This is a genomic window from Bradyrhizobium neotropicale (assembly GCF_001641695.1).
Lineage (GTDB): Bacteria > Pseudomonadota > Alphaproteobacteria > Rhizobiales > Xanthobacteraceae > Bradyrhizobium > Bradyrhizobium neotropicale.
The window spans coordinates 17,665-72,903 of sequence record NZ_LSEF01000028.1 but is presented as its reverse complement, the minus strand read 5'-3'; the positions used below and the strand labels follow the sequence as shown (position 1 = coordinate 72,903).

Annotated in this window: 55 protein-coding genes and 1 pseudogene; 28 read left to right on the top strand and 28 right to left on the bottom strand. The window is 65.2% G+C overall.

Features of this window, described 5'->3' with window-relative positions; translation table 11 throughout:
- The first annotated feature begins 243 nt into the window (after window positions 1–243).
- Entirely contained in the window at window positions 244–966 is a 723-nt protein-coding gene (gene aqpZ / locus AXW67_RS06200; protein WP_063677150.1) for an aquaporin Z, read from the top strand.
- A gap of 36 nt (window positions 967–1,002) precedes the next feature.
- On the opposite strand, the gene AXW67_RS06195 is transcribed toward aqpZ, so the two are convergent.
- Window positions 1,003–2,109: a 5-(carboxyamino)imidazole ribonucleotide synthase gene (locus tag AXW67_RS06195; RefSeq protein ID WP_063677149.1), complete on the bottom strand. Its 1,107-nt coding sequence runs from the start codon at window positions 2,107–2,109 to the stop codon at window positions 1,003–1,005.
- Window positions 2,106–2,594 (bottom strand): 5-(carboxyamino)imidazole ribonucleotide mutase, encoded by a 489-nt coding sequence (gene purE / locus AXW67_RS06190; protein ID WP_027553248.1) that lies wholly within the window; start codon window positions 2,592–2,594, stop codon window positions 2,106–2,108. Before purE ends, AXW67_RS06195 begins: the two co-directional genes overlap by 4 nt.
- A 142-nt stretch (window positions 2,595–2,736) precedes the next feature.
- Between purE and AXW67_RS06185 the strand changes: the two genes are divergently transcribed.
- Window positions 2,737–3,435 carry a GGDEF domain-containing protein gene (locus tag AXW67_RS06185; RefSeq protein ID WP_082907799.1) on the top strand — a complete coding sequence of 233 codons (699 nt, stop codon included), beginning with the start codon at window positions 2,737–2,739 and terminating at the stop codon, window positions 3,433–3,435.
- 111 nt (window positions 3,436–3,546) lie between these two features.
- Here the strand turns inward: AXW67_RS06185 and AXW67_RS06180 are convergent, their stop codons facing one another.
- The 3 genes from AXW67_RS06180 to AXW67_RS06170 form a co-directional block, all read right to left on the bottom strand.
- Window positions 3,547–3,798 (bottom strand): hypothetical protein, encoded by a 252-nt coding sequence (locus AXW67_RS06180; protein WP_027553250.1) that lies wholly within the window; start codon window positions 3,796–3,798, stop codon window positions 3,547–3,549.
- 132 nt (window positions 3,799–3,930) lie between these two features.
- Window positions 3,931–4,146, bottom strand: coding sequence for a hypothetical protein (locus tag AXW67_RS06175; protein ID WP_027553251.1), 216 nt, complete (start codon window positions 4,144–4,146; stop codon window positions 3,931–3,933).
- 173 nt (window positions 4,147–4,319) lie between these two features.
- Window positions 4,320–4,526, bottom strand: coding sequence for a YdcH family protein (locus tag AXW67_RS06170; protein ID WP_027553252.1), 207 nt, complete (start codon window positions 4,524–4,526; stop codon window positions 4,320–4,322).
- 331 nt (window positions 4,527–4,857) lie between these two features.
- Here AXW67_RS06170 and AXW67_RS06165 point away from each other — a divergent pair, with 331 nt between their 5' ends.
- Window positions 4,858–5,043 (top strand): YdcH family protein, encoded by a 186-nt coding sequence (locus AXW67_RS06165; RefSeq protein ID WP_027553253.1) that lies wholly within the window; start codon window positions 4,858–4,860, stop codon window positions 5,041–5,043.
- Window positions 5,044–5,150: 107 nt separating this feature from the next.
- On the opposite strand, the gene AXW67_RS06160 is transcribed toward AXW67_RS06165, so the two are convergent.
- Window positions 5,151–6,254 (bottom strand): NAD(P)/FAD-dependent oxidoreductase, encoded by a 1,104-nt coding sequence (locus AXW67_RS06160; RefSeq protein ID WP_063677147.1) that lies wholly within the window; start codon window positions 6,252–6,254, stop codon window positions 5,151–5,153.
- Between the two features lie 214 nt (window positions 6,255–6,468).
- Here AXW67_RS06160 and AXW67_RS06155 point away from each other — a divergent pair, with 214 nt between their 5' ends.
- Genes AXW67_RS06155 through AXW67_RS06135 form a run of 5 tightly spaced genes read left to right on the top strand, consistent with a single transcriptional unit; the run spans window position 6,469 to window position 13,608 of the window.
- Window positions 6,469–9,153, top strand: coding sequence for a sensor domain-containing protein (locus AXW67_RS06155; protein WP_063677146.1), 2,685 nt, complete (start codon window positions 6,469–6,471; stop codon window positions 9,151–9,153).
- A gap of 39 nt (window positions 9,154–9,192) precedes the next feature.
- Window positions 9,193–10,692, top strand: coding sequence for a glycerol-3-phosphate dehydrogenase (locus tag AXW67_RS06150; RefSeq protein WP_063677145.1), 1,500 nt, complete (start codon window positions 9,193–9,195; stop codon window positions 10,690–10,692).
- A gap of 30 nt (window positions 10,693–10,722) precedes the next feature.
- Window positions 10,723–11,886 (top strand): ABC transporter ATP-binding protein, encoded by a 1,164-nt coding sequence (locus AXW67_RS06145; protein WP_063677144.1) that lies wholly within the window; start codon window positions 10,723–10,725, stop codon window positions 11,884–11,886.
- Complete coding sequence (locus AXW67_RS06140; RefSeq protein ID WP_063677143.1) at window positions 11,883–12,794, top strand: ABC transporter permease; 912 nt, start codon at window positions 11,883–11,885, stop codon at window positions 12,792–12,794. The genes AXW67_RS06145 and AXW67_RS06140 overlap by 4 nt, the downstream gene beginning before the upstream one ends.
- Before the next feature lies 1 nt (window position 12,795).
- Window positions 12,796–13,608 (top strand): ABC transporter permease, encoded by an 813-nt coding sequence (locus AXW67_RS06135; RefSeq protein ID WP_063677142.1) that lies wholly within the window; start codon window positions 12,796–12,798, stop codon window positions 13,606–13,608.
- 111 nt (window positions 13,609–13,719) lie between these two features.
- On the opposite strand, the gene AXW67_RS06130 is transcribed toward AXW67_RS06135, so the two are convergent.
- From AXW67_RS06130 to AXW67_RS06115, 4 genes are all read right to left on the bottom strand, one after another.
- Window positions 13,720–14,571, bottom strand: coding sequence for a carbohydrate ABC transporter permease (locus AXW67_RS06130; RefSeq protein ID WP_027553259.1), 852 nt, complete (start codon window positions 14,569–14,571; stop codon window positions 13,720–13,722).
- Window positions 14,568–15,440, bottom strand: a complete 873-nt coding sequence (locus tag AXW67_RS06125) for a carbohydrate ABC transporter permease (RefSeq protein ID WP_027553260.1) — start codon at window positions 15,438–15,440, stop codon at window positions 14,568–14,570. The genes AXW67_RS06130 and AXW67_RS06125 overlap by 4 nt, the downstream gene beginning before the upstream one ends.
- Window positions 15,441–15,534: 94 nt before the next feature.
- Window positions 15,535–16,920, bottom strand: coding sequence for an ABC transporter substrate-binding protein (locus tag AXW67_RS06120; RefSeq protein WP_063677141.1), 1,386 nt, complete (start codon window positions 16,918–16,920; stop codon window positions 15,535–15,537).
- A 384-nt stretch (window positions 16,921–17,304) separates the two neighbouring features.
- A complete protein-coding gene (locus tag AXW67_RS06115; RefSeq protein ID WP_063677140.1) occupies window positions 17,305–19,233 on the bottom strand; it encodes an AsmA family protein in 1,929 nt (642 codons plus the stop codon).
- 265 nt (window positions 19,234–19,498) lie between these two features.
- On the opposite strand from AXW67_RS06115, the gene AXW67_RS06110 reads away from it, so the two are divergent.
- From AXW67_RS06110 to AXW67_RS06100, 3 genes are read left to right on the top strand one after another with little or no spacing between them, the layout of a single operon-like run.
- A complete protein-coding gene (locus AXW67_RS06110; protein WP_063677139.1) occupies window positions 19,499–20,206 on the top strand; it encodes a CoA transferase subunit A in 708 nt (235 codons plus the stop codon).
- 17 nt (window positions 20,207–20,223) lie between these two features.
- Window positions 20,224–20,874, top strand: a complete 651-nt coding sequence (locus AXW67_RS06105; RefSeq protein ID WP_063677138.1) for a 3-oxoacid CoA-transferase subunit B — start codon at window positions 20,224–20,226, stop codon at window positions 20,872–20,874.
- A gap of 22 nt (window positions 20,875–20,896) precedes the next feature.
- Window positions 20,897–21,532, top strand: a complete 636-nt coding sequence (locus tag AXW67_RS06100) for a GNAT family N-acetyltransferase (RefSeq protein WP_063677295.1) — start codon at window positions 20,897–20,899, stop codon at window positions 21,530–21,532.
- A 267-nt stretch (window positions 21,533–21,799) separates the two neighbouring features.
- Here the strand turns inward: AXW67_RS06100 and AXW67_RS06095 are convergent, their stop codons facing one another.
- The 3 genes from AXW67_RS06095 to AXW67_RS06085 all read right to left on the bottom strand — a co-directional run bounded on the left by AXW67_RS06095 (window position 21,800) and on the right by AXW67_RS06085 (window position 24,280).
- Entirely contained in the window at window positions 21,800–22,678 is an 879-nt protein-coding gene (locus AXW67_RS06095; RefSeq protein WP_063677294.1) for an SUMF1/EgtB/PvdO family nonheme iron enzyme, read from the bottom strand.
- 52 nt (window positions 22,679–22,730) lie between these two features.
- Entirely contained in the window at window positions 22,731–23,828 is a 1,098-nt protein-coding gene (gene nirK / locus AXW67_RS06090; RefSeq protein ID WP_063677293.1) for a copper-containing nitrite reductase, read from the bottom strand.
- Between the two features lie 245 nt (window positions 23,829–24,073).
- On the bottom strand, window positions 24,074–24,280 hold the full coding sequence (locus AXW67_RS06085) for a hypothetical protein (RefSeq protein WP_063677137.1): 207 nt from the start codon (window positions 24,278–24,280) through the stop codon (window positions 24,074–24,076).
- Between the two features lie 162 nt (window positions 24,281–24,442).
- Here AXW67_RS06085 and hemN point away from each other — a divergent pair, with 162 nt between their 5' ends.
- Window positions 24,443–25,795, top strand: coding sequence for an oxygen-independent coproporphyrinogen III oxidase (gene hemN, locus AXW67_RS06080; protein ID WP_063677136.1), 1,353 nt, complete (start codon window positions 24,443–24,445; stop codon window positions 25,793–25,795).
- 198 nt (window positions 25,796–25,993) lie between these two features.
- Window positions 25,994–26,191: a DUF1858 domain-containing protein gene (locus tag AXW67_RS06075; RefSeq protein WP_027553270.1), complete on the top strand. Its 198-nt coding sequence runs from the start codon at window positions 25,994–25,996 to the stop codon at window positions 26,189–26,191.
- 119 nt (window positions 26,192–26,310) lie between these two features.
- Here the strand turns inward: AXW67_RS06075 and AXW67_RS06070 are convergent, their stop codons facing one another.
- Complete coding sequence (locus tag AXW67_RS06070; RefSeq protein ID WP_027553271.1) at window positions 26,311–27,021, bottom strand: Crp/Fnr family transcriptional regulator; 711 nt, start codon at window positions 27,019–27,021, stop codon at window positions 26,311–26,313.
- A gap of 133 nt (window positions 27,022–27,154) precedes the next feature.
- Between AXW67_RS06070 and AXW67_RS06065 the strand changes: the two genes are divergently transcribed.
- On the top strand, window positions 27,155–28,366 hold the full coding sequence (locus tag AXW67_RS06065; protein WP_063677135.1) for an NnrS family protein: 1,212 nt from the start codon (window positions 27,155–27,157) through the stop codon (window positions 28,364–28,366).
- 1 nt (window position 28,367) lies between these two features.
- Here AXW67_RS06065 and AXW67_RS06060 read toward each other — a convergent pair whose 3' ends face one another.
- A complete protein-coding gene (locus AXW67_RS06060; protein ID WP_063677134.1) occupies window positions 28,368–29,390 on the bottom strand; it encodes an AraC family transcriptional regulator in 1,023 nt (340 codons plus the stop codon).
- Window positions 29,391–29,586: 196 nt separating this feature from the next.
- Here AXW67_RS06060 and AXW67_RS06055 point away from each other — a divergent pair, with 196 nt between their 5' ends.
- The gene (locus AXW67_RS06055; protein ID WP_063677133.1) at window positions 29,587–30,207 is read left to right on the top strand and encodes a response regulator transcription factor; all 621 of its coding nucleotides are present in this window, start codon (window positions 29,587–29,589) and stop codon (window positions 30,205–30,207) included.
- Between the two features lie 168 nt (window positions 30,208–30,375).
- Complete coding sequence (locus tag AXW67_RS06050) at window positions 30,376–32,055, top strand: mucoidy inhibitor MuiA family protein (protein ID WP_063677292.1); 1,680 nt, start codon at window positions 30,376–30,378, stop codon at window positions 32,053–32,055.
- A 175-nt stretch (window positions 32,056–32,230) separates the two neighbouring features.
- Here AXW67_RS06050 and AXW67_RS06045 read toward each other — a convergent pair whose 3' ends face one another.
- Genes AXW67_RS06045 through AXW67_RS43795 form a run of 4 tightly spaced genes read right to left on the bottom strand, consistent with a single transcriptional unit; the run spans window position 32,231 to window position 35,285 of the window.
- Entirely contained in the window at window positions 32,231–33,031 is an 801-nt protein-coding gene (locus tag AXW67_RS06045; RefSeq protein WP_063677132.1) for a heme ABC transporter ATP-binding protein, read from the bottom strand.
- A complete protein-coding gene (locus tag AXW67_RS06040; RefSeq protein ID WP_063677131.1) occupies window positions 33,028–34,122 on the bottom strand; it encodes a FecCD family ABC transporter permease in 1,095 nt (364 codons plus the stop codon). The genes AXW67_RS06045 and AXW67_RS06040 overlap by 4 nt, the downstream gene beginning before the upstream one ends.
- Window positions 34,119–35,072: a heme/hemin ABC transporter substrate-binding protein gene (locus tag AXW67_RS06035; RefSeq protein ID WP_063677130.1), complete on the bottom strand. Its 954-nt coding sequence runs from the start codon at window positions 35,070–35,072 to the stop codon at window positions 34,119–34,121. The genes AXW67_RS06040 and AXW67_RS06035 overlap by 4 nt, the downstream gene beginning before the upstream one ends.
- 6 nt (window positions 35,073–35,078) lie before the next feature.
- A complete protein-coding gene (locus AXW67_RS43795) occupies window positions 35,079–35,285 on the bottom strand; it encodes a hemin uptake protein HemP (protein ID WP_145927439.1) in 207 nt (68 codons plus the stop codon).
- Between AXW67_RS43795 and AXW67_RS43065 the strand changes: the two genes are divergently transcribed.
- From AXW67_RS43065 to AXW67_RS06000, 7 genes are all read left to right on the top strand, one after another.
- Window positions 35,203–35,379 carry a hypothetical protein gene (locus AXW67_RS43065; protein ID WP_201723641.1) on the top strand — a complete coding sequence of 59 codons (177 nt, stop codon included), beginning with the start codon at window positions 35,203–35,205 and terminating at the stop codon, window positions 35,377–35,379. The genes AXW67_RS43795 and AXW67_RS43065 overlap by 83 nt on opposite strands.
- Window positions 35,380–35,519: 140 nt before the next feature.
- Window positions 35,520–37,889 carry a TonB-dependent hemoglobin/transferrin/lactoferrin family receptor gene (locus AXW67_RS06025; RefSeq protein WP_063677129.1) on the top strand — a complete coding sequence of 790 codons (2,370 nt, stop codon included), beginning with the start codon at window positions 35,520–35,522 and terminating at the stop codon, window positions 37,887–37,889.
- 96 nt (window positions 37,890–37,985) lie between these two features.
- Window positions 37,986–38,318 carry a heme-degrading protein HmuQ gene (gene hmuQ, locus AXW67_RS06020; protein WP_063677128.1) on the top strand — a complete coding sequence of 111 codons (333 nt, stop codon included), beginning with the start codon at window positions 37,986–37,988 and terminating at the stop codon, window positions 38,316–38,318.
- 24 nt (window positions 38,319–38,342) lie between these two features.
- Complete coding sequence (gene hutX, locus AXW67_RS06015; RefSeq protein WP_063677127.1) at window positions 38,343–38,858, top strand: heme utilization cystosolic carrier protein HutX; 516 nt, start codon at window positions 38,343–38,345, stop codon at window positions 38,856–38,858.
- 27 nt (window positions 38,859–38,885) lie between these two features.
- Entirely contained in the window at window positions 38,886–39,668 is a 783-nt protein-coding gene (gene exbB / locus AXW67_RS06010; protein WP_063677126.1) for a tonB-system energizer ExbB, read from the top strand.
- Window positions 39,669–39,671: 3 nt separating this feature from the next.
- A complete protein-coding gene (exbD, locus tag AXW67_RS06005) occupies window positions 39,672–40,121 on the top strand; it encodes a TonB system transport protein ExbD (RefSeq protein WP_063677125.1) in 450 nt (149 codons plus the stop codon).
- Complete coding sequence (locus AXW67_RS06000) at window positions 40,121–40,951, top strand: energy transducer TonB family protein (RefSeq protein WP_063677124.1); 831 nt, start codon at window positions 40,121–40,123, stop codon at window positions 40,949–40,951. The genes exbD and AXW67_RS06000 overlap by 1 nt, the downstream gene beginning before the upstream one ends.
- 132 nt (window positions 40,952–41,083) lie before the next feature.
- On the opposite strand, the gene AXW67_RS05995 is transcribed toward AXW67_RS06000, so the two are convergent.
- The 5 genes from AXW67_RS05995 to AXW67_RS05975 form a co-directional block, all read right to left on the bottom strand.
- On the bottom strand, window positions 41,084–42,439 hold the full coding sequence (locus AXW67_RS05995; RefSeq protein WP_063677123.1) for an esterase-like activity of phytase family protein: 1,356 nt from the start codon (window positions 42,437–42,439) through the stop codon (window positions 41,084–41,086).
- A gap of 84 nt (window positions 42,440–42,523) precedes the next feature.
- Window positions 42,524–43,420, bottom strand: a complete 897-nt coding sequence (locus AXW67_RS05990; protein ID WP_063677122.1) for a carbohydrate ABC transporter permease — start codon at window positions 43,418–43,420, stop codon at window positions 42,524–42,526.
- Window positions 43,413–44,369: a carbohydrate ABC transporter permease gene (locus AXW67_RS05985; protein WP_063677121.1), complete on the bottom strand. Its 957-nt coding sequence runs from the start codon at window positions 44,367–44,369 to the stop codon at window positions 43,413–43,415. Before AXW67_RS05985 ends, AXW67_RS05990 begins: the two co-directional genes overlap by 8 nt.
- Window positions 44,370–44,494: 125 nt before the next feature.
- Entirely contained in the window at window positions 44,495–45,832 is a 1,338-nt protein-coding gene (locus AXW67_RS05980) for an ABC transporter substrate-binding protein (protein WP_063677120.1), read from the bottom strand.
- 84 nt (window positions 45,833–45,916) lie between these two features.
- Window positions 45,917–46,960 (bottom strand): C-terminal binding protein, encoded by a 1,044-nt coding sequence (locus AXW67_RS05975; RefSeq protein WP_063677119.1) that lies wholly within the window; start codon window positions 46,958–46,960, stop codon window positions 45,917–45,919.
- A 259-nt stretch (window positions 46,961–47,219) separates the two neighbouring features.
- On the opposite strand from AXW67_RS05975, the gene AXW67_RS05970 reads away from it, so the two are divergent.
- A complete protein-coding gene (locus AXW67_RS05970) occupies window positions 47,220–48,905 on the top strand; it encodes a methyl-accepting chemotaxis protein (protein WP_063677118.1) in 1,686 nt (561 codons plus the stop codon).
- A 246-nt stretch (window positions 48,906–49,151) separates the two neighbouring features.
- Here the strand turns inward: AXW67_RS05970 and AXW67_RS05965 are convergent, their stop codons facing one another.
- Entirely contained in the window at window positions 49,152–50,129 is a 978-nt protein-coding gene (locus tag AXW67_RS05965; protein WP_027553292.1) for a Bug family tripartite tricarboxylate transporter substrate binding protein, read from the bottom strand.
- Between the two features lie 116 nt (window positions 50,130–50,245).
- On the bottom strand, window positions 50,246–51,181 hold the full coding sequence (locus AXW67_RS05960; protein WP_063677117.1) for a DMT family transporter: 936 nt from the start codon (window positions 51,179–51,181) through the stop codon (window positions 50,246–50,248).
- Window positions 51,182–51,286: 105 nt separating this feature from the next.
- On the opposite strand from AXW67_RS05960, the gene AXW67_RS05955 reads away from it, so the two are divergent.
- On the top strand, window positions 51,287–51,676 hold the full coding sequence (locus AXW67_RS05955) for a DUF1330 domain-containing protein (protein WP_145927437.1): 390 nt from the start codon (window positions 51,287–51,289) through the stop codon (window positions 51,674–51,676).
- 39 nt (window positions 51,677–51,715) lie between these two features.
- Here the strand turns inward: AXW67_RS05955 and AXW67_RS43790 are convergent, their stop codons facing one another.
- Window positions 51,716–51,904 (bottom strand): hypothetical protein, encoded by a 189-nt coding sequence (locus AXW67_RS43790; protein WP_063677116.1) that lies wholly within the window; start codon window positions 51,902–51,904, stop codon window positions 51,716–51,718.
- Here AXW67_RS43790 and AXW67_RS40270 point away from each other — a divergent pair.
- Window positions 51,827–52,021, top strand: a complete 195-nt coding sequence (locus AXW67_RS40270; protein WP_245315448.1) for a DUF3551 domain-containing protein — start codon at window positions 51,827–51,829, stop codon at window positions 52,019–52,021. The genes AXW67_RS43790 and AXW67_RS40270 overlap by 78 nt on opposite strands.
- Before the next feature lie 50 nt (window positions 52,022–52,071).
- On the opposite strand, the gene AXW67_RS05945 is transcribed toward AXW67_RS40270, so the two are convergent.
- Window positions 52,072–53,004 (bottom strand): DMT family transporter, encoded by a 933-nt coding sequence (locus AXW67_RS05945; RefSeq protein ID WP_063677115.1) that lies wholly within the window; start codon window positions 53,002–53,004, stop codon window positions 52,072–52,074.
- 424 nt (window positions 53,005–53,428) lie between these two features.
- On the opposite strand from AXW67_RS05945, the gene AXW67_RS05940 reads away from it, so the two are divergent.
- Together AXW67_RS05940 and AXW67_RS43785 are read left to right on the top strand one after the other, a co-directional pair.
- Window positions 53,429–54,721, top strand: coding sequence for an adenylosuccinate synthase (locus tag AXW67_RS05940; RefSeq protein ID WP_063677114.1), 1,293 nt, complete (start codon window positions 53,429–53,431; stop codon window positions 54,719–54,721).
- Between the two features lie 37 nt (window positions 54,722–54,758).
- Window positions 54,759–55,239 (top strand): annotated as a pseudogene (locus AXW67_RS43785) (hypothetical protein); the annotation flags it as partial.

Here is a 55,239-nt window from a genome sequence, read left to right as displayed (position 1 = left end):
ATCGGATTTGAATTCTGGTAAGTCAAAGGGGGAGGCAAAACGCTCGGCCCTTAACCTTGAGCGCGCGATGTATCAGACAAAAGCTGAGATGTCCACCTGCCAAGCGGCATTTCGGGCCAAGTTCAGCCATTAAATGAGGCGAAAGTGCCCCTGTGCGGCCGCGATTTGGGTGATTTGGCGCCAAAGACGGGGCCGCAGCCGGAGCTTTGCTCCGGAAATCTTGGAAATCAGGGGAGACCCCACATGGATACGAAGAAATACGCCGCCGAAGCTATCGGCACCTTCTGGCTCACATTCGCTGGTTGCGGGAGTGCAGTGATCGCAGCCGGCTTTCCGCAGGTCGGAATCGGCCTAGTCGGCGTCTCCCTGGCATTCGGGCTGAGCGTGGTCACGATGGCCTACGCTATCGGCCATATCTCCGGCTGCCACCTCAACCCGGCCGTCACGGTCGGCCTTGCTGCCGGCGGGCGCTTTCCGGCCGGCCAGATCCTTCCTTACGTGATTGCGCAGGTCGTGGGCGCGATCGTGGCTGCCGCTCTTCTCTATGTGATCGCAAACGGCGCGCCCGGCTTCGACGTCAGCAAGGGCTTCGCCTCCAACGGCTACGGTGCGCATTCGCCCGGCCAATACGGCATGGTGGTGGGCTTCATCACCGAGGTGGTGATGACCATGATGTTCCTGTTCATCATCATGGGGTCCACCCATGGCCGCGCTCCCGCGGGCTTCGCGCCGCTGGCGATCGGGCTTGCGCTGGTGATGATCCATCTCGTCAGTATTCCCGTCACCAACACGTCGGTGAACCCTGCGCGCAGCACGGGCCCCGCGCTGTTCGTCGGCGGCTGGGCGCTGGCGCAGCTCTGGCTGTTCTGGGTCGCGCCCTTGATCGGCGGCGCGCTGGGCGGTGTGATCTATCGCTGGCTCAGCGAGGAGCCCTCTGGCGTCGTCGCAGGCGTGAAGACGGCGTGACCGACGCGCGGGATCGCGGCAATCGCCGCGGTCCCGTCACTTGCCTCGTGCCGGCCGGACCTCGGTGACGTGGCCCATCTTCCGTCCGGGACGCGGCGTGCCCTTGCCGTAGATGTGCACGGTGGCGCCGGGAACGGTCAGCCAGTTGTCGTAGCTGTTGATCTCGTCGCCGATAAGGTTGGTCATGGTGACGACTTCGCCATGGCGCACTGGCTTGCCGAGCGGCCAGCCGGCGATGGCGCGGATGTGCTGCTCGAACTGGGACACCGACGCGCCGTCGAGCGTCCAGTGACCGGAATTGTGCACGCGCGGGGCGATCTCGTTGACCAGCACCTTCGGTCCGGTGCCGTTGGCGAGCACGAACATCTCGACTGCGAGAACGCCGACATAGTCGAGTGCGGTGGCGATCCTGCTCGCGACGCTGCGCGCCTCGTCCGCGAGCGAATCCGGAATCCGCGCCGGCGCGCGGGATATCTTCAAGATGTGATCGCGGTGCTCGTTCTCGGTGACGTCGAAGCATTCGACCTGGCCCGCGGCCGAGCGCGCGGCGATCACGGAGATCTCGCGCTCGAACGGCACGAAGGCTTCCAGGATCGCCTGCTTGGTGCCGAGGCTGGTCCACACCTTGGCGATGTCGTCGCCGTTGCGGATGATGGCTTGGCCCTTGCCGTCATAGCCGAAGCGGCGGGTCTTCAGCACCGCCGGCAGCCCGATCCTGACGATGGCCTCGCGCAATGACGCGACCGAGGTGACGTCGGCATAGGCGGCGGTGCCGATCCCGAGCCGCGTCACGAAATCCTTCTCGGCGAGCCGGTCCTGCGTGGTCTCGAGGATCTTGCGGTTCGGCAGCACCGGGCGGCGCGCGTTCAGCACCATCGCGGCCGCGGCCGGCACGTTCTCGAACTCGTAGGTGATGACGTCGACATCGTTAGCGAACAGCTCGAGTGCCTCGACATCGGCATATTCGGCGCAGGTCGCGTTCAGCACGACGTCGAAGGCCGGCGAATCCGGATCGGGCGAGAAGATCTGGCAGCGCAGGCCGAGCCGCGCCGCCGACATGGCCAGCATCCGGCCGAGCTGTCCGCCGCCGAGGATGCCGATGGTGTCGCCGGGCTTCAGCTTCACCCGATTGGTGTCAGTCACGCCTTGTCCTCCGGGCGCTCGGCAACCGCGTCGGTCTGCGCCTTGCGCCAGGCGGCAAGGCGGGTCGACAGCGCCGGATCGGACAAGGCCAGTACGGCGGCTGCGAGCAGCGCAGCGTTGATCGCGCCTGCCTTGCCGATGGCCAGGGTGCCGACCGGGATGCCCGCCGGCATCTGGACGATCGAGTAGAGCGAATCGACGCCCTTGAGCGTCTTGGATTCGACGGGGACGCCGAACACCGGCAGTTCGGTCAGTGCCGCCGCCATGCCGGGCAGATGGGCCGCGCCGCCGGCGCCGGCGATGATGACCTTGAAGCCCGCCGCCTTGGCGCCCTTGGCGAAGGCAAACAGCCGATCCGGCGTGCGATGCGCCGAGACGATGCGGCTTTCGCAGGCCACGCCGAGCGCTTCCAGCGTATCGGCGGCATGGCGCATGGTGTCCCAGTCCGACTGGCTTCCCATGATGATGGCGATCGGCGCGGTCATGACGTTAATTGTGCTCGGGAAAACAGAAACATAGGCCAGATTAACGGTTCCGGCCGGCGGCTCGCAAGGCGGTGGCAAGGAGAAGGGAATGCACTATCCTGTCTTGGTGAATCCCCGCAAGCCTTCATTGAGCAGGATGCCCATGAAGAAACCAAAAAGGGCGACCGCTGCGAAGGCCGGGAAGGGCCGAAAGACCAGCGTCAGCCCGACCAGAACCGCGCCCAAGCGGCCGGCCGCGCCGTCGCGGCGCCGCGCGCCGGCCGCCGATGGCGGCAAAGCGACCATCCGCAGCCTGCGGGCCAAGCTCAAGGAGGCCTTGCAGCGGGTGGCGGAACTCGAGGCGGCGGCCGACACCGATTTCCTGCTCGACATTCCCAACCGGCGCGGGTTCGAGCGCGAGCTGCAGCGCGCCATTGCCTACATGAAGCGCTACCGCGCCAGCGGTGCGGTGATCGTGCTCGATGTCGACCGGCTGAAGCCGATCAACGACTCCTTCGGGCATGCCGCCGGTGACGAGGTCCTCAAGGCGATCGCCGGCACGCTGACGCGGCAGGTGCGCGCGTCCGACGTGGTGGGCCGGCTCGGCGGCGACGAGTTTGCGCTACTGCTGTGGAATCTCAGCGAGACCGACGCCAAAGCGAAGGCTGCGGCCTTCGAGCAGGCGATCGACGAGCTCTCTTTCGTCTTCCATGGCCAGCGCGTGAACGCGGGTGCCTCCGCCGGCGTCGCGCTGCTTGGGTCGCATTCCGACGCAGGCCGCGCGCTGGAGGAGGCCGATGCGGCAATGTACGTGCGCAAGGCGCAGCGGCGGCACGAGCCGGCGATCAGGCTACGCGAGTAGCTAGAGCATGATCCGGACCCGACGGGCCGCGTTAGCGCAAAGTGTGGAGCGGTTTTCCCGCGCGACAAACGCGGAACGCGTTTGCGCGGAGATCATGGTCGAGCAATAGAGTCAGAGCGCGCCGAGGTCTTCCGGCACGTTGCCGAATTTGCGCAGCAGCTTGGCGTCGTCGAACTCGCCGGTCATGGGATCGCCGCTGCGGCTGAACGCGACCGCGCCGATGTGCCCGGTACCGCGCGCCAGAATCGCGGCGCGCCGCAGGGCGGCCGCCGAAGTCTGGCATTCCTCCGCGGCGCCTGCGACCGGCGATCCGTCGGCATCGATCAGGAAGGGCATTGCAACGTAGTAGGTCACATCCGACATGGCGTTGCTCCGGGTAGAGCATGATCCGGAAAACGTGAAGCGGTTTTCTCTTGCGACAAACGCGGAAACGCATTCGCGCGGAGATCATGCTCAAACAACAACCTAAAGCGCGATGCCATCGCGCTTTGGCGATCAGGCGGCGCTGCTCTTGCTCCGCATCTGGCCGCGCGAGGTCTCCGGAATGCAGCCGGCCGAAATCGCCGCCTGCAATTCCTCGAGCTCCGCCTCCAGATATTCGTTGGCCATGATCAGCGCCTTGATGGTGCTGCGCAGGTTGCCGTCGCACATCGCGATCGCCTGATCGCAGGCTTGTTCATAATGGCTGTTATCGAAGAGGGCTGCTGACATGGGCGTTTTCCTGGGGGCGGTGGGCTTTCGAATGTTCTCTTTTTGTTCCAAGTGAGTCAAGCGGAATCCCGCGAAGCGCACCAAGTGTTCGGAGACGTGTTCGGAGACAAGTGTTCGCGGACATGGCCGACACTCCCGGCGCGGTAAGTCCGGGCTGCCAGAGGCGTTCGCGATCAGGCGATGATGTCGGGCGTGATCTGGTCTTCGATGAACGCGATCCGGTCGCGCAACAACAGCTTGCGTTTCTTCAAACGCTGCAAACGCAATAGATCGGGGGCGGGCGATTGATGCAGTGCATCGATCGCTGCGTCGAGATCTCGGTGTTCCTGCTGCAACCGGGCGAGCTCGGCTTCGAGTTCGCGCTCGTCTTCATTGGTCATGATCTACGGTGGCCGAAAAACCCGATGAGCTCCAGGACAAGGCTGTGGACGTCCTGTGGAAATTATCGTCCTTGCGTGGCGTGATCGCAAGCGATCTCCGGACGCCGCTCACCGTTCTCCCGCAAGATATTTCGGTGGAGCGCTCCAGCGCCGCGCGAGCACATTGATATCATGAGTCTTTCCCGCGCGGTTCCGTACTCACGCTTCATTACATATGAATTTTCAAAAATGACGCTGCGACGACGGATAATCGTCGACAGAACGAATCGCTGATGTACACTTCTCCGTCCGGATCGAATCCTAAGGTTCAACCCTACCGAGGAGGTTTCGAATGACAATTCAGGCACATCTGGTTGAATTGGAGCGGAAGCACAAACTTCTCGAAAACGAATTGCACGAAGCACTCGTGCACCTTTCAACAGACGACCTGCAAATTGTTGAGTTGAAGCGCCGGAAGCTGATGGTCAAGGACCAGATCGAGCGTTTGAAGCACGGCTCGGACGACACGCTCCACTAGTAACCCCGTACACATCGTAAAGTTGATCGTACCCTTTCACGCAGGGGCAGGAGTTGTTGTGCTCGTCCCTGCGGCAAGGGCGCCACGCAATCATCATTGCGCGGGATCTAGAGTCCTGCGAGATCGGCGACGTGATCTGCGATCGCGAGCGATGACGTCAATCCCGGCGATTCGATGCCGAACAGATTGATCAGTCCCTCGACGCCATGATCGCGCGGGCCCTGCATCAGGAAATCCTGCGTGGCAACAGCCGGCGGCACGATCTTCGGGCGGATGCCTGAATAGCTCGGCATCAACGCGCCATCAGGCAGCGTCGGCCAATATTTGCGAATGGCCGGATAGAAGCGCTCGGCGCGCGCCGGGTCGACTGCATAGTCGATCGTCTCGATCCACTCGACGTCCGGACCGAACCGCGCCTGGCCTGCCATGTCCAGCGTCAAATGCACGCCGAGCCCGCCGGGCTCGGGCACCGGATAGATCAGGTGCGAGAACGGCGCCTTGGCGCTGCAGCTGAAGTAATTGCCTTTGGCGAGATAGGCCGGCGGAATCTGCTCCAGCGGCATGCCGTCGATGTGGCGCGCGACCGTGGTGGCCGCGAGCCCGGCGGCGTTGACGAGCAGGGCGCATTGCAGCGTCATCGGCGCCTCGCCGCCGGCATCGATCTCGATCACGCCGCCCGCGGCCTTGGCCCGGATCAGTGGCGTGTGAAACGCAAAGGCCGCGCCGGCCGCCTCGGCCTCGCCGCGCAGTGAAAGCATGTAGGCGTGGCTGTCGATGATGCCCGTGGAAGGCGAGAGCAGCGCGGCGTCGCAGGCGAGTGCCGGCTCCAGCGCGCGGGCGGCCTCGCCGGAGAGCAACTGCATGTCGAGCACGCCATTGGCTTCGGCATGCGCCTTGATCGATTGCAGCTTCTCGGTCTCCCTCGGCGTCGTCGCAACGATCAGCTTGCCGCAATTCTTGTGCGGAATGCCGCGCTCGGCGCAGTAGCGGTAGAGCGCATGCTTGCCGCTGACGCACATGCGCGCCATCCAGCTGCCGGCGCGGTAGTAGATGCCCGCATGGATCACCTCGCTGTTGCGCGCGGACGTGACGGTGCCGATGGCCTCCGCCTCCTCCAGCACGATCACCTCGCGCCCGGCCTGGGCGAGGCGCCGGGCGATCGCAAGCCCGACGACGCCGGCTCCGACGACGACGCAGTCGACCCTATCCATGGTTGTGCGGCATTTCTGGTGGGAGCGCCGAGAGTGGCGGAGGGGCCTGTTTGCCTGGAAAACGTGCCTCGAGGCCGCCTTCCGTTAAGGGAGCATTTATCATGTCAGGGCAATTGCCGTAGTTCACGTCACATTTTTCTGTCGCGCGTACAGGCGTTTACCCGATCCAAACCCGTGAAGCCAGACAATCCGCAGTCGAAATCGCGGGTGGCTGATGGCTGACAGGAACTGGCATGCGGGCAGCACGATTCTGATTTCTGTGCAGGCCGTCGTGTGTCTGGCCTGCACGGCTGCCCCTGCGCGCGCCGTCGCGCTGTCCGACCAATTCGCATCGTCCGGCCATGTCGGCAGGCTCGATCCCGGCGTGATCTGGGAGGCTCTCATCGCGGGCGTTGCCGTCAGCGCCTTCTTGGCCGCGATCGTTCTGTGGATCCATTCCGCGCTGCGCCGGGCCAAGCGGGCGCAGTTGCGGCGCAATGCCTTCGTCTCCTCCGCCATGAACAATCTCAACCAGGGCGTGGTGATGACGGATGCGCAGCGGCGCATCATCTTCTGCAACGACCGCTATACCGAGATCTACGGCCTGTCGCGGTCGGACCTCTGGGCCGACATGACCGGCTACGACCTCCTCAAGCTGCGGCGCGATCGCGGGGTCCTCGGTGTCTCCGACGACGAGTTCTACGAGAAGGCGGCAAGCCACAACGGCCTGATCACCGAGCTGCCGGACGGGCGCGCCATCCTCGTGAAGTATTACGTGCTGCCGAACGGCGGCTCGGTGGCCACGCATCTCGATGTCAGCGAGCAGCGCAGGCTGTCGCGGCAGCTCGCGTCCACCAAGCAGTTCCTGGAGACGGTGCTGGACAACGTGCCGGCCTGCGTCGCCGCGAAGAACATCGAGGACGGCCGCTACATTTTCGCCAATAGCGCCTATGAGCGGTTCTGGGGCTTCTCGCGGGACTACGTCGTGGGCAAGAACGCGCGGGAGCTGTTCGCACCCGCCTCGGCGGCGATCATCGAGGCGACCGACCGGGCCGCGCTGGAGGCAACCGACGGCCAGTTCCGCAATCAGTTCGAGGTCGAGCGCGGCGGGACGCAGCGCATGGTTGCCTCGATTCGCATTGTGGTCCGCAACGAGAGCAACCAGCCGGAATTCCTGCTGCTGGTGTTCGAGGACATCACCGACCGGCGCTCCCTGTCGCAGGAACTGGAGAGCACCAAGAAATTCCTCGAGCTCGTGGTCGACAACATCCCGGTGGCGCTGATCGTGGAGCAGGTCAAGGATGGCCGCTACCTGCTCGCCAATCGCAGTGCCGAGACGATCCTCAACCGCAGGCGCGAGGAGGCCACCGGCCTGACCGCCTCCGACATCTTCAACGCCAAAGAGGCGAAGCTGATCATCGCGCGCGACGAGGCCGCGATCAAGAAGCGGGGGATGATCACCGAGGAGCACCCGATCTCCACCAAGGATGGCCTGCGGCTGTTCCTCACCCGCCGCGCCACCGTGCTCAACGATTCCGGCGAGCCGCAATATCTGATCAAGACCCACGAAGACGTCACCGACCGCCGCCAGACCGAGTCGCGGATGGCGCATATGGCCTATCACGACGGGCTCACGGACCTGCCGAACCGCGCCGCCTTCCTTCAGGCACTGACCCAGATGATCGAGGCCTGCGAGGGCACCGGCGAGGAGTTCGCCGTGCTCTGCGTCGACCTCGACGGGCTGAAAGAGGTCAACGATGTCTTCGGCCATGCCCTCGGCGACAAGCTCCTGATCGAGGTGGCCCAGCGGCTTCAGGACGCCGCCCGCGGCGGCGTGGTGGCGCGCCTGTCCGGCGACGAGTTCGGCCTGATCATTGACGGCAAGCAGCCGGACGCCGGCCTCGCGCTGGCGCAGCAGCTCGGCCATGCCCTTGCCCAGGAATTCCAGATCGACGGTCGAGCAGTCCGCGCCGGTGTCACCACCGGCATGTCGATCTTCCCGCACAATGGTGCGGACGCCGCCTCGCTGCTCGCCAATGCCGGTGCGGCGCTGTTCCGCGCCAAGCAGAAATCGCGCGGCTCGATCAGCCTCTACCAGCCCGAGATGGACCAGCAGATCCGCGACCGCCGCGTGCTGCACCAGGACCTGTCGAAGGCGATCAAGAACGGCGAGCTGTCGCTCGCGTTCCAGCCGCAGGGGATCGCGGGCCACAGCGTCGCCGAGACCGAAATCATCGGCTTCGAGGCACTGGCGCGATGGCAGCATCCGGTGCGGGGCCAGGTCTCGCCGGCCGAATTCATCCCGATCGCGGAGGAAAGCGGCCTGATCGTCGAGATGGGCGAATGGATTCTGCGCGAGGTCTGCCGCGAGGCGGCGTCATGGCCGAAGCCGCTCCAGGTCGCCGTCAACCTGTCGCCGGCGCAGTTCATGCACGGCGACGTGGTCGGGCTCGTCCATTCCATTCTGCTCGAGACGGGCCTCGCGCCCGGCCGGCTGGAGCTCGAAATCACCGAGGGCGTGCTGATCGAGGATTTTGACCGGGGCCTCGCACTGCTGCGCAGGCTGAAGGCGCTCGGCGTGCGCATCTCCATGGACGATTTCGGCAGCGGCTATTCCTCGCTGAGCTATCTCCAGGCGTTCCCGTTCGACAAGATCAAGATCGACCGCACGTTCGTCATGAATCTCGGCCGCAACCCGCAATCGGCGGCGATCGTCCGCGCCGTGATCGAACTCGGCCACGGCCTCGAAATGTCGATCATCGCCGAAGGTGTCGAAACAATCGAGCAGCTCGCTTTCCTCGCTCGGGAGGGATGCGACGGTGTGCAGGGCTATCTGCTCGGCAGGCCCAAGCCGATCGAGCAGTATGCCCGCCTGATCGGCCGCGCCGAGACAATGGAGCTTGCGCTCAAGACCGGCTAGTGGTGAGCGGACGCTTCCTCGCTTCCTCTCGACGGTTTCATGGCGGATTACGATCTCGCGATCATCGGCGGCGGCCTGAACGGTGTCAGCATCGCGCGCGATGCTGCCGGCCGCGGCCTGCGTGTCATCCTGTTCGAGCAGGGCGATTTGGGCGGGGCCGCGTCATCGGCGAGCCCACGGCTGATCCATGGCGACCTGTCGGTGCTGGAACGGCGCGGCTTCCGGCGCGTGCGCCGGGCGCTGGCGGAGCGCCGGACCTGGCTGTCCATCGCGCCGCATCTGGTCCGCCCGATGCGCTTCGTGATTCCCGCGCATTCCGACGGGCGCCCGCCATGGCTGCTGCGCGCCGGCTTGTTCCTCTATGACCGCCTTGCCGATCGCAGCGGCCTGCCGCCATCGACAACCCTCGACATCACCCACCATCCCGTCGGCAACGCGCTCAGGCGTCCGTTCGGCACCGCCTTCGACTATTCGGACTGCGTCGTCGACGATTCCCGGCTGGTGGTACTCACGGCGCTGGATGCGGCCGAGCGCGGCGCTGCGATCCGCACCGGGGTGCGTTGCGTGCGCGCGGATAGAGGGGATTTCTGGCGGCTCGCGGTGATCGATCGTGGCCATCGCCGAGTGATCACCACCCGTGCGCTCGCCAATGCGAGCGGCGGCTGGACTTCGATGGTCGCGGAGACCGTGCTGCGGCAGCCGGCGCCGCCGATGGCGGCGATGCAGATGAGCCAGATCGTCGTGCCGCGGCTGTTCGAGTCCGACAATGTCTATGTCTTCCAGAACAGCGACGGGCGGCTGATCTTCGCAAGTCCCTTCGAACGTGCGTTCACGCTGATCGGCACGGTCACGCATGCCTTCACGGGCGATCCGGCGATCGTGGCGATGCAAGGCGCCGACGTCACCTATCTCTGCGAGGCCGCCAGCCGCTATTTCCGCGAGCGCGTCGTTCCGACCGACGTGGTGCGAACGATCTCCGGCGTCAACCTGACGCTGACATCCGCACGGGGGCGGGACGGGACGATGCTGTTCCACGCCCGCCGCCGCAAGGCGCCGCTGCTCACGATGTTCGGCGGCGACGTCACCACTTCGCGCCTGCGCGCGGAGCGGGCGGTGACGAAGCTGACGCCGTTCTATCCGATGTCGCCGCCCTGGACGGCCGGCGCGGCGCTGCCGGGCGGAGAATTTGCCTGGCATCGCTTCGATACCGAGGTCGACATCGCGCGCGACCGCTGGCGGTTTCTCGAAGAGCCAGAGGCGCAGCGGCTGGTCGCGGCCTATGGCACGCGATTGCCGGCGGTGCTCGGCGAGGCCAAGAGCCGCGACGAGCTTGGTCCGGCCTTCGGTCCCGAGTTGACGGGTGCAGAGGTGCGCTATCTGATGAGCCACGAATGGGCACGCTTCCCCGACGACATCCTGTGGCGCCGCTCCAAGCTCGGCCTGACCATGCCCGCGGCGGATCGCGACGTGCTCGCGGCGTTCATGGCGAGTGTGAACGATCCGCCCGAACCGGTTGAGCAAAGGCCGATCCGCCGCTAGCGTGCGGCGGCATCGGGGCTGGCAGGGAACATGTCTGAAGATTTGCCTGGAACGGAAGTCGTGGCGCATGCCGCCGGCGGAGAGGCGCACCCGGCGGCCGGCCAGCCGCTGCTGCGCATCGAGGGCGTTGCCAAGACGTTCGGAACGTTCCGGGCCGTGGACGGCGTGTCGCTCGACATCAAGGCCGGCGAATTCTTTGCGCTGCTTGGCCCGAGCGGTTGCGGCAAGACCACGCTGCTGCGCATGCTCGCAGGCTTCGAGGCGCCGGACGAGGGACGCATCCTGCTCGGGGACAAGGACATCGCGCAGGCGCTGCCGCATGAGCGCCCGATCAACATGATGTTCCAGAGCTACGCGCTGTTTCCGCATCTCTCCGTGCGCGACAACATCGCCTTCGGCCTGAAGCGCGCCGGCATGGCGCGCGCCGACATCGCCACCCGCGTCGCGGAGATGGTGGCGCTGGTGAAGCTCGAGGGGCTGGAGAAGCGCAAGCCCGACCAGCTCTCCGGCGGCCAGCGTCAGCGCGTGGCGCTGGCACGCGCGCTGGCGCGCCGGCCGCAGCTTCTCCTGCTCGACGAGCCGCTCGCCGCGCTCGACAAGAAGCTGCGCGAGAGCACGCAAGCCGAATTGATGGATCTGCAGCGCAGGCTCGGCATGACCTTCATCATCGTCACCCATGACCAGGAGGAGGCGATGACGATGGCCAGCCGGATCGGCGTGATGAATGCCGGCCGGCTCGATCAGGTCGCGACCCCGCGCGAGCTCTACGAGGCGCCGCGCTCGCGCTGGATCGCGGAGTTCGTCGGCGACATCAACCTGTTCGACGGTGAATTCAAGCTGCGCGACGGTCATCGCCTTGTCATTGCCACCGATGGAGCGGGCACGCTGGTGGCGGCCGAGCCGCGCGAGCCGGTCGGCGCCACAAAGTTGTCGGTCGCGGTCCGCCCCGAAAAGGTCAAGCTGTCGCGCCGCGCCCCGGTGGGTGAGGGATCGGCGATCAACCAGCTCGACGGCGTGATCGCGGATATCTGCTATCTCGGCGGGTCCACCACCTACAAGGTCAAGCTCGGCACCGGCGGCATGGTGCAGTCCTCGGTGACCAACTCCGCGCGCCTCGACGTCGACGCCTACAGCCTGAACCAGCAGGTCGTCGCGTGGTTCTCGCCCGACGACTGCATGGTGCTGGACCGATGAGCGCGCGCCGCATCTTCGCCCGGCCGGCGCGGTTTGCAGCCATCGCGCCCTATCTCTGGATGGCGCTGTTCTTCCTGGTGCCGTTCGGCTTCGTGCTGAAGATCAGCCTGTCGCAGACGGCGATCGCGCAGCCGCCTTACTTGCCCGTGTTCGACCTCGCGGCGGGCTGGACCGCGCTCAAGGCCGCGTTCGCCGCGCTGTCGATCGACAATTTCAAGCTGCTCGTCTCCGACGAGCTCTATGTGTTCGCCTATGTGCGCAGCCTCACCGTTGCCGCCACCGCGACTGCGCTCCTGCTCCTGATCGGCTACCCCATCGCCTACGGCATGGCGCGGCTGCCGAAACGCTGGCAGGCCGTGGCAATGGTGCTGGTCATCGTGCCGTTCTGGACCTCGTTCCTGATCCGCATCTACGCTTGGATCAACATTTTGCAGCATGATGGCCTGCTCAACCAGATCCTGCTGGCGCTGCATCTGGTCAATCAGCCCGTGGTGTGGCTTTCCACCGACAGCGCAATGTATCTGGGCATCGTCTATTCCTATTTGCCGTTCATGATCCTGCCGCTCTATGCCACGCTCGCCAAGATGGAGCCGGCGCTGGAGGAGGCCGCCGCCGATCTCGGCGCGCCGCCGCTACAGGTGTTCTGGCTCGTCACCTTTCCGCTGTCGCTGCCCGGCGTCGGCGCCGGCGTGCTGTTGTGCTTCATCCCGATCGTCGGCGAGTTCGTGATCCCGGATCTCCTGGCCGGCTCCAATTCGCTGATGATCGGCCAGACGCTGTGGCTCGAATTCTTCACCAACAAGGACTGGCCGGTTGCGTCCGCTGCGGCCATCGTGCTCCTGATCGTGCTGCTGGCACCGTTGCTGTTATACGAGCGACTGCAGCGGCGGCAGTTGGAGAAGCGGTGAGATGCGCAAGTCCTCCCGCCTGTCCCGCTTCAACATCGCCTCGCTCGCGCTGGGGCTGGCCTTCCTTTATTTGCCGATCCTGATCCTCGTCATCTATTCCTTCAACGATTCGCGACTGGTGACGGTGTGGGGCGGCTGGTCGCTGCGCTGGTACCGCGAGTTCTTCAATGATCGCGCGATGATCGAGGCGGCCTGGATGAGCCTGCGGGTCGCGGTCTGTTCCGCGACGATTGCCGCGCTGCTCGGAACGCTTGCTGCGGTAGCGCTGTCGCGTGGCGAGCGCTTTCGCGGCCGCACGCTGTTCTCCGGCATGCTCTATGCGCCGCTGGTGATGCCGGAGGTGATCACCGGGCTGTCGCTCTTGCTGCTGTTCGTGGCGCTGAACGCCGAGCGCGGCTTCTGGACGGTGACGATCGCGCACACCACGCTGACGATGTGCTTCGTCGCGGTGGTGGTGCAGTCCCGCCTTGGTTCGCTCGACCGCTCGCTGGAGGAGGCCGCGATGGATCTCGGCTGCGATCCGGTGCGCGCGTTCGTGGCCGTCACCCTGCCGCTGATCGCGCCCGCAATCGTCGCGGGCTGGATGCTCGCCTTCACATTGTCCCTCGACGATCTCGTGATCGCGAGCTTCACCACTGGCCCCGGCTCGGCAACGCTGCCGATCCGGATCTATTCGGAGGTGCGGCTCGGGGTAAAGCCCGAGATCAACGCGATCTGTACGCTGGTGATCGCGCTGATCGCGGTCGTCATCGTCATCGCCTCGCTCGCCTCGAAACTGTCGAGCTCGCGGGGCGAGAGCGCCGCGCCGCTCTAAGCCGTCATTCCGGGGCGCGCGTAGCGCGAACCCGGAATCCATTGTTCAGCGGGGTACGTGGCGGAATGGATTCCGGGCTCGCGCCAAGGGGCGCGCCCGGAATGACGTTGATTACGACTTCACCGCGCCCGCGGTGAGCCCGCCCACCATGTAGCGGCGGAAGGCGTAGTAGATCGCGGCCGGCGGCAGCGCGTAGATGAAGCCGGTGGTCATCAACAGCTCCCAGGGCGAGTCGTCGGCGGCGAGGAAGTTGCCGAGCGCGACGGGGAGCGTGATCTCGCGGTCGTTCGACAGCAGCAGGAACGCGTAGAGATATTCGTTCCAGGCGAGCAGCACCGCATAGGTGCCGATCGCCACCAGCGAGGGCATCATCAGCGGCAGATAGACCAGGCGGAAGATCTGGAGCGTGGTGGCGCCGTCCATCACGGCTGCTTCATCGAGCTCGACCGGCAGCTTGTCGGAGGCCTGCTTCAGCACCCAGATCGCGTAGGGCGAGGCGATCGTCACCATGGCCAGGATTAGTGACCAGTGATTGTTGAGCAGGCCGTAATTGGCCATGGTGCGGTACATCGGCACGGCGAGGAACGCCGCGGGGATGAAGTAGGTGAAGAGCGCCAGATTCATCACGATGCGCCCGCCGGGCACGCGCAGCCGCGAGATCGAGAACGCCGCTGCGGTGGCGATGAACAGTGTCATCACGCCGACGGCTGCGGCGATCAGCGTCGAGTTCCAGAACTGCACATAGAAGTCGCGCAGGAAGTAGTGCTGCTGATTGAACACGATTGAGAAGTTGTGCAGCGTCGGATGATCGGGCCACAGCTTGCCCGAGAACGCGTCCTCCTTCGGAGAGATCGCGAACAGGAACATGTGGTAGATCGGGATCATCGTCCAGAGGAAGACGGGAATACCGATCAGCAGCAACCGCGCTTCGGTCGCGACTTCGCGTAGGGTAGGGAGCTTCATCGCGACAACCGTTTCATCATGAAGTACACGAGCGGCAGAACGAACGGCATCGCGCAGACGATGGAGGCCATCGCGAGCGAGAGCTGGTCGAGCCGGAGATAGCGGATGCCGAGCGTTGCCAGCACATGGGTGAGGTCGGCCGGCCCGCCGCCGGTGAGCAGGTAGACGCTGTTGAAGTCCCCCAGCGTCCAGATCATCGAGAGCAGCGTGCAGGTGACGTAGAGCGTCTGCATCGATGGCCAGGTGATGTAGCGGAATTTCTGCCACCAGCTCGCGCCATCAACCTCGGCGGCCTCGAACAGGTCATGCGAGATCGCAAGACGGCCGGTGATCAGGATCAGCGTCCAGAACGGCAGCGACTTCCAGATGTGCACGGCGATCGCCATGGTCAGCGCCACGGTCGGATCGTTCAGCCAGTTGGGGCCGTCATCGCCGGTTAAGGTGAATATGAGGTGATTGACCATGCCCCATTCGGGATTGAGCATGAAGCGGACCGACAGGATGGTCGGGATCGACGGCACCGCCCAGGGCAGGATGAAGATCACCGAGAGCCATTTGATCCAGGTGCGCTGCTGGGCGAAGAAGCCGGACAGGAACAGCGCGATCAGCATCTTGATGTTGATGCCGATGACCAGGAAGATCAGCGTGTTGACCGCGGCGCGTGCGAAAATCGGATCGTTGTAGAGCGCGACATAGTTTTCGGGAGCGCGCGCCAGCCACAGCCCGTAACCGACGGGATAGACGACGAAGGCAAGGAAAACGAGCAGGTAGGGCGCGAGCAGCACGATGCCCCAGACCTGCGCCGGCGTTAGCCGCGACGACAAGGGCGGGGAGGGCATGGCCTGATCGCCAGAGAGCGTAATCGCCATTCTTCAGGACTCTTTGAACGGACTGCCGACCGCGTGATGCGGCCGGTGATGGTTTATCACCTCTCCCCGCGGCGCGGGGAGAGGTGAGGATGATTTAGCCCGCGACTTGCTTGATGCGGACGATCAGTTCGTCGACGGCCTTGTCGACCGGGACCTTCTCGCTCACCACCCGGTTCATCGCCTTGGCCCACACGTTCTCGTTGTTCAGGATCGTGAACTTCCAGTTCTTGGTGAAGTCGAACGGCGCGGTGCCGCCCATGAACTGGTTGTAGACCGCCTTGCGGTGCCGGTCAGCCTGCCAGAACGGGCTGGCCTGGCTTTCCTTCGTCACCGGGAACCAGCGGCCGAGCGCGCCTTCGATGTAGGGGCGGACATTCTCTTCCTGAAGCAGGAAGCTGAGGAACTGCTTGGCCTCGGCCTTGTTCTTGGCCGCGGTGAAGATCAGGCCGGTTTTGACGTCGGAGCGGTACTTGATCGTCGAACCATCCGGCGCCTTCGGGAAGGACGCGGTGATGATGTCCTGCTCGTAGGCCTTCTTGCCGGCTTCGCGCTGCTCGGGCGTGAGCGCCTGGTTCTGGGAGTCCTCGTACCACTTTGCTGCGATCGAGATCGTGAAGTTGTGCGTCATCACGATCGTCTTGTTGTGGAAGGCAACGTTGTTGTCCGGATCCTTCCAGGTCGTGGACGAGGGCGGCGTGCAACCCTTGATGTAGGTGTCGGTGTAGTCCTTCATCGCCTTGATCAGGCCGTCGCGCACCTTGGGATCGTCGACCAGGAGCTTGCCGTCGTCGTCGACCAGCTTGACGTGGTAGGCGTCCATGAAGGTGTAGAACGATTGGAAGGCGTCGGTCGATTCCACGCCCATCGGCTGACCGACTGCATAGATGCGCTGGCCGGTCGCCTTGCGGATCGCCGGCTGCACCTTGTCGCACCAGAACGTCCAGTAGCCGTTCCAGTCGGTCGGGATGTCGCTCTGCTTGAAGCCGGCCTTCTCCAGCATGTCGTTCCAGATCTGGACGTGCATGCTCTGCTGCTTCAGCGGAAAGCCGTAATAGGCCTTCTTCTTGGCGACGTCGTTGTAGAGGATCGACGCTTCCAGTGTGTTCGGTGCGAACCGATCCTTGATCGGCTCCATGACGTCAGACAGATCCTCGAGCTTGCCTTCGTAGGCCCACTTGCCCTGCGCCTGCACGTCATAGGAGTCGGAATAGGCGATATCCGGCACGGTGCCGGCATCGAGCGCGGCCACCGTCTTCGGAATCATGTCCTGAATCGCATACTGCGACAATTCGACCTTGATGCCGGTCTTCTCTTCAAACTTCTTGATGGCCGCGATCAGCGCGTCGTCTTCGGACCGATAGAAGCCCTTGCCCCACCAGACCGTGATCGTCTTCTGCTGCGCAAATGCGGGTGCAGTGGCCGCAAACAGCCCGACCGCAGCAACCGCGAGTGATAATGCGCCAATAACCTTGGATCTCACGTTTTTCTCCCTCAAACGACCGGCATTTTAACCGGTTGGCTAAAACACTAGCGCATGGCCGTGGGCCGATCTAGCGGCTTCTTGTCCGACCTAGGTCTGGTGTGAGGCCTGTTGAGATGCGTCAGTCGCGCATCGATCCAAACGCCGCATTAATTCGCCCTGATCAATTCGCGACGTGCCCGACCTCGATCCGAGCGACAACATCAAAATGATTGCGGATCAATTTCGCCTCTGACGCTGCTGAAGTCCGTTACGGCTCAAGCCGGCAATCAAAGACGCCAAACTGTCGCCTTAGCGGGTCCGAGGTCTGGCATTGAAGCCCTTCGATCGGTCGTCCTCCGCGATCGATCGGACACCAGGACCGCGCACCCGATCGGCTCAGGACTAGTTCGACTTCGCGCTCTCTTTGGCGTTCTCCACCGTCGGCGACACGTCCGGCGCGGGGCGCTTGCCGCTGCCGGTGATGCGTTCGATCGCGGAGCGCACGGCATCGCCGGTCTTGCGATCCTTCAGCATGTCGAGCAGGGGCGCCGAGGCCGGCGAGCGGCGGATCAGGCTCTCCGGGTCGGGGAAGATCAGTGGGTCGTCCCAGGGGCCCTGCACCACGAAGGGCAGCTCGAAGCCCGAGCTGGTGTTGAGGCTCGCCACGCCCTTCATGTCGTATTCGCGCGTCGGGACCGACGCGGTGCCGGTCAGCGTGATCTTGGCCGAAGGTCCTTCGACGCGGATGTCCTCGGCGGTGGCGATCCCGTCGGCGAACTTCACCGAAATGGTGAGATTGTCGTACGGCGTCGAGCCGTTGCGGAAATTGCCGCCGCCGGACAGCGGCCGCCGCTCCAGCCGTTTCAAGAGCTGCTCGGCGTTGAAGCCCGAAATCGCGCCGTCATGCCCGATCACGCTGGCGGTGCCGTCGAGCGATTGGGCGAGGCCGAACGGGCTCGAGCCGGAGGCGACGAGCGACACGTTGATGTTGCCGCGGCCGGACAGCTTGTTGATGCCGAACAGCTCCGAGGTGCAGGCCTGGAGGTCGACATCGGTGAACTGCAATTGCGCCTTGACGTCGGCGACGGTGTCCGAGCGCGCGATGCCGAACGAGCCCTTGGCAATGCCGCCATAGACCTGCGCCTCGCCGACCGAGAGCGCCAGCGTGCCGTTGCGCAGGTTCGCGCCGATCGCGGTGCGGCCGAGCTTCGACGGCCCGACCGTCAGCCGCGCCGCCGACAGGCGCATGTCGAGGTCGGTGGTCGACAGGCCGTTGAGATCGAACAGCTGCCTGTTCCAGTCGCGCGCGCCGCTGGCCAGCAGGCGGAAGGTCGAGATGTAGGGCGTGAAGTCGAGCGCGTCGGCGGCCAGTGTCGCCGACAGCGTCTGTCGGCCGTTATTGGCGTAGGTCATCACGCCTTCGGCAACGTTGCCGTCAAGCTCGACATTGACGTTGGTGAGCGCGATCGAGGCGCCCACCACATTGGCCCGCGCCTTCAGGGCGAAGCGGCCGAAGCCGCCGCTGCCGGGCTGCGGCTGACCGGCCCAGCGCAGCGCGTTGCGCAAGGACGGGCTGTCGATCGTGAGGGTGCCCTCCATCATCGGGCTGGTGCGGTTGGCGACGCTGCCGTCGAAGGCGAGCTTGAGCGGCGCGCTGGCGATCCGCGCCTTCAGCCCCGAGCGGTCGCCCGAGAGAGCGGCAACGAAATCGGCGAAGCTGATCGAGCCGTCGACGCGCTCGCCGCGCCAGTCGAACTGCCCGGTCGCGGCAAAGGACCGCGAGATCGAGGGCCAGGCCAGCGACAGGTCGATGTCCTCGAGCTTCTCGGTCGCGTGGGTGGCGACATCCTCGTAATTGAGCACGCCGTCCTGGATCCTGATCTCGGAGAACGAGACCTGGTTGTCGGCGCCGGGCTTCATCGTGCGCGCGATGGTCTGGATGAAGGGCGTCCAGTTGCTCTCGCCGTCCGGCTTGAGGCTGACATGGATATGCGGCCGCAGCAGCATCAGGTCGGCGATCTCGAACCGTTGCAGCAGTAGCGGCAGCAGCCGCAGATTCGCGGTGAGTACGTCAACATGCAGCGCCGGATCGCTGGTGCCGCCGCCCTTGAGGCCGACATCGTGGAAGGAGATGTAGCTGGCCGGCAGAAGCGAGATGTCGATCGCGCCTGCGACATTGAGCTCGAGCCCGGTGACGTCGCGGATCTGCGCCTCCACCGCCTGGCGCAGCGCGTCGCGGTTGATGAGCCATGAGGTCGCGATCAGGGCGATCAGCACCACGCCGAGCAGCGCCGCGATCGGCGTCCCGAGGCGCTTCATTCCTTGGGCCATGGTCAATGGCGTGTCCTGATCGGGTTGGTCGTTGGAGCCAGTAGGGCGGGCCGGAAAACCTGCGCGCCCATACCCAACCCCCGCAACTTGATGGGTTTTCTTGTCGCTTTCAAGGCCGCGGGGCGGTTATGCCCACGGCGTGGGCAGCTTCTATCATCGGTCGGCGGGGCGGAGAACCCCGTATCATTGACGGCCTCGGACCATTTCGCCTAATAATCGCCGCGAATGAAGGGCGCGCGACGCCTCCAAGCCGAAGGTTTCCTGCATGAACAAGGTTTATCCCGACGCCAAGTCGGCTCTCGACGGCATTCTGAAGGACGGCATGATGGTCATGTCTGGCGGCTTCGGCCTCTGCGGCATCGCCGAGGAGCTGTCGGACGCGATCCGCGACTCCGGCGTCAAGGGCCTCACGGTGGTCTCCAACAATGCCGGCGTCGACGGCATCGGCCTTAGCCGCCTCCTGGAAACCCGGCAGATCAAGAAGATGATCTCGTCCTATGTCGGCGAGAACAAGCTGTTCGCCCAGCAATTCCTCGCCGGCGAGCTGGAACTCGAATTCAACCCGCAGGGCACGCTCGCCGAGCGCATTCGCGCCGGCGGCGCGGGCATTCCGGCCTTCTACACCAAGACCGGCGTCGGCACGCTGATCGCCGAAGGCAAGGAAGTGAAGGAGTTCGACGGCGAGAAGTATCTGATGGAGCGCGGCCTGTTCGCCGACCTCGCCATCGTGCACGCCTGGAAGGGCGACACCGCCGGCAACCTCATTTACCGCAAGACCGCGCGCAACTTTAACCCGATGATGGCGACTGCCGCGAAGATCACGGTGGCCGAGGTCGAGCATCTGGTTCCGGCCGGCGAACTCAATCCCGACCACATCCACACGCCCGGCATTTTCGTGAAGCGCATCGTCGAGGTCGGCGCGGCCAAGAAGCGCATCGAATTCCGCAACACCCGCCCGCGCCCGGCAGCTTAAGAGATCAGGAGAGTCACATGGCCTGGACCCGTGAAAAGATGGCCGCGCGCGCCGCGAAGGAACTGCGCGACGGCTACTACGTCAATCTCGGCATCGGCATCCCGACGCTGGTCTCGAACTACATCCCGGACGGCATGGACGTCAGCCTGCAGAGCGAGAACGGCATGCTCGGCATGGGACCGTTCCCCTATGAGGGCGAGGAAGATGCCGACCTCATCAACGCCGGCAAGCAGACCGTGAGCGAGTTGCCGTCGACCGCCTATTTCTCCAGCGCGGATTCCTTCGGCATGATCCGCGGCGGGCACATGGATCTGTCCATCCTCGGCGCCATGCAGGTCGCCCAGAACGGCGACCTCGCCAACTGGATGATCCCGGGCAAGATGGTCAAGGGCATGGGCGGCGCGATGGACCTCGTCGCCGGCGTCAAGCGCGTCGTCGTGGTGATGGAGCATTCCGCCAAGGACGGCCCGAAGCTGCTGAAGACGTGCAACCTGCCGCTGACCGGCGAGCGCGTGGTCGACATGGTCGTGACCGATCTCGCCGTCTTCACCATCGACAAGCACGGCGACGGTGGCATGGCCCTGATCGAGCTCGCCGACGGCGTTTCGCTCGACGAGGTCAAGGCCAAGACCGAGGCCGAATTCCGCGTCGCGCTGAAGAACACGTAAGGTTTCGCGAATGGGCGCGCGCATGACGATACGGTCTGCGCGTCCCGACGATGCCGATTTCGTCGCTAGAACCATCTTGTCAGCGCAGCGCGGCTACCGGCCGCGCGGCTGGTTCGATGTCGCTCTCGGCTGGCCCGAGGTGCAGTGCCTGGATTTCATGGCGCGAATCGCGGTCGCACGCGCGGTGTCGATGTGGCACGTATCGCAATTCATCATCGCCGAAGTCGACGGCAAGCCTGCTGCCGCACTCTGCGCGCTGCTTGCAGCCGGCACGGGACCTGCGGCCTGGCGCGCAGTCGAGGAGGTCGCAGGAACGACCGGGCTCGCCGCGTCGGAGCTGGAAGCGATCCGGCAGCGCGGCGCTTATGTTCGGGGCTGCTGGGTGCAAGGCGGCGAGGGTGACTGGATGATCGAGCATGTCGCGACCGATCCCGCTCATCGCGGCCGCGGCCTGTTGCAGGCGCTGATCGCGCGTGCACTGGACACCGGCAAGGCGGCCGGCTTTGCGCGGGCAACCATTTCGTTCTTGATCGGCAATGACGCCGCCGAGCGCTGCTACAGCAAAGCGGGATTTGTCTTTGCGGAAGAGAAGCGTGATCCCGCCTTCGAGGCCTTGATCGGCGCACCCGGCTTTCGAATGTTCGCGCGGGCGATTTGATTGATCTCGCGGAGCTGTAGGGTGGGCAAAGGCGCGAAGCGCCGTGCCCACCATCTCTCTGCGATTGCGGCGGTAGTGGTGGGCACGCATCGCTTTGCCCACCCTACGGCGCCCATGCGGGCGGCACGTCCGCATCCATATCGTCATTGCGAGCGCAGCGAAGCAATCCAGGGTCTTGCCGCGGAGACGGTCTGGATTGCTTCGCTGCGCGCAATGACGGCGTGTGTGGCGCGGTCTCCTCCAATTCACATATCAACGCATCGACATCTACGACCTCGCCGTCCACACCTTGCCGAGCCGCGCCGACACGCTCGCGACCCACGACGTCTCCTCGCGCACCAGGCGGAAGCCGAGATTGGCGGGCGGCACGCCTTGCGCGCAGCCGCCGGCGCGGGCGTCGCGGATGAAGTCGGTGACGTAGGCGCGGTGGGCGCCCTCGACGACGCGCACACCGCAATTCACGGTCTGCGGCGCGGGCTTGCTGCTCTCGTCGACTCGCGAGCGCACGAAGCAGGTCGAGGTCCACTCCCAGACATTGCCGGCGAGATCTTCGACGCCGTGCTCGTTCAGGCCAAACTTGCCGAACGGATAGGCCGTGGTGTCGGAGAGGTCGCGATCGGACTCGCGCTCGTAGCGGCTGATCCAGCGTTTTGACGGGTCGTTCGCATCCACCGGCAGGCCGTCGTCCTTGAACCTGCTGCCGGCCGCATAGGCCCACTCTTCGTCGCTCGGCAGCCGCCACGTCTGGCCGGTCCTGCGCGACAGCCAGATGGCATAGGCTTGCGCATCGTGCCAGCTCACCTGCACCGCGGGACGATCGGGCGCGAGCACGACGCCGCGGTCGAGCGCGCGGCACGCGCCGTCGTATACGCAGAGCTGGTAGTCAGCCGATGACACCTGCTGCTGCATGATTGTGAGCGGCTTTGCAAAGCGCACGTTGCGCAGCGGCGCTTCCGCCTGCTGGCCGCCGCGCGTGAAGTCGCCGGCGGCGCGATAGGAGAGGTGGCCCCGCGCGATCTCGACGGTCGCGGGCTCCCTCGCCGTGCCTTGGATCGTCATGTCCGAGACCAGTGGCGCAACCGCGATCGGCCCTGCGAGCCCGGCAACGCAGGCCAGTGCCAACTTCAGCTTGAATGCGAGCAGCATGATCATTCCCCGAAAGAAGAAGGGGCCGGTGATCGCCGGCCCCTTGTCGCGTCTAGTTGGTGCCGGAAGGCGGGACCTCCGCAGGCGCCTTCACCTGCGTCATCAGGTCGTCGTTCCACTTGCCCTCGACCTTGAAGTGGGCGGTGGCACCGAGATCGGCCGCCTCGATCAGATTATGCGTGACATAGGCGTAGATTCCGGGCTGCAGGAACTTGTACATCGCAGCGCCGGCCGAGCCGCCGCGGATGAACCAGGTCTCGAGCCCGGTCTCCGGCGCGTTGGAGAACTTTCCGGTCTCCCAGACATAGTCGCCATGGCCGCCGATCAGATGCGGACGGCTGTCGCGATTGGCCTGCGAGTGCACGATCAGCACGTTCTCGCCGACATTCGCGGTCAGCGCATTCTTGCCGGTGAGCGCGCCGACCTTGCCGTTGAACACGACGTGGCTCGGAATCAGCTTCTTCATCACCTCTTCGGTGTCGGTGTAGGCCTCGCCGGGCGAGTCGTAGGACTTGAAGTTGCCCTTCTCGTCACGCGGCACGTACATGTCCTGCTCGCCGATGTAGTAAACCTTGTCGTATTTCAGCGCGTGGCCCTTGCCGTCGTTCAGGCCGTCGCGCGGCAGCACCATCACGGCGCCGTTCATGCCGGAGACGACATGCCAGGGGATCATCGGGCCGCCCGGAGCGCAGTGATAGACGAACACGCCGGTCTTGGTCGCCTTCCAGCGCAGCACGACCTGCTCGCCGGGGTTGACGAGCGTGAGCGCGGCGCCACCGAGTGCACCGGTCGCGGAGTGGAAGTCGATGTTGTGCGGCATGGTGTTGGTCGCGGGATTGACCAGCGTCACCTCGACATAGTCGCCCTCATGCACGACCATCAGGGGACCCGGCATCGAGCCGTTGAAGGTCATTGCCTGGAAGGTGGTGCCCTTCTCGTCGATGACGACCTTCTTCTCCTGGATCGTGAGCGTGAACTCCATGATCTTCGGGCTCTGCTTGATCGCCTGCTCGTGCGCGTGCACGAACGGCGGTGCGACCAGTTCGATCTTCTGCCGCGGCAGCTTGAGATCGTCGGCGGCAAGAGCGGGAGTCGCCAGCATGAGGGCGGTCGCGGCGGCGCTGATCAATGCGGCTCTGCGGGTGAACATCGGAAGCATCCTTCATCTGAAAAGGTTTTGATGACGGGATGCAGTGTGCGCTGATCACGGCAAGATGATTTGCGCTGCAACAACCTTTTTCCGAATTCGCCTCCGTGAAGATACTTAAGAGGTTTACCGAGCGGTGTCGGCGACGCGAATGATACGATGACATGCCGCGCGCGACATCAGTCGCGCCAGCAGCAAATCGTTCGCATGTTCAGTTGCGCTTGGTCGTGAATGTCTGAAATCGTGGACTAGAGCAGCTGGATCGCCAGCCAGACCGTCCCCCAGACCGCAAGCGACAGCGCTGCGAAGATCGAGGCCATGACGGCCAGCACACGCATCAAATGGGCGGCGCCGGTTGTGGGTGCCGCCGGGACGGGTCGGAAATCGTCGAAGCGCGGGATATGACCGCGAACGCCGAGCAGCCAGAGAACGAGGTCGTACGCAAACGGCGCCATGGCGTCATCTCCGGAAGGATATGTGTTGAACGTCACAATGGCCGGAATCTGGCGCTCCGACTTTGAGCGAGCGCAAGGTCGCTTCGGCAATTCCGGGTTAGCTGAACCCATTCCGGGACTTGCCGCGACCGTCCGCAGCCGGCATTTACGAATGGGTAAGACATGAGAACCGATCTCGCGGCAAGCTACGGCGAGGAACGTCTGCCGCGCTACACGAGCTATCCGACCGCGCCGCATTTTTCGCGCGCCATCGGCCCCGACACCTACGCGGCATGGCTGGCCGAAATTCCGACTAACGCTAGCGCCTCGCTCTATCTGCACGTGCCGTTCTGCCGCGAGATGTGCTGGTACTGCGGTTGCCATACCCAGATCGTGCGTCGCGACGGACTCATCGCGGCCTATCAGCGCACGCTCCGCAGCGAGATCGAGCTTGTCGCCGCGACCGTCGGTCGCCGCATCAAGATCGAGCACATCCATTTCGGCGGCGGCACGCCGACGATCATGAAGCCGGAAGCCTTCGCCGAGTTGATGGCGACGATGCGCAGGGCGTTCTTCGTGCTGCCGTCGGCCGAGATCGCGGTCGAGATCGACCCGCGGACGCTGACCGCCGACATGGTGGAGGCGCTGCGGCTCTCCGGCGTCAACCGCGCCAGCCTCGGGGTGCAGAGTTTCGATCCCGTGGTGCAGCGTGCGATCAATCGCGTGCAGAGCTTTGAGCAGACCGCCTCCGTCGTCGACATGCTCAGGCGCGCCGGCATCAAGGGGATCAATTTCGATCTCATCTATGGCCTGCCACACCAGACCATCGCTTCCTGCCTCGATACCGTGCGGCGCGCGCTGACGCTCGCACCGGAGCGCTTCTCGGTGTTCGGCTATGCGCATGTGCCCGATTTCAAGAAGCACCAGCGCATGATCAAGGAGAGCGCCTTGCCTGATGGGCCCGCGCGTCACGACCAGGCCTGCGCGATCGCCAACGCGTTGAAGGAGGCCGGCTACGTTCAGATCGGGCTCGACCATTTCGCCAAGGCAGACGATTCCATGGCCGTGGCCTTCAGGGAGGGCACGCTGCGACGCAATTTCCAGGGCTATACCACCGACAGCAGCGAGCTCCTGCTCGGCTTCGGCGCGAGCGCGATCGGACATCTGCCGCAAGGCTATGTTCAGAACGAGGTGCAAATCGGCGCCTATTCGCAAAGCGTCGTCGCCGGCCGCTTCGCGACTGCAAGGGGCTATGGTCTCACCGACGACGACCGGCTGCGCGCCGACATCATCGAGCGCATCATGTGCGAGTTCAGCGCCGATCTCGGCGCGATCTGCGCGCGCCACGGCACGGCGCCCGAAGCGATGCTGAAGTCGGCGCCGCGGCTCAAGGAGCTGGTCTCCGACGGCGTCGTCAGCCTCGACGGTGATCGGCTCGCCGTCGCCAGCGACGCGCGCTTCCTGGTCCGCAGCGTCGCCGCCGCGTTCGACGCGCATCTCGATGCGGCGAAGCAGTTGCACAGCCGGGCGGTGTAGCTCATCTCCTCGTCATTCCGGGTCGAGCGAAGCGAGAGCCCGGAATCCATCGGGCAACAGATGACGTGGAGAAATGGATTCCGGGTTCGCGCCAAAAGGCGCGCCCCGGAATGACGAGTTGGGACTTCGCCCCAGCTTGCGCTTCAACAAAGATATCGCGAGCCACTTCGCTATCGTCGTTACGGAACGGAGTTGTCCATGCCCTTCCGATCCGACGATCTGGTCGATGACATCATGCGGAGTGCGCCGCACACGATCCGGGTGTTTCTTGCCTTCAGGATGGCCTGTGTCGGTTGTCCGATCGCAACTTTCCACACGGTGGATGACGCCTGCCGCGAGCATGGCATCGACCGCGACAAGTTCCTGGCTGCGCTGTGCGAGTGCGTACCGGCGTGAGGCGGGATTGGAATGCGCGCGGGTGCGCGCGGATTCCCGGGTGAGGGAGGGCTTTCGCCGTAAGCGGAAGCGCCCTCATCCCTATCCTCCGAGGCGGCGGAGGCCCCGCAGCGCTGCGCTCACGCCGGCCCGCTGTCCGGGTTCCGCTCCGCAAGGGTGACGATCCTGTGCGGGTCGCGCAGGATGATGCGCTGACGGCCGCTCTCGACAAGGCCCTGCTGTTCCCAGCCGCTGAGAATGCGGCTGACGGTGTGCAGCGTGGTGCCGGTCATCTGGGCGATGTCCTGGCGGCTGATCGGGAAATCGATCTCGATGCCATGGTCGAGCTTCTTGCCGGATTGTTTCGCCAGCCGCAGCAGTGCATGCGCAACGCGCTGCTCGACCTGCTGGGTCGACATTTCCAGGATACGCGTATGGCTTTCCTGGAGGCGCGCCCCGACGGTTTGCAGCGTGCCGCTGGCAAGCGATGGAAACCGCTCCACCAGCCGCGGCCAGGCGGCGGTCGGCCAGATCAGGACCACGCTGTCGTCGACGGCGGTCGCGGTCGCCGGATATTGCGTAAGGCCAAGCGCCATCGCGAGGCCGAACGTCTCGCCTGGCGCGACATAGCGCACGACGATCTGCTCGCCGGTCGGCGTGGTCTTGGCCGCGCGGACGTGGCCGTGCAGCAAGAGGAAGAATCCGTGCGCATCCGCGCCCTGCTCGAAGATGGCGCTGTTCTTCGGATAGCGCGCCGAGCGGGCCTCGCGAAGGATCTCCTCGAGATCCTCGGTCTTGAAGCCCGCAAACAGCGGCAAATGTGCAACCAGCGACGTATCGACCTTGGCCATGCTGCCTCCATGCGCGGCGCTCGCGGAGTGTGATGGCACCTCTAATCGTCGGACAGTTTGCGATAGCGCAAAACGGGCGGGCCGGGCGGCGTTATTTTTCCTGACAACCGTCCGATGTTTCTGGAGTTGCCCCATGGCTGGCGCCCGATCCCGCAATCCGCAAGGCTGGCCGCTGTTTGCCCACAGTTTCCGCCCCTTTTTCCTGTTGGCTGCAATCCAGGCCGCGCTGTCGATCCTGGTCTGGCTGCCGATGTTCTATGGCGAAGTGTCGCTGACCTCGGCCTTTGCCCCGCGCGACTGGCATGTCCACGAAATGCTCTATGGCTTCCTGCCGGCGGTGATCACCGGGTTCCTGTTCACGGCGATCCCGAACTGGACCGGACGGCTGCCGATCCAGGGGCCGTCCCTGGGCGCGCTGGTGGCGGTCTGGCTCGCCGGACGCGTGGCTGTGACCCTGTCGGCCGAGCTCGGCTGGGCCTTTGCACTCCTCGTCGATGCCGCATTCCTGGCGCTGGTCGTCGCCGCGGCGGCGCGCGAGATCATCGCCGGCGGCAATTGGCGCAATTTGCCCGTGGTGATGCTCGTGCTGGTGCTGCTCTCCGGCAACGTCGCCTTTCATCTTGAAGCGCATATCGAGGGTGCGGCCGATATCAGCATCCGTGTCGGCATCAGCGTCGTCGTGCTGCTGATCGCGCTGATCGGCGGCCGCATCATCCCGAGCTTCACCCGCAACTGGCTGGTCAAGGTCAATCCGGGCCGCCTGCCGGTGCCGTTCGGCCGCTTCGACGGTGCGGTGATCGGTTGCAGCGCGCTGGCGCTCATCGCGTGGATCGTGGCGCCGCTAAGCGTCGTCACCGGTGTTGCGATGGCCGCTGTCGGCACGCTGCATCTGGTCCGCCTTGCGCGCTGGGCCGGCGACCGCACCTCGCGTGAGCGGCTGCTCCTGATCCTGCATGTCGGCTACGTCTTCGTCCCGCTCGGCTTCCTCCTGCATGCCGCGGCCGCCTTCGGCGCCCTGCCGGCGAGTGCCGGCATCCACGCCTGGATGGCGGGTGCGGCCGGCGTCATGACGCTGGCGGTGATGACACGCGCGAGCCTCGGCCATACCGGGCAGGCGCTGACGGCCTCAGTGGCGACGCAGGCGATCTATGCCGCGATCATCACCGCGGCGGTGGCGCGGGTCGCCGCGGTGGTGTGGCCGGCGCATGGCGACGTGCTGCTGCATGTTGCCGCTTGCGGCTGGATTGCCGCCTTCCTCGGCTTTGCCATTGCCTTCGGTCCGCTGCTCCTCGGGATGCGATGGCGTGCGCTCGCCACTGCGCGCGCGGTCGCGCCGGCGCGCTGACTTAAGCGGCGGTCGCCGTTGATGCATGCGGCCGCACGCCCCTGCGCCATTCGGTGATGGTGCAGCCGAAGCGGGCGCGGAACCAGCGCGCCATGGCGCTTTGTGCGGAAAAGCCGAGCTGCGTGGCGATCGCCGCCAGCGGCCGGGCGGGATCCTCGATCAACTGGGTCACGAGCTCGGCGCGGCGTGCATCGAGGATGGCCGAGAAGCTGGTGCCGGCTTCGGCCAGGCGCCGGTGGATGGTGCGGCGGGTGCAGGCAAGGTGCTCCGCCACGCGCTCGACCGTGCAGTCGCCGGTCGCGAGCAGGGCGCGCACGACCTCGTCAACCTTCTGCTCCCAGCTTGCGGGCCGCGTCTCGATCGCCTCGATCCGCTTGCGCAGATAGCTCGCGATAAGCGGATGCGCGCTCGGGATTCGACGGTCCATGTCGTGGGCCGACAGCAGGATCGCGTCGTCACCGGCGTTGAAGGTCACGGAGCAGCCGAAGAATTCGCGATAGCGCTTGCGGTCGCGCGGCGGCGGATAGTGCAGATGCACTTCCAGCGGCCGCCAGTCATGGCCGAGCAGCGACTGGATGATGCGGTGGATGCTGCCCAGCGCCATGTCGATGGATTGGCGCGGCGCGCTCGGCTGCCGGCCGCGCAAACGCAGCGTGATGGTCACGGTCGTCTTGTTGCGCGTGACGTCGAGCTTCATGCCCTCGTGATGCACGTGGATGAAGCGCGAGAACGCGTCGATCGCATCGCCAATCGTGGCCTGCTCGCGCACGATGAGGCCGACCGAGCCGAAATTGGTCAGGCCGCCGCGTTCGGCGAGACGCAAGCCGAAATCTTCGGCCCCGGAAGCTTCTGCCGATAGTTCGAGCAGGCGACGCAGGCCTGAGACCGCAATCGGGATATCGGGCGTGTCGAGGCAGGCCAGCGGAAGGCGGACCTTGCGCATCATCTGCTTGGGGTCGAGCCCGACCGACCGGGCGACCTCCGGGTAATAGGTCAGGCTTGCGCTGCGAATGAGGTCGGTCATGCGAACCGTTCCTGCCAGCCATTCCCGCAGATGTCCCGAAATGTAAAGTTTCTGTCCCGATCCGTCAAATCCGGGAACCGGGCGGAACATACATAAGGTGGACCGAAGCACAGGCGTGAATGCCGTGCTCATGACGGCGCAAGGCGATGGGGCCGGCGGCCGTCTCATTTGACCAAGACATTGCTGGATCGGGATTATGCCGGGAAACATGCTTTCCAAGGGTGAGGTATTCGTCATCGACACCGATGCAGCCTCGCGCGAACAACTTTCGATGGCGCTGCAGCAGAACGCCTATGACGTGATCTGCTTTGCCGACGGCGCGTCGCTGCTGTCGGAAGCGAAGGCGCGGATGCCGGCCTGCGTGCTCCTGGAGATGCCGCCCGATCGCTCCGGCCTCGACGTGCTCAAGCGCCTGCGTGAAGAGAATTGCATGGCGCCGGTGCTGGTGACGTCGGCGAACGGCAGCATCGCGATGGCGGTCGACGCGATCAAGAGCGGCGCGTTCGATTTCATCGAGAAACCGTTCCGCACGCACGACATCGTCGAGCGCATCGATGCTGCAATCGATGAGTTTGTCCCGCGGGCTTCGAACCGGCAGCGCTGGCTGACCGGTTGCGAGCCCCTGACCGAGCGCGAAGGCGACGTGCTCGGGCATCTCGCCGACGGCCTGACCAACAAGGAGATCGCCCGGCGGATGCATCTGAGTGCGCGCACGGTCGAGGGCTATCGCGCCAGCATCCTGCGAAAGGCCGGCGCCAAGAACGTGACTGACCTGCTCCGCCGCATCTTCGGCCAGGGGCCGGCTCATCAGGGTTAAAGGAGCGGATACCACGCCGCGCTGACGCGTTCCGCGGCCACGGCCCTGCCGCAGCTCCGCCCCACGGAAGCCCCAATCGAACCGGTTCCTTCCCTGCCGCGTCTTACAGCGATGGCGTGGCATTTGTCGCGCGTCCGGCTGGCGGCGCGTGATGGCAGGAGGAATTTCATGCGAACGATTGCATTGTGTCTGGCGACGACGAGCCTGGTTCTGGTGACCACGGCGGCCGCGTTGCCGGCCTGGGCCGCCGACGTGGACGCCACATCGGCGATCGATACCGTCACCGTCTATCCCGATGGCGCGAGCGTCACCCGCGTCATCTCGCTCGACCTGTCTTCCGGCGACAGCACGCTGGTCGCCATGGATTTTCCGCTCTCGCTCGATCCGTCCTCGTTGCGGGTCGAGGGCGAGGCGGGCGCAAAACTCACCATCGGCACGATCGACGCGCGGCCGCCGCGCGCGGCACCTCCCGTCAACCTGCCCGAGCTCGACAAGCGCATCGAGGGTCTCAAGGACCAGCGCGCCGATCTGCAGGGCACGATCGATGCGGCCGCTGCCCGGCGCAAGTTCGCCCAGCACTTTGCCGAAGCCTCGCCTGCCGGTCTCGGCGACAAGGGTGAGGCTCGCCCGATCACCGAATGGCGCGCGGCCTTTGCCGCGGTCGCCGAGGAGATCGCGACCGCCGACACCACGATCCGCGACGCCGCGCGAAAGCAGCGCGAGATCGATCGCCAGATCGCGCAGCTGGAAGCGGAGCGCTCCGCCAAGCCGCCGAGCAAGCTGGAGGTCCGGATCGACGTCGCCGCCGCGGCTGCGACGAAGGCGACGTTGAGGGTGACCTATGCGGTGCGCAATGCGCGCTGGATGCCGCTCTATGACGCCCGGCTCGATACCGGCGCGAAGGACCGCAAGCCGCAGCTCGAACTGGTCCGCCGCGCCGAGGTGACGCAATCGACCGGCGAGGACTGGTCCAACGTCACGCTCGGCGTCTCCACGGTCCGCATCGGCCGCGGCGGCAGTGCGCCGGAGCTGAATTCGCTGATCGCCCAATATCCGCAAGTGCCAAGGCCGCTGGCGCTGGGTACTGCCTCGGACCTGGCGCGGCCCGCGCCGATGACGCGCCAGGCGCAACCACCGACGATGGCCAAGATCGCCGAGGCGCCCGAGCAGCGCGAGCGCGCCGACGAGCAGCAGGCCGTCGCCGAGATCGGCGACTTCCAGGCCACCTTCAAGATTCCCGGCCGCGTCAGCCTCGGCGCCGCCGAGGGCGCCAAGAGCCTGCGCATCGCCTCGATGACCGTGCCGGCCGATCTCGCGGTGCGCGCCGCGCCGGTCGCGGATCCCACCGCGTTCCTCGAAGCCAGCTTCAAGCAGACGGATGATGCGACGCTGTTGCCCGGCAAGGTCGCGATCTATCGCGACGGCGTCTTCGTCGGTCGCGGCAAGATCACGGCCTCGGCCAAGGACGAGACCGTGCGGCTCGGCTTCGGCGCCGACGACAAGGTCAAGATCGAGCGCGCCGTGCTCAAGCGCAACGAAGGCTCGGCCGGCCTCCTGGTCACGACCTCGAAGACCGACGAGCGCGCGTTCAAGACGACCGTTCGCAACGGCCACGACTTCCCGATCAAAGTCGCGATCGAGGATCAGCTGCCGGTCAGCGAGAACGAGGACATCGTCGTCGAGATGCTGCCGTCGAACACGCCCCCGACCGCAAGCAACATCCGCGACCGGCGCGGCGTGCAGGAATGGTCGTTCGATGCCAAGCCCGGCGAGGCCCGGGACATCAATTTCGCCTGGCGTATCCGCTGGCCCAAGGACAAGGGCATGGTGATCGTGCCGGCGGGCTAGAGCCGAAGTGCTGTGCCGTCTTACCTCGCCCCGCTTGCGGGGAGAGGTCGGAATTCAAGCGTTGCTTGAATTCCGGGCTGAGGGGGACTTTCCGCGAACTCAACTCTCACCGTCCCCGCGGAGACTCCCCCTCATCCCAACCCTCTCCCCGCAAGCGGGGCGAGGGAGTGATCCTTCATCGCGGCGACGGCGCGCGCATCGACTGCGGCAACACGTAAGGCACGCCGTCGTCGCCCGTATGGACGACGGCGTCGATCTCGAAGATGTCGCGGATGGTCTCGCGCGTGACGACATCGGCGCGCGGGCCGTCGGCAGCGAGCCGGCCTCCGTTCAGCACGATCAGCCGCTCGGCAAAGCGGATCGCGAGGTTAAGGTCGTGCAGGATCGCGATAACCGCAGTGCCGCCCGCCGCGCGGCGCCGCGCCGCCTCGACGAGGTCGATCTGGTGGCGCAGGTCGAGGCTCGACGTCGGCTCGTCCAGCAGCAACAGTCCGGGTCCGTGCGCGACCTCGCCGCAGGCGAGCTGTACCAGCACGCGGGCGAAATGCGCGCGCTGCTGCTCGCCGCCGGACAAGGTCGGCAATTGCCGCGTGCGGAAATGCGTCAGGCCAACGTCGTCCAGGGCGGCGTCCACCAGCCCACCTGCTTCACGCGGGCTGCGATCGCCGGCGCCCATCAGCACGATTTCTTCGACCGTGAAGGGGAAGGTGACGTTGACATGCTGGGAGAGCATCGCGCGGTGACCTGCGAGCTCGCGCGGCGTAAGCGTGCGGATGTCGCGCTGCTTCAGGCGTACCTTGCCCCCGCTCGGACGGAGGTCGCCGGACAAGAGCCGCAGCAGAGTTGATTTGCCCGCGCCGTTCGGGCCGATGATGGCGACCATCTCGCCGGCCGTGATGTTCAGGTCGACCCCATCGAGCAGCGTCGCACGCCCGGCGCGCTTGATCAGGGTGCGCGCCTCGATCACGGCGCTCATAGCGAGGCGAGCCCACGCTGCCGCAGCAGAATCCCCAAGAAGACCGGCGCGCCGACCGCTGCGGTCAGGATACCGATCGGCATCTCCGCGGGTGCCACGATGGTGCGCGCCAGCGTATCGGCGCCGACCATCAGGATCGCGCCGAGCAGCATGGAGGCCGGCAGCAGCAGACGGTGCGCCGGCCCGATGACGAGGCGGAGCAGATGCGGCACGACGATGCCGACGAAGCCGATGACACCGCTGATCGAGACCGCAACGCCGGTCATCGCGGAGACCATGACGATCGAAATCCGTTTCAATCGCTCGACGTCGACCCCGCCGTGAAACGCGTCGGCCTCGCCGAGCACCAGCAGATCGAGGCCGCGCGCGATGAAGGCGCAGGCAACGAGGCCAAGTGCGAGCACGGGCGCGAGCACCGCGGCCTTGGCCCAGGTCGCGCCGCTCATCGAGCCCAGCAGCCAGAAGGTGATGTCGCGAAGCTGGCGGTCATCTGCGATGAACACCAGAAGTCCGATGCCCGCATTGGTGATGGCGGTGACGGCGACGCCCGCGAGAAGGAAGATCGCGATCGAGGTCCGCCCGGCGCGGCTAGAGATGCCATAGAGGATCGCGGTCGTCAGCAGCGAGCCCGCGAACGCCGCGAGCGGCAACAGCTCGGCCTGGAGAACGCGGAGCGCCTCGCCGAAGCGCGAATCGGTGAAGACGATCGCGGCGGCCGCGGCGAGCGCACCGCCGCTGGAGACGCCGACGAGCGCGGGATCGGCGAGCGGGTTTCGGAACAGTCCCTGCATGATCGCCCCGGCTGCAGCGAGCAGGCCGCCGACCATCGCGGTCGCCACGATCCGGGGAATGCGGATCGACCACAGCACGAGCTGATCGCGGGCCGTCACGGCATCGGCCACACCGTCGCTGAAAAGGCCGAGCGCCGCTGGCAACCGGGCGAGGGGAATGCCGGCGGCACCGACGGTCACCGCAATGATCGTCGCAGCCGCGAGTGCTGCGAGCAACACGGAAATCGCAGCCGACGCGGACCGCCGTCCCGTGCTCGATCGTTGCCGGCTGCGCGCTTCGGTCCCGATCGCCACGCTCATTGCCGGCAATTCGCCGCGGGGAGGGCCGACGTGAACGTGCCGCCCTCCGCGGCCAGTCCCGGATAAAGCTTGACCGCCAGATCGCGTGCCGCCGCCGCGGTCCGTGGCCCGAAGCCGAGCAGATAAAGCCCATCCATCGCGATAAAGCTCTTGTTGGCTGCGACCGGTGTCAGGGCGAAGCCGGGATGCGTGTACACTGCTTCGGCTTGGAGTGTTTCCTTGCCGCGCTCGATCGAGAGCACGACGTCGGGCTTCGCCGAAACGATCGCCTCGTCACTGATGATCTTGTAGCCGTCGTAATCGTCGACCGCGTTGGCGGCGCCGGCGAGCTGGATGATCTCGTTGGCTGCGGTCTTGTGGCCGGCAACCATCGCCCGCCCGTTCTGAAGCGACATCACGAACATCACCCGCACCGGCTTCGTCACCCTGGCGCGCAGCGCGCGTAGCTGTGCGAGGTCGGCGCCGACCGCATCGCTCAGGCACGCGGCGCGGGCATCGACGCCCATGGCGTGACCGACCAGCCTGATCTTCTCGATCAGCCCTTCCTCGGAGAAGGTTTCGGGCACCAGCACCAGCGGCCCCTTTGCCGTCTCCAGGACGTCCATGGTCTCGCGCGGACCCGAGCCCTGGATTGCCAGGATCAGCGTCGGATTGAGGCCCAGCACGCCCTCGGCCGAAATCTGGCGCATGTAGCCGACATTGGGTTTGTCGTGCAGCGCCGCCGCCGGATAGAGGCTCGTGGTGTCGACGCCGACGAGCCGGTTCTCGAGCCCGAGCGCGTACAGGATCTCGGTGATGGCACCGCCGATCGAGACCGTGCGTGCGAAGTCTGTGACCGCGACGTCGCGATTGCGCGCGTCATGCACTGTGATGCCGGCGGCGTGCGCGGCCGAGGTGAGTGCGACCGTGCCGGTCAAAAGGAGTTGGATGATGGTGCGACAAAATGTCATTCGAGGTCACTTCGTCAGGATCAGCTTGTTCTGCGAGGTCAGGCGGAGGCGATAGCTGTCCTCGCCATGCGCGATGATGATCTCGCGCTCCGCGGCAAAGAGCTCCCGGCTGTCGATCCGGCCTCCTCGCATGGTCAGGGTTCTCGTTGTTGCAGAAGGGCTTTCTGCCGGCCCTGCCGCACCGCCGATGTTGTCTCCCGATGTTGCGGACATTGTTGATGTGCTGCGTTTTCAAAATTCAGATGCTGCCTGCTTGTATAAGCGGCGCGACGCGCATTCCAACGGCAGCGATTTACAATCGATATAAATTGCAACCTGATGTCATTGACCGTCAGAGTGTTGCCACGTAACCAATCACGAGCGCGGGCAGCGTGCCCGAGTCTTAGAAAAAAATAGCCAGCCAGTCGCTCGCCTCGTGCGGCGCACGCCAGCCAACCAACACATGAAATGCAGGCTGGGGCTGGTATGGCTGACGGGGCTAGGTATTCGCGCGCCCTGATTTTGGGCGCGTCGGTGGTTTCAATCGCGGCATTGTTGACGGAGAGCGGTCGTGCGCAGACCGCCGAGCCGCAGGCGCAGCGCGCGTCGACGGAGCGGCCGAAGCAAGCCAAGCGCAAGCAGGCCAAGCCGCAAGTCGCGCAGCAGCCAGCGCCCGACGTCATGAATGCCCGCGCCCAAGCTGGCGGCTCTGCGCCCGTGCAGACGCTCGACACCATCACGGTCGCCGCAACGAAGACCGAGGAGCGCGCAGTCGATGCGCTGGCACCGGTTAGTGTCGTGACGCTCGACCAGATCCAGGGGCTCCAGCCGAACCGGCTGTCGGATATTTTCTATAACGTTCCCGGCGTGTCGTTCCAGGAGCGTGGCGACGATCCCGCGACCGTCATCAACATTCGCGGCTTGCAGGATTTCGGCCGTGTCGCCGTGGTGGTCGACGGCGCGCGGCAGAACTATCAGCGCACCGGCCACAACGCCAACGGCTCCTTCTTCCTCGATCCCGAGTTGATCGGCGGCGTCGACGTCGTGCGCGGTCCGACCGCCAACATCTACGGCTCCGGCGCGATCGGCGGCGTCGTCTCGTTCCGCACCAAGGAAATCGATGACGTGCTGCGTCCCGGCGAGCGCTGGGGTGTCGATCTCTCGGGATCCTACGGCTCCAACAACAGTCGCGGCCTCGGCTCGGTGTTCGGCGGCGTGCGCGCCACGCCTGATGTCGATATTTTCGGCGGTGCTGTCTATCGCACGCAAGGAAACTACAAGGACGGCAACGGCACCGAAATCGGCAACACGGGCAACCAGGTCGAGAGCGGGCTGATGAAGCTGACGGTGCGCCCCGCAGTAGGTCACGAAGTCAAGTTCGGCGCCGTCTTCCAGGACTATCAGTACGACATCGGCCAGTTCAACCGTGGCCCGGTAGCTACTGCGGCGCAGCGCGCGCTTTATCAAGGCTCGTCGGTCTATGGATCCGACGCCAAGAACTACACCGGCACCATCACCTGGAACTACGCGCTGCCGAGCGACAATCTGTTCGACTGGCATATGTCGCTCTACGGCAATCGCGTCGATAACGACCAGACCAAGACCTATCACTATTCGACCGCCGGCGCCGGCTATTGCGGCACCGGCAATGTCGGCAACAACATCTCCGGCTGTGTTGGCGACAAGCGCGGCTATGTGCTGGATACCGTCGGCGTCGATGCCAACAATACCACGCGTTTCAACGTCGGCGACTGGCGCAACGCCGTCACCTGGGGTGTCGATGCGTTCCAGGACGACGTGAAGACGACCGACAGCCGCGGCAATTCCAATATCACCACGCCGAGCGGCATCCGCACCGTGTCGGGAGGCTTCCTCCAGTTGAAGCAGAACTACGGCACATGGTTCGAGGCTGTGAGCGCGATTCGCTACGACCGCTATGAACTGGACTCCGGCAATACGCATTCGGGCGGCGATCGCTTCTCGCCGAAGATCACCCTCGGCGTGACGCCGGTTGCCGGCTTCCAGCCCTATGTCAGCTATGCCGAAGGCTATCGCGCCCCCTCGATCACCGAAACCGTGATCTCCGGTGCCCACGCGACCGGCGGCGGACCGGCTCTCTTCCCCTGTCCCAACGGTACCACGGGCCTGTTCTGCTTCCTGCCGAATCCGAACCTCCGTCCCGAGGTCGGCAAGAACAAGGAAGTCGGCATCAACCTGAAATACGACAACATCTTCACCGCGTCCGACTCGTTCCGCGGCAAGATCAACCTGTTCCGCAATGACGTCAGCGACTACATCGACCTCGTCCCGTTCGGATTCACCGTGTTCCCGGGGGTTGGCTCGTTCGCTCAGTACTACCAGTACCAGAACATCGCCAATGCCCGCATCCAGGGCTTCGAGGCGGAGACGATGTACGATGCCGGCAGCTGGTTCATCGGTGTTGCCGGCCACTACATCCAGGGCAAGAACGTCGCGACCAATATCGGGCTCGCGACCATCACCCCGCGCAAGGTCGTTACGACCGGTGGTGTCCGCCTGCTCGATCGCACGCTGATCCTGTCGGCGCAGTGGGCCTCGTTCGGTCCCAACAACGACGTGCCCGCGGGCTACCTGCCTTCGACCGGGTACGAGCTGGTCAATCTGTACCTGACCTGGAATGCCAGCAAGGACGTCGTCTTCACGGCATCGATCGATAATTTGTTGAACCAGTACTACCGGCCTTACGCCATTCCCGGCAACTCGACCGACGGCACCACGCAGAACGACGTGCTGTGGTCGAGCCCGGGACCCGGCAGGGTCTACAAGGCCGGCCTGAAGATCCACCTTGGAGGAGCCTAGCCGCTGCCATTGCACGCCACCAACCTCCGCCGGGCCGCGCTGATGCTCCAGCGCGGCTGCGGCGCATTTCTGTTCTGATGATAAGGAGAGACTTTCATGTTCATCGCCATGAACCGGTTTCAGGTGAAGAAGGGCGCGGAGACTGCGTTCGAAACCGTCTGGGCTACGCGCGAATCCTATCTCGGCAGCATGCCGGGTTTCGTCGAGTTTCATCTGCTGAAGGGCCCGGAGGCCGAGGAGCACACGCTCTATTCGTCGCATACCACCTGGGTCGACAAGGCGGCGTTCGAGGCCTGGACGCGCTCGGAGGAATTCCGCCGCGCCCATGCGCGCGCCGACAACAGGACCGGCGAGAGCCTCTATCTCGGCCACCCCAAATTCGAGGGCTTTGAGGTGATCCAGAGCGAGCGCAAGGCCGCGGCCGCCTGAGGCGGAGCACGAAAGGAGCCGGACGTGCTGAGCACGGAGCTCGCCGATCTCAAGGCGTATATGGCCGACAATCCCGGCGCGGTGATCGAAGACGTCGCGCGCGAGCGCAAGGTCTCGCCGCGCGCGGTGATCGAGGCGCTGCCATCGTCCATGGCGCGTATGAGCGGTGGCGAGCATTTCGCCGCCGCCATGCAGGACATCGCGGAGTGGGGCGAGGTCACGCTGATCGTGCACACCGAAGATGCGATCTTCGAGTTCACCGGCGCGGTCCCTGCCGGAGAAATCGGCCGCGGCTATTTCAACCTGGTGCAGCCGAAGGGCCTGCACGGCCATCTTCGCCACGAGCGCTGCACTGCGGTCGCCTTCGTCGAGCGGCCCTTCATGGGCAAGTCGTCGGCCTTCATCGCCTTCGTCAACACCGACGGCGGCATCATGTTCAAGGTCTTTGTCGGCCGCGACGAGACCAGGGCGCTGCGCGCGGACCAACTGCTGCGGTTCCGGCAGCTTGCCGACCGGATCGCGGCGCAGCCCATGGCGTAACGACTTTCGTTCTGTCGGGAGATCAGGATGCAGAGCACTTCCAGGTTTCGGCACATGATCGTATCAATCGCGCTGCCGGCGCTTGCGCCGGCATCGGCCTTCGCCGCGACCGACGCGGCGCTGCTGCCGCGCAACCTGTCGCCCTGGGGCATGTTCGTCAGCGCGAACATCGTGGTGAAGGCGGTGATGATCGGCCTTGCCTGCGCTTCGCTTGTGACGTGGACGGTATGGCTTGCCAAGAGCGTCGAGCTGCGCCGCAAGAGCGCGCTTGCCCGGCAGCGAACGCGCGCGCTCGAAGGCAACATGAAGTTGGCCGAGGCGGCAGAACGGGCCGGCGACGCGCATGATGCGGTGGCTCAGCTCATTCAGTCCTGCGCCAGGGAGGCCGAGCTCTCCGGCGGCGTCCACGACGACGGGCTCCAGGCGCGCGTGGCGCTGCGGCTCGAGCGGGTCGAGGCCGCGATGTCCCGGCAGATCGCGCGCGGCACCGGTGTGCTCGCGACCATCGGCGCCACGGCGCCATTCGTCGGCCTGTTCGGCACGGTCTGGGGCATCATGAACTCCTTCATCGGCATCTCCGAGAGCCACACCACGAGCCTTGCGGTGGTCGCGCCCGGAATCGCCGAGGCGCTACTCGCCACTGCGCTCGGCCTCGTTGCCGCAATTCCCGCCGTCGTGATCTACAATCATCTCGTCCGCGGCATTGCCAATTATCGCGCGCTGCTCGGCGATGCCTCGGCGCAATTGATGCTGATCGTCAGCCGCCAGCGCGACCATCGCGACTTCCGCCTGGCGCGGGCGGCGGAGTAGGCCATGGCCGCGAAGCTCGGCGGACGCTCGCTCTCTGCGCTCGGGTCGCGTGGCGAGGCGAGCGATCTCGACGTCACCCATGAGATCAACGTCACGCCGTTCATCGACGTGATGCTGGTGCTGCTGATCATCTTCATGGTGGCGGCTCCCCTTGCCACCGTCGACATCGGCGTCGATCTGCCCGCAACCGCCGCCGAGCCGCAACCGCGACCAGACAAGCCGGTCTTCGTCACTGTAAAGGCGGATCTCGCGATCGCCGTCGGTGAGGAGACGATTGCGCGCGATGCGCTCAGCCTTTCGCTCGATACCGCAACCAAGGGCCGCAAGGACGAGCGCATCTATCTGCGCGCCGACAAGGCCGTCTCTTACGGCGACCTGATGGAGGTGATGAACATCTTGCGCAATGCCGGCTATCTCAAGGTCGCCCTGGTCGGCCTCGACAGAGGCAATTGATGAGCGCGAACGCCTTCGCCCTGCATGAGCCGCTTCGCGACCGCGAGGCGGCGCGATGGAGCGTGTCGGCGGTGGTGATCGTGGCACTGCACGTCGCCGCCGCGCTGCTGGCGATGAGCTGGCTCAAGCAGGTGCCGGACGAGGGCGTGACCGTGCCGGCGATCCTCGTGGACATGGCGCCGGTGACCTCGGCGCCGCAATCGACGCCACTCGATCTCGCGCCCGGGCCGGTGATGGAGCAGGCGGATGCCTCGCCACTGGACCAGGCTACGCCACAGGCCGTCGAGGAGACCATCGCGCCGACCCCGCCGCAGGAGAAGCCGGAAGTCGTGGCTCCGCCGGAGCAGAAGCTGAAACCGGTGCAAGCCGAGCCGGCCCAGGTTGTCGCCGCGACGAAGCCAGAGCCCGTCAAGCCGAAGCTGGTTCGCCCCGAGGCGAAGAAGCTGAGCCATACGACACCGGCGCCGCGTACCACGGCCTCGCCGCGCGCGGAGCGGCAGGCGCCGGCTGCCTCGGCCGTGAGCGCCGGTGCAGCGGCGGCAACGGTCGCGTCGTACAATCAGATGGTGGCGGCGCACTTGCAGCGCTTCAAACAATACCCGCCGGCCTCGAAAGCCACCGGCGAACACGGCATCGCGAGGCTGAGCTTTACGCTCGGTCGCAGCGGCCAGGTTCTCGGCAGCCGGCTTGCCGGGTCATCCGGATACGCGGCGCTCGACGCCGAGACGATGGCGATGGTCCGCCGCGCCCAACCGTTCCCGGCATTTCCCTCGGAGATCACTCACGCCACGATGAGCTTCACCGTGCCGATCTCGTTTGCGATTCGGTAGTTCTCTCCGCTGTCATGCCCCGCGAAAGCGGGGCATCCAGTATTCCAGAGGCAGCGAGATTCATCACGACCGCCGCGGCGTACTGGATCGCCCGGTCGAGCCGGGCGATGACCGTGTTGAGAGGGCGATAGTTTACTTCGCCTTCAGGAAGTCGGCGACTTCGAGCAGCATGAACTCGTCGTCATCGGCCTTGTTGGGATCGCGGCTCGACGAGAACGGCAGGTTGTTGTCGTTGCCGACGATGATGTGGCTCTCGTCGACCCGGTCGACGTTCTCGATGGTGAAGAACGGGAAGGTGTAGACGCCGTCATTGAGCGGCTTGCGCGCCTTCTTGTCCGGGTCCTGGATCTTCAACAGGTCGATATAGCCGATCTTGCGGACGGGCTTGCCGACATTGACGTCTGACAGCTCGATCTTGTAGATGCGCTTGAACTTGGCGACGTCGGGGAAGCAGTTCTCGCCGCGCACGCCCTGCGGGCAGGCCTTGTCGGGCGTGCCTTCGCCGTTGTCGCGCTCGATGATGAGGCCGCTGGTCGGATCGATCATGTTGAAGTCGCCGATGGCATTGCCGTTCTGCTCGAACACATACTGCCAGTAGCGGCCGGTGAACTTCTCCGCGGCAACGTCGAATTCGAGGATGCGGGAGGCTTCCTTGCCGTCGACCTTTTCCCAGTCCTTCTTGTCGGCATCCCACAGCGGGCCCTCGAGCAGGCCGTAGAGGAACTTGCCGTCCTTCGACGAGGCAAAGCCCTCATACCCCTTGGATCTGCGCAGGTTGACGTTGGTGTAGGTCGCGCCCGGCGCGCCCGGCGTCGTCACCGCCCAATGATCCGGGGAGCGCACCGGCTTGCCGTCGGCCACCGTCTCGAACACGGCGAGGATCTTGCCGGTCTTGTCGGCTTTCAGGATGTAGGGGCCGAACTCGTCGCCGATCCAGAAGACGTCGCCGATGATCTGGAAGCCTTCGGTGTCGAAGTCGGAGCCGGTGAGATAGCGCTTCTGCGTATCCTCATGCACGATGCGGAACGGCACGCGTCTGTCGGGATCGTGCAGGAAGATAGTCTCCAGCCGCTCGATCTTGCCGCTGGCCCAATCCATCTTGTAGTGGTTCAGGTACAGCATCGAATCCGGCGAGTTGGCGCGCGCGCCCATGCCGTTGTCGGTGATCACCCAGAAGGTGCCGTCGCCCATCGACTTGATGCCGGAATGGCCCTGCAGCGGCTGCCCCTTGAACGGCAGCGAGACGCCGGTCGGCCGCTCGGCGGACTTGCCCATCACGGTGCCGAGCGCGTCGACGCGCTTGCCCGTGGTGTATTTTCCGGAGGTCTTGAGATCGGCGGGCGCGTCCGCCGGCGCGTCGATGAAGGACTCGGCCGGCATCACGACGTGGCCGGCGAGCTTGGCGGGGAATTCGCCTTCATTCTGCGCGAGCGCGACGCTCGCGGTGAGAAGGACGGTTGCGACGGAAGCGAGGAAGGTCGCGCGCATGTGCGTCTCCTGTTGGGGGAGGCCGTCTTATGCGGATCGCGTATTGCAGTTTTGTGAATGCGGACCAAACGCCGCAGCCGCTTGCTACTCCTTTACCGCGCCGGTGAGTGAGGACACGTAGTAATCCACAAACAGCGAGTAGAAGATCGCAACCGGCAGCGAGCCGAGCAGCGATCCCGCCATCAACGCGCCCCACTGATAGACGTCGCCGGTGACGAGCTCGGTCAGGATCGCGACCGGCACGGTCTTGTTGGCGCCGCTCTGGATGAAGGCGAGCGCGTAGATGAACTCGTTCCAGGACAGCGTGAAGGAGAAGATGCCGGCCGAGATCAGGCCGGGCACGGCGAGCGGCAGTGTGATCCGCCGCAGGATCTGCAGCCGCGTCGCGCCATCGACCAGCGCACATTCCTCGAGCTCGTAGGGGATCGACTTGAAATAGCCGATCAGGAGCCAGGTGCAGAACGGCACCAGGAAGGTCGGATAGACCAGGATCAGAGCCATCGGACTATCGAACAGGCCGAACTGAACCACGACGGTGGCGAGGGGAATGAACAGGATCGACGGCGGCACGAGATAGGCAAGATAGATACCGAGGCCGACATAGGGGCCGCCGCGGAAGCGCAACCGCTCGATGGCGTAGGCAGCGAGCGTGCTGGCGATCAGCGACAGCGTGGTCGAGCCGATCGCGACCAGCATCGTCGTCTTCAGCCAGCGCGGATAAGCGGTCTCGAACAAGAGATGCTTGATGTGGGCGAGCGTCGGCGAGGAGATCCAGAACGGGTTGTGATCCTTGTAGTTCATCAGCTCCGCGTTCGGTTTGAACGAGGTGATCGCCATCCAGTAGAACGGAAATAGCAGGATCAGCACGAAGCAGCCGAGCGGCAGGTAGATCATCATCAGCCGCCGCAGCCCGGAATCCCAGGCCATGGTGTCGGGCGCGGTGTTGGCGACGGCGGTGGGCTGCGCGACGGTCTCAGTCATTGCCCTCTCCTTGCTGCCATTTGCGGCGCGCGAGACCGAAATAGGAGAACAGCGTCGCGAACACCAGGAACGGGATCATCGACACGGCAATGGCCGCGCCCTCGCCGAGCTCGCCGCCGGCAATGCCGCGCTGGAAGGCGAGGGTGGCCAAGAGGTGCGTCGAGTTGACGGGACCACCGCGGGTGATGGCGTAGACAAGCTGGAAGTCGGTGAAGGTGAAGATGATCGAGAAGGTCATGACGATGGCGAGGATCGGCATCATCATCGGGAAGGTGATGTAGCGGAAGCGCTGCCAGGAACTGGCGCCATCGAGCATCGCGGCCTCGTAGAGCGAAGGCGAGATGGTCTGCAGCCCCGCGAGCAGCGAGATCGCGACGAAGGGGATGCCGCGCCAGATGTTGGCGGCGATCAGCGAGAACCGCGCCGGCCAGGCCGAGCCAAGGAAGTCGATGTTGGTCGTGCGCCAATGCAGCACGTCGACCAGAAGGTAGGAGATGATCGAGAACTGCGGATCGTAGATCCACCAGAACGCCAGCGCCGAAAGCACGGTCGGGACGATCCAGGGCAACAGCACGATGGCGCGGAGCACGCTCTTGAACGGAAAATGGTTGTTGAGCAGCAGCGCCAGCCAGAAGCCGAGCGCAAACTTCCCGAAGGTCGCAACCGCCGTATAGAACACGCTGTAGAACACCGCGCCCCACCACAGGGGATCGGTGAGCAGGTACTGGAAATTCTCAAGGCCGACATAGACGCCGCGCCGCCCGATCGTGGTGTCGGTGAAGGCGAGCCAGATGCCGAGGCCGAGCGGATAGGTGAGGAAGACGGCGAGCAGCCCGAGCGCGGGCGCGAGGCACATCACGATCAGGAACGGCCTGTAGTCGAACAGCCGCACCAGCCACGACGGCTGTCGCAGCGCCAGGGCGGGAGAAGAGAGCGTGGTCACGGACATCGGGTTGTTGTCCTGATTTTGATTGTCACCACACCGTCATTGCGAGCGAAGCAATCCGGTCTATCTCCGCGGTCGCGGTCTGGATTGCTTCGTCGCTTCGCTCCTCGCAATGACGGCGTCTGCTGTCACCGCCGGAAGTATCGCTTGCACCGGCGCTCCGCTTCGGCGGCGGCCTCCTCCGGCGTCGCTGCACCGGTCGCGACCGCAGCACACATCTGCACCAGCACGTAATCGGCGCTGACGGCCCCGGTCGCCGAGGAGATCGGCCCCTTGTAGCCGTCGTAATAGGTGCTGTTCATCGTGTTCTTGAAGATCGCGACCTTGGGATCCTCGCCCCACACCTTGGCCTCGGCATAGGCAGCCAGCGGCTGGGCCCAATAGCCGGAGTTGGCGTTGAGCCACGGCTCGTACTGGTCCTTCTCAAGCATGTATTGCAGGAACGCCTTCGCGGCGTTCGGATACGGGCTGTGCTTGAACACCATCGCATTCAGCGTCAGGCCGGCCATCGGCGAGATCTTCGCATTGCCCTTCGGCAGCAGTTGATGCTCGCTGTCCTCCGCGATGGCGCGGGTGGCAGGATCGTTCTTCAGCGAGAAGTACAGCGAGACGCCGTTGGCCGTCAGCGAGATCTCCTGCGAGGAATATGCGCGGTTGTTGCTGACGTCGTTCCATGACGGCGTGCCGGCAATGAAGGTCGGATACAGCTCCTTGACCCAGTTCAGCGCGGCGATCGTCTCCTTGCTGTTGATGACGACATTGCCGTCCTCGTCGAGCAGCGACGCATTGTGCGACCAGAGCGCCCAATTGGCGAAGCCGTTGCCGTCGCCTTTGGCATTGCCGAGCGCGAAGCCGGCCGGCTTGCCGGCCTTGTGCAGCTTGCGGCACAGGTCGACGACGCCGGCGTGATCTTCCGGAACCTTGTCGAAGCCGACCGATTGCAGGATCGACTTGCGGTAGATCAGGGGACCCGCGGTGGCGCCGAACGGCAGCCCGATCCAGGATTCGGTCTTGCTCTTCATGCCGTACTTCTGCGCCAGCGGCAGCCAGCCGCCATAGCGCTTGCCGAGGTAGTCGGCGACGTCGGTGAGTTCAATCAGCTTGTCGACATAGATATGCGGCGCGTCGGAGAAGCCAATGATGATGTCCGGGCCGGCGCCGGAGTTCGCTGTCACCGCGGTCTGCTGGGCGATGTCTTCCCAGCCGACGAAGTCGACCTTCACCTCGACACCGGTCGCGTCAGTGAAGCGCTTGGCGTTGGCGCGGAACACGTCCTCGTCCGGCTGGACGAAGCGGACCGGCCGCAGCATGCGCAAGGATGCGCCCTTCTCGATCGGCAGTTTCGGCGCCGGAACATCGGCCGCCTTGATTGGAGATGGTGTTTGCGCCGCGGCACCGGTTGCGGCGAGTGCAGCAGCGGACAGGCCCAGCGCCAAGGCGTCACGACGCGTGAGGTCGTTCCTCATCAGTTCCTCCCTGTTGTCTCCCTTCCCGGCGTTGATCGCCGGTGAAGGGCCTTCCGGTCTTTCGGCGCGTTTTGCGCCGGCCGCCTAGCTGTTCGGTCCGCGATCCATGCTGACGGGCTGCCAGCGGCGGAGCGCGGTTTTCTGCAGCACCGACGGATTGACACAGCTTACCGGCCACATGCCCTGAAGCACCAGTGACAATTCGTAGCCCACGCGGCGCTTGCGCGCTTCGTCGAACCGTGCCGAGGCCGAGGCGACATGAGCGGTCAGGGTCACGTTCTCCATACCGAGCAGGGGATTGTTATGCGACGGCGGTTCCTTCTCCAGCACGTCGAGGGCGGCGTGCGCGATCCGCCCCTCTTGCAGCGCCTTGATCAGGCTCTCCTCGTCGACCGTGGCGCCGCGCCCCGTATTGATGAAGATCGAGCCCTTCTTCATCTGGCGAAAATGCTTCTCGGTCAGCATGTGATGCACCTCGGGCCGGGCGGGCGCGTGCATCGACACGAAGTCGGATTGCGACAGCACCTCGTTCAGCGTCGCCGGCAACACGCCGTGATCGTACATCAGCGTTTCCTGGATGAACGGATCGTAGGCCATCATGCGCAGGCCGAAGGGAGCGGCGCGTTTCGCAACTGCACGCGCCACGCGGCCGAAGGAGATGAAGCCGAGCGTCTGGCCCATCAGCCGCGGAATCTTGAGCAGCGCCGGCCGGCCCTCGGCCCAGCGGCCGGTGCGCACCATCCGGTCCTGCTCGACCAGGCGGCGGAAGCCGGCCAGCAGCAGCATCATGGCGTGGTCGGCGACCTCTTCGATGAAGGTGTCGGGGATGTTGGTGACGGGAATGCCGCGTTCCGTGGCGGCCTTGACGTCGACGCTGTCGACGCCGACCGAGCCGAGCGTGATGACCTTGCAGTTCTCCAGTGCGTCGATGATGGTCTTGGTGATCGGGATGCCCTTGGCGTAGATGGCGTCAGCGGTTCTCGCGGCGGCGATGAACTCGGCCTCATTGGCCGGCGCCTCGACGATCTCGGCGTCGATCGAATCGAGCGCCTCGCGCTCGTATGAATAGTCGCTGCCGGCGACCGTGAAGCTCGCGCCCTTCGGCGTCACCACCCTGTATTTCGGCATTCCCTGGCTCCCGATTTGGTTTGTCGGTTCTTGTTGTGACCCGCACCTGTGGCGGGCCTTTGCGTCTTTTACGCGAAATCGGCGCGGCCGCGTACAATCGTCGGTTGCCGGTGACGGAGATTATTTGCGGGTTTTGGCGCGGCGTCCGGGCTTCTACGGATGCGTCGTAACAGGTTGCTAATGGATCGCGCACTAAAAGTTGATTCAATTTCTATCGATTCACTCGCGTGCCGTATCCCTTTTGCCTCGGAGCCTTCCCGTGAAGTTGAGCAATCTGAAGATCGCGCCCAAGCTCGGCATTCTTGTCGGCGTCACCTTGTTCGGCCTGTGCATCTCCGGGGTCCTCGCCGGCTATCTGATGAAGCGCGCGATGGTGGACGCGCGCATCGATCAGACCAAGGCGATCGTCGATCTGGCACGCAACTACGCGGCCACGCTGGTGAAGCGCGTCAACGCCGGTGAAATGACCAAGGATGCCGCGCTCGCGGACCTTCGCCGCTACGGCAACGCGATGACCTACGATAAGGGCTCGGGCTATCTGTTCGGCACCACCTATGACGGCATCACGCAGCTCGCGCCCGATCCGAAGCAGATCGGCACCAACCGCATGGATGTCGAGACCAATGGGCGGAAGCTCTCCCGTGAGATCATGGATGGCGTCAAGGCCAAGGGCGAAATCCTGCTCTTCTATGAATATGTGAAGCCCGGCCAGGAGAAGCCGATCCGCAAGCTCGGCTATTCCGTCGCCATCCCCGGCTTCGACATGTATCTCGGCACGGGCGCCTATCTCGAGGACATCGACGAGAAGATGGGTCCGGTCTACTGGCTGCTCGGCCTCGCCATGCTCGGCATCGTGATCGTCGCCGGCAGTGTCGCCTGGCTGCTTGGCCGCAGCATCAGCCGTCCGCTGGCGCTGCTCGGCACCCGCATGAAGGAGCTTGCCGACGGCAAGCTCGAGGGCGACATCCCCGGCGTCGGCCGCGGCGATGAAGTCGGCGCGATGGCGGCGACCGTCCAGATATTCAAGGACAATGCAGTCCGCATTCGCGATCTCGAGACGACCGAGGCCGAGGCCAAGGAACGTGCCACGGCGGAACGCCGCAGCGCGATGGAAGGCATCGCCAACGATTTCGAACGCAGCGTCAACGGCATCGTCCGCTCGGTCTCCTCGGCCGCGGCCGGCATGCAGACCACGGCGCAGTCGATGACCGCGACCGCGAGCGACGCCAGCGCGCGCGCCGCGACCGTCGGCGCCGCCTCGCAAAAGGCGTCCGGCAATGTCGGCACGGTTGCGGCCGCCGCCGAGGAGCTGTCGAGCTCGGTTGCGGAAATCTCCCGTCAGGTGACGCGCTCGACCGAGGTCGCGAGCCGCGCCGTCAGCGATGCCGAGCGCACCAACACCACCGTGCAGGTGCTCTCTTCGGGCGCCGAGAAGATCGGCGAGGTGGTCAAGCTGATCCATTCGATCGCTGCGCAGACCAACCTGCTGGCGCTCAACGCCACCATCGAAGCGGCGCGCGCCGGCGAATCCGGCCGCGGTTTTGCCGTCGTCGCCTCCGAGGTCAAGGCGCTCGCCAACCAGACCGCCAAGGCGACCGAGGAAATCTCCGCCCAGGTCGCGGCGATGCAGACGTCGACCAGCGACGCGGTCGCGGCCATCGCCGGCATCACCCAGACCATCGCCGAGATGAGCGAGATCACCGCCGGCATTTCCGCATCGATCGAGCAGCAGGGCGAGGCAACCCGCGAGATCGCGCGCAACATCCAGTCGGTCGCGGCCGGCTCGAGCGAGATCAACGCGCATATCGGCAGCGTCACTTCGGCTGCGGAGGCGACGGGCAGCGCGGCAGGCGACGTGCTCACCAACGCCCGCGAGCTGGACAACCAGTCGGGCGCGCTGCGCAGCGCGGTCGACGGCTTCCTCGCCAAGGTCCGCGCGGCGTAAGGCTCGGCCGTGAATTCGTAGGGTGGGCAAAGGCGCACGAGCGCCGTGCCCACCTTTTCTTTTGAGTTCGTCGAGGCGTCGGTGGGCACGCTACGCTTTGCCCACCCTACGATCTCGTGCCCCGGGCGCAGCGCAGCACGCAAGTGATGCGCTGCTGAACCGGGGCCCATGTGTTCATGGCAATCTGGGTCCCGGCTCTGCGTCGCGTCATTCCATGCCGCGCCGCGTCCGGGACACGAGACTGGCTTACTGCTTCTCGATCCCCGCGTTCTTGATCAGCCTCTCCCACAGCACGAGCTGCTCGCCCACGAAGGTGCCGAGCTCTTCCGGCGTGCCGGAGAAGGCGTCCATGCCGAGCGTCGCAAGCTGGGCCTTGATCTCCGGCTTCTCGACGATCTTCCTGATCTCGGCGTTGAGCCGCGTCACGATCTCCTTCGGCATGCCGGCGGGGCCGAAATAGCCCTGCCATGAGGAGATGTCGAAGTCCGGCACGCCGGCCTCCTGCATCGAGGGCAGGTTCGGCACCAGCGGGGAGCGGTCCTTGGTGGTGACGGCGAGCGCCTTGAGCGCGTTGCCGTTGACGTGCGGCAGGCCGGTCAGGATGTCCACGAACATCATCGAGACGCGGCCGCCCATGACGTCGTTGAGCGCCGGCGGCGAGCTCTTGTAGGGCACGTGCAACAGGTCGAGTCCGGCATTGTGCGCAAAGGTCGCGCCCGACACGATCGCCGAGGACGAGCCCGAGGCGTAGCTCAGCTTGCCCGGATTGGCCTTGCCATAGGCGACGAGCTCGCCAACCGTCTTGGCTGGCACGTCCGGGTGAACGACCAGCATGAAAGGCAGGTCGCCGGTACGCGCGATCGGGGTGAAATCCTTGACGGGATCGTAGGTCAGGCTCTTGAGCAGGAAGGGATTGGCCGAATGCGTGGTGTTGGTGGTCACCAGCAGCGTGTAGCCGTCGGGTGCGGCGCGCGCGACATAGGTCGCGGCGATCATGCCGTTGGCGCCCGCCTTGTTCTCGATGACGATGCCGACGCCGAGCGCCTGCGACAAATGCTGCGAGATCAGCCGCGTGGTCGTATCGGTGCCGCTGCCGGCCGCGAACGGCAAGACCAGCGTGATGTTGCGGCTTGGATAATTGTCGGCCTGAGCAGCGGATGCGGCGGCAAGCCACAGCGCGGCCGCGCCGGCTATGCGTACGACCCGGATCAGCAATGAAAGCATGTTGGACGTTCCCTCTTTATCGTTGGCCGGGAACCTAGCTGCTCAGGAGGCAAAGAGGAAGGCGCGTCTTGTCGCCCGCTTTCGAGACGAGATGTCGCCCGCGCCGCGGCGTGGAATTACTTCACCGCCGAGCCCGGCCGTGACGCGATCACGACGCCCGCAAGCACCAGCGCATAGCCGATCAGATGAAACGGCTGGAGCTTCTCGCCGAGCAGGAGGATGGCCATCGCCGAGCCGAACACCGGCACCAGATGGAAGAACGGCGCGGCGCGGTTCGGGCCGATCAGCGCTACGCCGCGGTTGAAGAAGAGATAGGCGAGGGTCGAGGGGAAGATCAGGATGTAGGCGAGTGTCGACAGCGTCAGCGTATCGAATTGCAGCACGTTGCCGCTCCAGGCCTCCCAGACCGCCGCGGGCAACAGCATCATCGCGCCGCAGCAGGTGGTGAACGACAGGAAGGAGAGCTGATGAACCTTGGGCCGGCGCGGGATGAAGGCGGAGTAGATCCCGAAGGCCACCAGCGACAACGCGAACATGATGTCGCCGCGGTTGAAGCTGATGCCAGTGAGGGCCGCAAGGTCGCCGCGCAGGATGATGATCAGCACACCCGCAAGCGATATCGCGATGCCGGCAAGCTGTGCACCGGTCAGCCGCACGCCGAACAGCACCAGCGACCACAGCGCCACGAACAGCGGTCCGGCCGACTGGATCAGCAGCGCGTTCAGCGCCTCCGTATATTGCATGGCCCAGTAGGAGATCGCGTTGTTGAAGGCGAATCCGACCAGCGACAGGAACAGCATCAGCCGCAGGCTCTTGCGCAGAGCCGGCCAGTCACGCTTCAGATGCGGCCAGGCGAACGGCAGCAGGATCAGGAACACGCCGAACCAGCGGATCGTGGTCACCGTCAGCGGCGGCACATGCGCGCCGACATGGCGCGCGAGCACGATGTTGCCGGCCCAGAACAGCGAGCTCAGGCTGAGCAGCAGATAAGGCTGGTTGTTGAGCCAACTGGCCGGATTCGAGGCCGGTGGCGCAGGCGAAGCAATCGTCATTGGCGTTTGATGCGAGCTTGCGCCGGATTCTCGTTGCGGCACAAGTCACGTGGCCGCAATGCTACAATGCACGCATGAGCTGAGGAGGTATCGTTGGCGGTGAATATGTTGAACATCGATGGCCTGGAGAGGCTCGATCAGGATTCGCCAGTGGTGATGCTGAACCTGATGCGCTTCAACGCGCGCTCGCGCGACGGCGACGGGTCCGGCTGGGACGCCTATTTGCGCTACAGCGCGATCACGGTGCCGATGATCAAGGCGCGCGGCGGCACGCTGCTCTGGACCGGCAAGGCCAAAGCCATCGCGCTCGGCCCACACCAGGGCAACGGCTGGGATTTCGTCGCTCTCGTCTATTATCCGTCCGTCGCGGCCTTCCTCGATATGATGACGTCGGAGGCCTACGAGCGGGAGGCTGATCCGCATCGCGTCAACGGCTGCGCCGAGCACGTGATCATCGCGACCAGCGAGGCGTACGGCAAATTCAAGGTGGACTGACGCACGATGCCGGGATTGATGCCGCGCGGAACTTGAAACTCAAAGGCCGTGAAACTTGATCTTGATCAAAACCCCGTCCAGGCGGCTTGCGAAAATGAACGTTACGAGTGCAATCGGGAGGATCCCATGCATCGTCTTTTCCTGGTCATCTTGCTCGCCCTTGCCCCGCTCTGCGTCATCGGATCCGATTCGGCCCACGCGGCGCGCTACTGCCTTCAGGGGCACCATTGGGGCTTTCCGGGCAACTGCGCCTTCTCGACCCGCAGCCAATGCCTGGCATCAGCGTCCGGTACGCGTGCCCATTGCGGCATCAATCCGCGCTATGCGGGCCAAAATCGAAGATAATTTCATTGATGACGGCGCTGCGACGCCGATCGGGCCGTCGGCAGCCCGGCTCAGCTGGCCTGCTTCCGCGACGCCACGAACACGCCCGACAGCACCAGCGCGAAGCCGATGAAGTGGAAGGCCTGCGGCTGCTCGCCGAGGAAGGCCATCGCCATGATCGAGCCGAACACCGGCACCACATGGAAGAACGGCGCGGCACGGTTGGCGCCGATCAGCCGCACCCCGCGGTTGAAGCAGAGATAGGCGAGCGTCGATGGGAACACCGCGACGTAGAACAGCGTGAGCAGGTTCGGCCCGTCGAGCTTCATCACCGGGCGTGCGAACAGCTCCCAGATCTCCAGCGGGATGAGGCAGGCGGCGCCGGCGCCGAAGGTGAAGGCGAGGAACGACAGGCCGTGGATCGGCGGCCGCTTCAGCGTCAGCACCGAATAGAGCGCGAAGATGATCAGCGCGACGATGAAGATGAGGTCGCCCTTGTTGAACTCGATGTTCGACAGTGTGGTGAAATCGCCATGCAGCAGGATCGTCAGCACGCCGCACATCGAGAGCAGCACGCCGCAGGCCTGCGCCGCGGTGAGGCGGACGCCGAGGATGATCAGCGACCACAGCGCCACGACCAGCGGTGCGGCCGATTGCAACAGCAGCGTATTGAGGGCCTGGGTATGCACCAGCGCCCAATATTGGAGCGTGTTGAAGGCGCCGATGCCGGTGATTGACAGCACGATCATCAGCCCGAGCTTGCTTCGGATTGCGGGCCAGTCCTGCACCAGATGTTTCCAGGCGAACGGCAGCACCAGGAGGAAGGCGAAGAACCAGCGCAGGAAGGAGAGCGTGACCGGCGGGATGTGGCCGGCGGCGAGGCGCCCGACAATGGCATTGCCGGCCCAGCACAACGCGGTGATGCTGAGCAGGAGATAAGGCTGGTTGGCGATCCAGTTGTGACCGGACGTGTCAGTGCGCGTGGTCTGGCCGGTGGCGGACATTGTGATTGTTATGGCCCCGCGTGATGTACCGATGCCGCCAGCCCGGCGCTGTCCGGGCCGGCTCATAGCCCAGCCTCGCCCAAAGACACGGAAATCGAGGTTGCAGCAATGGGGGGCGGATGCATCGCGACCATGCAGTGGCAGATGCTGCGTCTAGCGCTTTCGTTGAGGTCGGAACACCGGCCCGGAAGGCCCCTGGATTTTCCGGGGATATCAAAGGCTTAAATAGTGTTTAGGATCCCGGAAATGCCGCCTTCTTGCTTGCCTAGAGGGGCTGCTTCCTTTATCCGGTTGGCTGCCTCGCGTGCGAACGGCCCCCGGCCGTGGATTCGGCTGGGCGCAGGCATGATCCCGGAAAAGTGGGCACCGGTTTTCCGCGAGGATCATGCCACTTAAAGACAGATTGCATAGGGATTACCCGCGAATGGCCAATGTTGTCGTCGTCGGCGCCCAGTGGGGCGACGAAGGAAAAGGCAAGATCGTCGATTGGTTGTCTGAGCAGGCCGACATCGTCGTCCGCTTCCAGGGCGGCCACAACGCCGGCCATACGCTGGTCATCAACGGCCAGACCTACAAGCTCGCGCTGCTGCCCTCGGGCGTGCTGCGCGAACACAAGCTGTCGGTGATCGGCAATGGCGTCGTGTTCGACCCGCAGGCCTTCCTCGACGAGGTGACCAAGCTCCGTGCCCAGGGTGTTGCGGTCTCTCCGGACAATCTACGCGTTGCCGAGAACGTCACCCTGATCCTGCCGCTGCACCGCGAGCTCGACGCGCATCGCGAATCCGCCAATGTAGCCACCGCGATCGGCACCACCCGCCGCGGCATCGGCCCGGCCTATGAGGACAAGGTCGGCCGCCGCGCCATCCGCCTGATGGACCTCGCCGACCTCGACACGCTCCCCCACAAGATCGACCGGCTGCTGGCGCATCACAACGCGCTGCGCCGCGGCCTCAACCTGCCGGAGTTCGACGGCAAGGAGATTCTGCGCGAGCTCAGCGCACTGGCGCCGCAGCTTCTGCCCTATGCCGAGACGGTGTGGCGGCTGCTCGACATCAAGCGGCGCGAGGGCAAGCGCATGCTTTTCGAGGGCGCGCAAGGCGCGCTGCTCGACGTCGACCACGGCACCTATCCTTACGTGACCTCGTCCAACACGGTGGCGGCGCAGGCCGCGACCGGCGCCGGCCTCGGGCCCGGCGCGGTCGGCTACGTGCTGGGTCTGTGCAAGGCCTACACCACCCGCGTCGGCCAGGGCCCGTTCCCGACCGAGCAGGATAACGAGACCGGCCGTAGGATCGGCGAGCGCGGTCGCGAGTTTGGTACCAATACCGGGCGTCCGCGCCGCTGCGGCTGGTTCGATGCCGTGCTGGTCCGCCAGGCGGTCCGCACCTGCGGCATCAACGGGCTGGCGCTGACCAAGCTCGACATTCTGGACGGCTTCGACACCATCGAGGTCTGCACAGGCTACCGGCTCGACGGCAAGGAGATCGACCATTTCCCGGCGGGCGAGGGCGCCCAGGCCCGGGTCGAGCCGATCTACGAGACCATCGAAGGCTGGAAGGAGCCGACCGCCAATGCACGGTCCTGGGCGGATCTGCCGGCCCAGGCCATCAAATATGTCCGCCGGATCGAGGAATTGGTGGGGTGCCCGGTCGCGCTGCTTTCCACGAGCCCCGAACGCGAAGATACTATCCTGGTGCAAAATCCGTTTGAGGCTTAACGATCTCTTACCGGGACGCGCGTATAGTTGAGTTGAAATGGCTGATTACTATCCGCTGATCGCCCGCGCTATTGCCGCCTTGGATCCCAACGCTCCCGGCGAAAGCCGTCGCGCGCTCTATGAGCGCGCGCGTACGGCGCTGATCGCGCAGCTGCGCAGCGTGCAGCCGCCGCTCTCCGAATCCGAGATCACCCGCGAACGGCTATCGCTGGAAGAGGCTGTCCGCAAGGTCGAATCCGAGGCCGCCCAACGCGCCCGTGAGGCCTCCCGCCCCGGCGGCGGCAGTGGCAGTGGGCGCGGCGGCAGCGGCGATGCCTTCCGCCGCGCCAGTGCCCGCGCTGCCGAGGGAACCCCGCCTGCGGCTTCACCGGCCGGCCCGCCGCGCACCCGTCCGGCCCCGCCGCCGCCGCGCAACGAGCGCCCATCATTCGGCGACGACGATCAGGGCGACCGCGACACCCAGCGCCAGCCGCGCGCCCCGCGTTTCGATGCGCCGCGCCAGCCCGCTCCACCGTCCC

Coding starts and splice junctions, on each gene's coding strand:
- AXW67_RS06025 (WP_063677129.1), top strand. CDS start 35,520: ATGCAGGCTGGGGCTGGTATGGCTGACGGGGCTAGGTATTCGCGCGCC.
- AXW67_RS06105 (WP_063677138.1), top strand. CDS start 20,224: ATGGCCTGGACCCGTGAAAAGATGGCCGCGCGCGCCGCGAAGGAACTG.
- AXW67_RS06155 (WP_063677146.1), top strand. CDS start 6,469: ATGGCTGACAGGAACTGGCATGCGGGCAGCACGATTCTGATTTCTGTG.
- AXW67_RS05960 (WP_063677117.1), bottom strand. CDS start 51,181: ATGACGATTGCTTCGCCTGCGCCACCGGCCTCGAATCCGGCCAGTTGG.
- AXW67_RS06070 (WP_027553271.1), bottom strand. CDS start 27,021: ATGGCCAAGGTCGATACGTCGCTGGTTGCACATTTGCCGCTGTTTGCG.
- exbB (WP_063677126.1), top strand. CDS start 38,886: ATGCAGAGCACTTCCAGGTTTCGGCACATGATCGTATCAATCGCGCTG.
- AXW67_RS05955 (WP_145927437.1), top strand. CDS start 51,287: ATGTTGAACATCGATGGCCTGGAGAGGCTCGATCAGGATTCGCCAGTG.
- AXW67_RS06180 (WP_027553250.1), bottom strand. CDS start 3,798: ATGTCGGATGTGACCTACTACGTTGCAATGCCCTTCCTGATCGATGCC.
- exbD (WP_063677125.1), top strand. CDS start 39,672: ATGGCCGCGAAGCTCGGCGGACGCTCGCTCTCTGCGCTCGGGTCGCGT.
- nirK (WP_063677293.1), bottom strand. CDS start 23,828: ATGTTCACCCGCAGAGCCGCATTGATCAGCGCCGCCGCGACCGCCCTC.
- AXW67_RS06085 (WP_063677137.1), bottom strand. CDS start 24,280: ATGGCGCCGTTTGCGTACGACCTCGTTCTCTGGCTGCTCGGCGTTCGC.
- AXW67_RS05945 (WP_063677115.1), bottom strand. CDS start 53,004: ATGTCCGCCACCGGCCAGACCACGCGCACTGACACGTCCGGTCACAAC.
- AXW67_RS06185 (WP_082907799.1), top strand. CDS start 2,737: ATGAAGAAACCAAAAAGGGCGACCGCTGCGAAGGCCGGGAAGGGCCGA.
- AXW67_RS06170 (WP_027553252.1), bottom strand. CDS start 4,526: ATGACCAATGAAGACGAGCGCGAACTCGAAGCCGAGCTCGCCCGGTTG.
- AXW67_RS06075 (WP_027553270.1), top strand. CDS start 25,994: ATGCCCTTCCGATCCGACGATCTGGTCGATGACATCATGCGGAGTGCG.
- AXW67_RS05965 (WP_027553292.1), bottom strand. CDS start 50,129: ATGCTTTCATTGCTGATCCGGGTCGTACGCATAGCCGGCGCGGCCGCG.
- AXW67_RS06125 (WP_027553260.1), bottom strand. CDS start 15,440: ATGGCGATTACGCTCTCTGGCGATCAGGCCATGCCCTCCCCGCCCTTG.
- AXW67_RS43795 (WP_145927439.1), bottom strand. CDS start 35,285: ATGTCCGCAACATCGGGAGACAACATCGGCGGTGCGGCAGGGCCGGCA.
- AXW67_RS06165 (WP_027553253.1), top strand. CDS start 4,858: ATGACAATTCAGGCACATCTGGTTGAATTGGAGCGGAAGCACAAACTT.
- AXW67_RS06065 (WP_063677135.1), top strand. CDS start 27,155: ATGGCTGGCGCCCGATCCCGCAATCCGCAAGGCTGGCCGCTGTTTGCC.
- AXW67_RS06040 (WP_063677131.1), bottom strand. CDS start 34,122: ATGAGCGTGGCGATCGGGACCGAAGCGCGCAGCCGGCAACGATCGAGC.
- AXW67_RS06150 (WP_063677145.1), top strand. CDS start 9,193: ATGGCGGATTACGATCTCGCGATCATCGGCGGCGGCCTGAACGGTGTC.
- AXW67_RS06115 (WP_063677140.1), bottom strand. CDS start 19,233: ATGGCCCAAGGAATGAAGCGCCTCGGGACGCCGATCGCGGCGCTGCTC.
- aqpZ (WP_063677150.1), top strand. CDS start 244: ATGGATACGAAGAAATACGCCGCCGAAGCTATCGGCACCTTCTGGCTC.
- AXW67_RS06100 (WP_063677295.1), top strand. CDS start 20,897: ATGACGATACGGTCTGCGCGTCCCGACGATGCCGATTTCGTCGCTAGA.
- AXW67_RS06145 (WP_063677144.1), top strand. CDS start 10,723: ATGTCTGAAGATTTGCCTGGAACGGAAGTCGTGGCGCATGCCGCCGGC.
- AXW67_RS06175 (WP_027553251.1), bottom strand. CDS start 4,146: ATGTCAGCAGCCCTCTTCGATAACAGCCATTATGAACAAGCCTGCGAT.
- AXW67_RS05995 (WP_063677123.1), bottom strand. CDS start 42,439: ATGCGCGCGACCTTCCTCGCTTCCGTCGCAACCGTCCTTCTCACCGCG.
- AXW67_RS43065 (WP_201723641.1), top strand. CDS start 35,203: ATGGTCAGGGTTCTCGTTGTTGCAGAAGGGCTTTCTGCCGGCCCTGCC.
- AXW67_RS06135 (WP_063677142.1), top strand. CDS start 12,796: ATGCGCAAGTCCTCCCGCCTGTCCCGCTTCAACATCGCCTCGCTCGCG.
- AXW67_RS06055 (WP_063677133.1), top strand. CDS start 29,587: ATGCCGGGAAACATGCTTTCCAAGGGTGAGGTATTCGTCATCGACACC.
- hmuQ (WP_063677128.1), top strand. CDS start 37,986: ATGTTCATCGCCATGAACCGGTTTCAGGTGAAGAAGGGCGCGGAGACT.
- AXW67_RS06130 (WP_027553259.1), bottom strand. CDS start 14,571: ATGAAGCTCCCTACCCTACGCGAAGTCGCGACCGAAGCGCGGTTGCTG.
- AXW67_RS05940 (WP_063677114.1), top strand. CDS start 53,429: ATGGCCAATGTTGTCGTCGTCGGCGCCCAGTGGGGCGACGAAGGAAAA.
- AXW67_RS06095 (WP_063677294.1), bottom strand. CDS start 22,678: ATGCTGCTCGCATTCAAGCTGAAGTTGGCACTGGCCTGCGTTGCCGGG.
- AXW67_RS06060 (WP_063677134.1), bottom strand. CDS start 29,390: ATGACCGACCTCATTCGCAGCGCAAGCCTGACCTATTACCCGGAGGTC.
- AXW67_RS06110 (WP_063677139.1), top strand. CDS start 19,499: ATGAACAAGGTTTATCCCGACGCCAAGTCGGCTCTCGACGGCATTCTG.
- purE (WP_027553248.1), bottom strand. CDS start 2,594: ATGACCGCGCCGATCGCCATCATCATGGGAAGCCAGTCGGACTGGGAC.
- hemN (WP_063677136.1), top strand. CDS start 24,443: ATGAGAACCGATCTCGCGGCAAGCTACGGCGAGGAACGTCTGCCGCGC.
- AXW67_RS06140 (WP_063677143.1), top strand. CDS start 11,883: ATGAGCGCGCGCCGCATCTTCGCCCGGCCGGCGCGGTTTGCAGCCATC.
- AXW67_RS06050 (WP_063677292.1), top strand. CDS start 30,376: ATGCGAACGATTGCATTGTGTCTGGCGACGACGAGCCTGGTTCTGGTG.
- AXW67_RS05975 (WP_063677119.1), bottom strand. CDS start 46,960: ATGCCGAAATACAGGGTGGTGACGCCGAAGGGCGCGAGCTTCACGGTC.
- AXW67_RS43790 (WP_063677116.1), bottom strand. CDS start 51,904: ATGGTGCCCCTGAAGGCAGTAGCGCGCCGCGTGGGCCGAATCGGATCC.
- AXW67_RS06160 (WP_063677147.1), bottom strand. CDS start 6,254: ATGGATAGGGTCGACTGCGTCGTCGTCGGAGCCGGCGTCGTCGGGCTT.
- AXW67_RS05985 (WP_063677121.1), bottom strand. CDS start 44,369: ATGTCCGTGACCACGCTCTCTTCTCCCGCCCTGGCGCTGCGACAGCCG.
- AXW67_RS06035 (WP_063677130.1), bottom strand. CDS start 35,072: ATGACATTTTGTCGCACCATCATCCAACTCCTTTTGACCGGCACGGTC.
- AXW67_RS05990 (WP_063677122.1), bottom strand. CDS start 43,420: ATGACTGAGACCGTCGCGCAGCCCACCGCCGTCGCCAACACCGCGCCC.
- AXW67_RS06000 (WP_063677124.1), top strand. CDS start 40,121: ATGAGCGCGAACGCCTTCGCCCTGCATGAGCCGCTTCGCGACCGCGAG.
- AXW67_RS06045 (WP_063677132.1), bottom strand. CDS start 33,031: ATGAGCGCCGTGATCGAGGCGCGCACCCTGATCAAGCGCGCCGGGCGT.
- AXW67_RS05980 (WP_063677120.1), bottom strand. CDS start 45,832: ATGAGGAACGACCTCACGCGTCGTGACGCCTTGGCGCTGGGCCTGTCC.